This window comes from Streptomyces sp. NPDC085866, from assembly GCF_044541035.1.
Lineage (GTDB): Bacteria > Actinomycetota > Actinomycetes > Streptomycetales > Streptomycetaceae > Streptomyces.
Map to the genome: position 1 here is coordinate 168,707 of NZ_JBITSQ010000001.1, position 55,438 is coordinate 224,144.

55 protein-coding genes and 2 tRNA genes (2 of these 57 cut by a window edge) are annotated in these 55,438 nt (G+C 69.3%); 29 read left to right on the plus strand and 28 right to left on the minus strand.

What is annotated here, in order from left to right:
* From ACIF83_RS00770 to ACIF83_RS00785, 4 genes are all read right to left on the minus strand, one after another.
* Positions 1-154, minus strand: partial view of a DUF6879 family protein gene (locus ACIF83_RS00770; protein ID WP_399722553.1) — the beginning only. The gene continues 371 nt to the left of window position 1, outside the view; only the first 154 of its 525 coding nucleotides appear in the window; the start codon lies at positions 152-154; its stop codon lies beyond the left edge, outside the window.
* Complete coding sequence (locus ACIF83_RS00775; RefSeq protein WP_399722555.1) at positions 138-344, minus strand: hypothetical protein; 207 nt, start codon at positions 342-344, stop codon at positions 138-140. The genes ACIF83_RS00770 and ACIF83_RS00775 overlap by 17 nt, the downstream gene beginning before the upstream one ends.
* 241 nt (positions 345-585) lie before the next feature.
* The gene (locus tag ACIF83_RS00780) at positions 586-780 is read right to left on the minus strand and encodes a hypothetical protein (protein ID WP_399722557.1); all 195 of its coding nucleotides are present in this window, start codon (positions 778-780) and stop codon (positions 586-588) included.
* Positions 781-788: 8 nt separating this feature from the next.
* Positions 789-1,640 (minus strand): helix-turn-helix domain-containing protein, encoded by an 852-nt coding sequence (locus ACIF83_RS00785; protein WP_399722559.1) that lies wholly within the window; start codon positions 1,638-1,640, stop codon positions 789-791.
* Positions 1,641-1,753: 113 nt separating this feature from the next.
* Here ACIF83_RS00785 and ACIF83_RS00790 point away from each other — a divergent pair, with 113 nt between their 5' ends.
* A complete protein-coding gene (locus ACIF83_RS00790; RefSeq protein WP_399722561.1) occupies positions 1,754-2,566 on the plus strand; it encodes an ATP-binding protein in 813 nt (270 codons plus the stop codon).
* A 78-nt stretch (positions 2,567-2,644) separates the two neighbouring features.
* On the opposite strand, the gene ACIF83_RS00795 is transcribed toward ACIF83_RS00790, so the two are convergent.
* The 8 genes from ACIF83_RS00795 to ACIF83_RS00830 all read right to left on the minus strand — a co-directional run bounded on the left by ACIF83_RS00795 (position 2,645) and on the right by ACIF83_RS00830 (position 14,381).
* Positions 2,645-3,997, minus strand: coding sequence for a DNA cytosine methyltransferase (locus ACIF83_RS00795; RefSeq protein WP_399722563.1), 1,353 nt, complete (start codon positions 3,995-3,997; stop codon positions 2,645-2,647).
* 9 nt (positions 3,998-4,006) lie between these two features.
* Positions 4,007-5,797, minus strand: a complete 1,791-nt coding sequence (locus ACIF83_RS00800; protein WP_399722565.1) for a DUF6339 family protein — start codon at positions 5,795-5,797, stop codon at positions 4,007-4,009.
* A complete protein-coding gene (locus ACIF83_RS00805) occupies positions 5,797-6,624 on the minus strand; it encodes a hypothetical protein (RefSeq protein WP_399722568.1) in 828 nt (275 codons plus the stop codon). Before ACIF83_RS00805 ends, ACIF83_RS00800 begins: the two co-directional genes overlap by 1 nt.
* A gap of 65 nt (positions 6,625-6,689) precedes the next feature.
* Entirely contained in the window at positions 6,690-8,669 is a 1,980-nt protein-coding gene (locus ACIF83_RS00810; protein WP_399722570.1) for a hypothetical protein, read from the minus strand.
* Positions 8,666-9,691, minus strand: coding sequence for a PD-(D/E)XK motif protein (locus tag ACIF83_RS00815; protein WP_399722572.1), 1,026 nt, complete (start codon positions 9,689-9,691; stop codon positions 8,666-8,668). The genes ACIF83_RS00810 and ACIF83_RS00815 overlap by 4 nt, the downstream gene beginning before the upstream one ends.
* Positions 9,688-12,261 (minus strand): Z1 domain-containing protein, encoded by a 2,574-nt coding sequence (locus ACIF83_RS00820; RefSeq protein WP_399722574.1) that lies wholly within the window; start codon positions 12,259-12,261, stop codon positions 9,688-9,690. Before ACIF83_RS00820 ends, ACIF83_RS00815 begins: the two co-directional genes overlap by 4 nt.
* A gap of 143 nt (positions 12,262-12,404) precedes the next feature.
* Positions 12,405-12,824: a very short patch repair endonuclease gene (locus ACIF83_RS00825; protein WP_399722575.1), complete on the minus strand. Its 420-nt coding sequence runs from the start codon at positions 12,822-12,824 to the stop codon at positions 12,405-12,407.
* A 546-nt stretch (positions 12,825-13,370) separates the two neighbouring features.
* Entirely contained in the window at positions 13,371-14,381 is a 1,011-nt protein-coding gene (locus tag ACIF83_RS00830) for an SEC-C domain-containing protein (protein ID WP_399722577.1), read from the minus strand.
* Positions 14,382-14,543: 162 nt separating this feature from the next.
* On the opposite strand from ACIF83_RS00830, the gene ACIF83_RS00835 reads away from it, so the two are divergent.
* Positions 14,544-15,587, plus strand: a complete 1,044-nt coding sequence (locus ACIF83_RS00835) for a permease (RefSeq protein ID WP_399722579.1) — start codon at positions 14,544-14,546, stop codon at positions 15,585-15,587.
* Positions 15,584-16,321 (plus strand): TIGR03943 family putative permease subunit, encoded by a 738-nt coding sequence (locus ACIF83_RS00840; protein ID WP_399722581.1) that lies wholly within the window; start codon positions 15,584-15,586, stop codon positions 16,319-16,321. The genes ACIF83_RS00835 and ACIF83_RS00840 overlap by 4 nt, the downstream gene beginning before the upstream one ends.
* Positions 16,322-16,330: 9 nt before the next feature.
* Here the strand turns inward: ACIF83_RS00840 and ACIF83_RS00845 are convergent, their stop codons facing one another.
* A complete protein-coding gene (locus tag ACIF83_RS00845) occupies positions 16,331-17,806 on the minus strand; it encodes a beta-1,6-galactanase (protein ID WP_399722583.1) in 1,476 nt (491 codons plus the stop codon).
* Between the two features lie 238 nt (positions 17,807-18,044).
* On the opposite strand from ACIF83_RS00845, the gene ACIF83_RS00850 reads away from it, so the two are divergent.
* The gene (locus ACIF83_RS00850) at positions 18,045-18,821 is read left to right on the plus strand and encodes a class E sortase (protein ID WP_399722585.1); all 777 of its coding nucleotides are present in this window, start codon (positions 18,045-18,047) and stop codon (positions 18,819-18,821) included.
* A gap of 24 nt (positions 18,822-18,845) precedes the next feature.
* Here ACIF83_RS00850 and ACIF83_RS00855 read toward each other — a convergent pair whose 3' ends face one another.
* The gene (locus ACIF83_RS00855) at positions 18,846-20,255 is read right to left on the minus strand and encodes an MFS transporter (protein ID WP_393464069.1); all 1,410 of its coding nucleotides are present in this window, start codon (positions 20,253-20,255) and stop codon (positions 18,846-18,848) included.
* A gap of 68 nt (positions 20,256-20,323) precedes the next feature.
* Between ACIF83_RS00855 and ACIF83_RS00860 the strand changes: the two genes are divergently transcribed.
* From ACIF83_RS00860 to ACIF83_RS00880, 5 genes are all read left to right on the plus strand, one after another.
* Positions 20,324-20,851, plus strand: a complete 528-nt coding sequence (locus ACIF83_RS00860) for a winged helix-turn-helix transcriptional regulator (RefSeq protein ID WP_393464072.1) — start codon at positions 20,324-20,326, stop codon at positions 20,849-20,851.
* Between the two features lie 42 nt (positions 20,852-20,893).
* Entirely contained in the window at positions 20,894-21,220 is a 327-nt protein-coding gene (locus tag ACIF83_RS00865; protein ID WP_393464075.1) for a DUF6412 domain-containing protein, read from the plus strand.
* Between the two features lie 351 nt (positions 21,221-21,571).
* Entirely contained in the window at positions 21,572-22,288 is a 717-nt protein-coding gene (locus ACIF83_RS00870; RefSeq protein ID WP_399723131.1) for a YidC/Oxa1 family membrane protein insertase, read from the plus strand.
* A gap of 208 nt (positions 22,289-22,496) precedes the next feature.
* Positions 22,497-23,354 carry a fumarylacetoacetate hydrolase family protein gene (locus tag ACIF83_RS00875; protein WP_393464078.1) on the plus strand — a complete coding sequence of 286 codons (858 nt, stop codon included), beginning with the start codon at positions 22,497-22,499 and terminating at the stop codon, positions 23,352-23,354.
* Positions 23,355-23,436: 82 nt separating this feature from the next.
* Complete coding sequence (locus ACIF83_RS00880) at positions 23,437-24,336, plus strand: hypothetical protein (protein WP_399722588.1); 900 nt, start codon at positions 23,437-23,439, stop codon at positions 24,334-24,336.
* A gap of 10 nt (positions 24,337-24,346) precedes the next feature.
* Here the strand turns inward: ACIF83_RS00880 and ACIF83_RS00885 are convergent, their stop codons facing one another.
* The 3 genes from ACIF83_RS00885 to ACIF83_RS00895 all read right to left on the minus strand — a co-directional run bounded on the left by ACIF83_RS00885 (position 24,347) and on the right by ACIF83_RS00895 (position 26,891).
* Complete coding sequence (locus tag ACIF83_RS00885) at positions 24,347-25,231, minus strand: LLM class F420-dependent oxidoreductase (protein WP_399722590.1); 885 nt, start codon at positions 25,229-25,231, stop codon at positions 24,347-24,349.
* Between the two features lie 92 nt (positions 25,232-25,323).
* A complete protein-coding gene (locus ACIF83_RS00890) occupies positions 25,324-25,824 on the minus strand; it encodes a heme-degrading domain-containing protein (RefSeq protein ID WP_393464087.1) in 501 nt (166 codons plus the stop codon).
* Entirely contained in the window at positions 25,824-26,891 is a 1,068-nt protein-coding gene (locus ACIF83_RS00895) for a Gfo/Idh/MocA family oxidoreductase (RefSeq protein WP_393464090.1), read from the minus strand. Before ACIF83_RS00895 ends, ACIF83_RS00890 begins: the two co-directional genes overlap by 1 nt.
* Before the next feature lie 48 nt (positions 26,892-26,939).
* On the opposite strand from ACIF83_RS00895, the gene ACIF83_RS00900 reads away from it, so the two are divergent.
* The 14 genes from ACIF83_RS00900 to ACIF83_RS00965 all read left to right on the plus strand — a co-directional run bounded on the left by ACIF83_RS00900 (position 26,940) and on the right by ACIF83_RS00965 (position 39,474).
* Entirely contained in the window at positions 26,940-28,085 is a 1,146-nt protein-coding gene (locus ACIF83_RS00900) for an ROK family protein (protein ID WP_399722592.1), read from the plus strand.
* Positions 28,086-28,256: 171 nt separating this feature from the next.
* Positions 28,257-28,541, plus strand: coding sequence for a hypothetical protein (locus tag ACIF83_RS00905; RefSeq protein ID WP_393464096.1), 285 nt, complete (start codon positions 28,257-28,259; stop codon positions 28,539-28,541).
* Positions 28,542-28,626: 85 nt separating this feature from the next.
* Positions 28,627-29,493 carry a hypothetical protein gene (locus tag ACIF83_RS00910; RefSeq protein WP_399722594.1) on the plus strand — a complete coding sequence of 289 codons (867 nt, stop codon included), beginning with the start codon at positions 28,627-28,629 and terminating at the stop codon, positions 29,491-29,493.
* Positions 29,494-29,543: 50 nt separating this feature from the next.
* The gene (locus tag ACIF83_RS00915) at positions 29,544-30,299 is read left to right on the plus strand and encodes a GntR family transcriptional regulator (protein WP_399722596.1); all 756 of its coding nucleotides are present in this window, start codon (positions 29,544-29,546) and stop codon (positions 30,297-30,299) included.
* Between the two features lie 141 nt (positions 30,300-30,440).
* Complete coding sequence (locus ACIF83_RS00920) at positions 30,441-31,565, plus strand: TIGR03364 family FAD-dependent oxidoreductase (RefSeq protein ID WP_399722598.1); 1,125 nt, start codon at positions 30,441-30,443, stop codon at positions 31,563-31,565.
* A 5-nt stretch (positions 31,566-31,570) separates the two neighbouring features.
* Positions 31,571-32,269 carry an HAD family hydrolase gene (locus ACIF83_RS00925; protein ID WP_399723133.1) on the plus strand — a complete coding sequence of 233 codons (699 nt, stop codon included), beginning with the start codon at positions 31,571-31,573 and terminating at the stop codon, positions 32,267-32,269.
* A 1-nt stretch (position 32,270) separates the two neighbouring features.
* Positions 32,271-33,317: an ABC transporter ATP-binding protein gene (locus ACIF83_RS00930; RefSeq protein WP_399722600.1), complete on the plus strand. Its 1,047-nt coding sequence runs from the start codon at positions 32,271-32,273 to the stop codon at positions 33,315-33,317.
* Entirely contained in the window at positions 33,310-34,092 is a 783-nt protein-coding gene (locus ACIF83_RS00935; protein WP_393464111.1) for a 2-aminoethylphosphonate ABC transporter permease subunit, read from the plus strand. The genes ACIF83_RS00930 and ACIF83_RS00935 overlap by 8 nt, the downstream gene beginning before the upstream one ends.
* Positions 34,079-34,876, plus strand: a complete 798-nt coding sequence (locus tag ACIF83_RS00940) for an ABC transporter permease (protein WP_393464114.1) — start codon at positions 34,079-34,081, stop codon at positions 34,874-34,876. Before ACIF83_RS00935 ends, ACIF83_RS00940 begins: the two co-directional genes overlap by 14 nt.
* A gap of 48 nt (positions 34,877-34,924) precedes the next feature.
* A complete protein-coding gene (locus tag ACIF83_RS00945) occupies positions 34,925-35,980 on the plus strand; it encodes a 2-aminoethylphosphonate ABC transporter substrate-binding protein (RefSeq protein WP_399722603.1) in 1,056 nt (351 codons plus the stop codon).
* Positions 35,981-36,227: 247 nt separating this feature from the next.
* Positions 36,228-37,007: an HAD-IIA family hydrolase gene (locus ACIF83_RS00950; protein ID WP_393464119.1), complete on the plus strand. Its 780-nt coding sequence runs from the start codon at positions 36,228-36,230 to the stop codon at positions 37,005-37,007.
* Between the two features lie 117 nt (positions 37,008-37,124).
* The gene (locus tag ACIF83_RS00955) at positions 37,125-37,670 is read left to right on the plus strand and encodes a hypothetical protein (RefSeq protein WP_399722605.1); all 546 of its coding nucleotides are present in this window, start codon (positions 37,125-37,127) and stop codon (positions 37,668-37,670) included.
* A 15-nt stretch (positions 37,671-37,685) separates the two neighbouring features.
* Positions 37,686-38,345: a class F sortase gene (locus tag ACIF83_RS00960; protein WP_399722607.1), complete on the plus strand. Its 660-nt coding sequence runs from the start codon at positions 37,686-37,688 to the stop codon at positions 38,343-38,345.
* Positions 38,346-38,448: 103 nt separating this feature from the next.
* Entirely contained in the window at positions 38,449-39,474 is a 1,026-nt protein-coding gene (locus ACIF83_RS00965) for a glycoside hydrolase family 6 protein (protein WP_399722609.1), read from the plus strand.
* Here the strand turns inward: ACIF83_RS00965 and ACIF83_RS00970 are convergent, their stop codons facing one another.
* The 4 genes from ACIF83_RS00970 to ACIF83_RS00985 form a co-directional block, all read right to left on the minus strand.
* Entirely contained in the window at positions 39,475-41,412 is a 1,938-nt protein-coding gene (locus tag ACIF83_RS00970; RefSeq protein WP_399722611.1) for a galactose oxidase-like domain-containing protein, read from the minus strand.
* Positions 41,409-43,454, minus strand: coding sequence for a glycosyltransferase family 2 protein (locus ACIF83_RS00975; RefSeq protein ID WP_393464132.1), 2,046 nt, complete (start codon positions 43,452-43,454; stop codon positions 41,409-41,411). The genes ACIF83_RS00970 and ACIF83_RS00975 overlap by 4 nt, the downstream gene beginning before the upstream one ends.
* A 307-nt stretch (positions 43,455-43,761) precedes the next feature.
* Positions 43,762-44,484 carry a FadR/GntR family transcriptional regulator gene (locus tag ACIF83_RS00980; RefSeq protein WP_393464135.1) on the minus strand — a complete coding sequence of 241 codons (723 nt, stop codon included), beginning with the start codon at positions 44,482-44,484 and terminating at the stop codon, positions 43,762-43,764.
* A 66-nt stretch (positions 44,485-44,550) separates the two neighbouring features.
* Positions 44,551-44,624 (minus strand) — tRNA-Lys (locus ACIF83_RS00985).
* Positions 44,625-44,808: 184 nt separating this feature from the next.
* On the opposite strand from ACIF83_RS00985, the gene ACIF83_RS00990 reads away from it, so the two are divergent.
* The 5 genes from ACIF83_RS00990 (at position 44,809) to ACIF83_RS01010 (ending at position 50,428) form a co-directional block, all read left to right on the plus strand.
* Positions 44,809-46,110 (plus strand): peptidoglycan-binding protein, encoded by a 1,302-nt coding sequence (locus ACIF83_RS00990; protein WP_399722614.1) that lies wholly within the window; start codon positions 44,809-44,811, stop codon positions 46,108-46,110.
* A gap of 102 nt (positions 46,111-46,212) precedes the next feature.
* Positions 46,213-47,352 (plus strand): SPFH domain-containing protein, encoded by a 1,140-nt coding sequence (locus ACIF83_RS00995; RefSeq protein WP_393464140.1) that lies wholly within the window; start codon positions 46,213-46,215, stop codon positions 47,350-47,352.
* 159 nt (positions 47,353-47,511) lie between these two features.
* Entirely contained in the window at positions 47,512-48,126 is a 615-nt protein-coding gene (locus ACIF83_RS01000) for a lytic polysaccharide monooxygenase (protein ID WP_399722616.1), read from the plus strand.
* A 90-nt stretch (positions 48,127-48,216) separates the two neighbouring features.
* A complete protein-coding gene (locus ACIF83_RS01005) occupies positions 48,217-48,681 on the plus strand; it encodes a DUF3592 domain-containing protein (RefSeq protein WP_393464145.1) in 465 nt (154 codons plus the stop codon).
* A gap of 40 nt (positions 48,682-48,721) precedes the next feature.
* Positions 48,722-50,428 carry an AMP-binding protein gene (locus ACIF83_RS01010; RefSeq protein WP_399722619.1) on the plus strand — a complete coding sequence of 569 codons (1,707 nt, stop codon included), beginning with the start codon at positions 48,722-48,724 and terminating at the stop codon, positions 50,426-50,428.
* Positions 50,429-50,484: 56 nt separating this feature from the next.
* Here the strand turns inward: ACIF83_RS01010 and ACIF83_RS01015 are convergent.
* The 6 genes from ACIF83_RS01015 to ehuB form a co-directional block, all read right to left on the minus strand.
* Positions 50,485-50,558: transfer RNA gene (locus ACIF83_RS01015), tRNA-Lys, on the minus strand.
* Between the two features lie 85 nt (positions 50,559-50,643).
* Positions 50,644-51,402 (minus strand): IclR family transcriptional regulator, encoded by a 759-nt coding sequence (locus tag ACIF83_RS01020; RefSeq protein ID WP_393464151.1) that lies wholly within the window; start codon positions 51,400-51,402, stop codon positions 50,644-50,646.
* A gap of 213 nt (positions 51,403-51,615) precedes the next feature.
* The gene (gene ehuA / locus ACIF83_RS01025; RefSeq protein ID WP_393464154.1) at positions 51,616-52,398 is read right to left on the minus strand and encodes an ectoine/hydroxyectoine ABC transporter ATP-binding protein EhuA; all 783 of its coding nucleotides are present in this window, start codon (positions 52,396-52,398) and stop codon (positions 51,616-51,618) included.
* Entirely contained in the window at positions 52,388-53,038 is a 651-nt protein-coding gene (ehuD, locus tag ACIF83_RS01030) for an ectoine/hydroxyectoine ABC transporter permease subunit EhuD (RefSeq protein WP_399722622.1), read from the minus strand. Before ehuD ends, ehuA begins: the two co-directional genes overlap by 11 nt.
* A complete protein-coding gene (ehuC, locus tag ACIF83_RS01035; RefSeq protein ID WP_393464159.1) occupies positions 53,035-53,757 on the minus strand; it encodes an ectoine/hydroxyectoine ABC transporter permease subunit EhuC in 723 nt (240 codons plus the stop codon). The genes ehuD and ehuC overlap by 4 nt, the downstream gene beginning before the upstream one ends.
* Positions 53,754-54,680 (minus strand): ectoine/hydroxyectoine ABC transporter substrate-binding protein EhuB, encoded by a 927-nt coding sequence (gene ehuB / locus ACIF83_RS01040; RefSeq protein WP_398138961.1) that lies wholly within the window; start codon positions 54,678-54,680, stop codon positions 53,754-53,756. The genes ehuC and ehuB overlap by 4 nt, the downstream gene beginning before the upstream one ends.
* A gap of 47 nt (positions 54,681-54,727) precedes the next feature.
* Here ehuB and ACIF83_RS01045 point away from each other — a divergent pair, with 47 nt between their 5' ends.
* Positions 54,728-55,222 carry a DUF3830 family protein gene (locus ACIF83_RS01045; protein ID WP_393464165.1) on the plus strand — a complete coding sequence of 165 codons (495 nt, stop codon included), beginning with the start codon at positions 54,728-54,730 and terminating at the stop codon, positions 55,220-55,222.
* On the opposite strand, the gene ACIF83_RS01050 is transcribed toward ACIF83_RS01045, so the two are convergent.
* Positions 55,203-55,438, minus strand: the 3' portion of a protein-coding gene (locus ACIF83_RS01050; protein WP_399722625.1) for an amidase. It continues 1,153 nt past the right edge of the window; only the last 236 of its 1,389 coding nucleotides appear in the window; its start codon lies off the right edge, out of view; the stop codon is at positions 55,203-55,205. The two genes, ACIF83_RS01045 and ACIF83_RS01050, sit on opposite strands and share 20 nt — an antisense overlap.

Sequence of the window (55,438 nt, forward strand, 5' to 3'; positions counted from 1 at the left end):
GTGTCGCTTCACGCGTCATCGGCTCCCCGGCCAGGAATCGGCGGATGGCATCTTCCTCCTGCGGCACACGGTAGACGGGAAGAGTTTCCAGGCGCCACGCCTCCTTGTGCATGGCGTCGAACGTCTTCCGCCAGTCCTCACCAGCCAAGAGCACGGACAGCCTCCCTCAGGACCGCTTCCGGGATCTCCACGAGCGCTTCTCCCTCTGGCGGTTCGAAGGCATCCGACAAGTCCCCTTGGACCACGAATGACCCCGAGCCCGTTCGGTACACGTTGGGGCAGTCGTCACCCCCGCACTCCCCGTTCCCATTGCCGGTCAGCCGGGTCAGATCCCCACGCGTCATCGTGCCCCCTGTGCGTAGGGCAGGGCCGTTCCCTGCCTCAGGGATGACGCTAGGTCGGCTGCGCAGGGGGCGTCCATGACGCCACGGAGATATTCCTGTAGTGGGGTAGTTGATCTTTCGGCCCGGCTTGCTTCCACGTCGTGAGACGTATCTCCTGGGCCGGCCACCACCAACCTGCATCCCAACCGAACGCTTGTCGACGTATCCGGTCGGTGTGCCAGCCGGTCATCCAAGTGCGGCTTCACTGGAGCAGGTGGTCCGCCTTGCCTGCCTTGATGTCCAGAATCATGTTTCGCAGGGCGTCTCGCCTGTCGGTGATGAAACGGTCCTCCTCGCCGCGCACCGCTATGTAGGCATTGCCGGCCTCGTCGACACCTAGCCGGAAGCACGAGTTGCCTTCCCCGCAGAACGGTTCTTCCCACTGGATCTCGGACATGACGTCTCCTAGAGCTCACGTGCGATGGCGTGGATAAAGTCCCTTGACCTGTCGGCGGACAGCGCCAGGTCCTCCAACCGATCCAAGTGGGCACGGTACTTGGCCAACTCGGCCTCCCCGAAGAGGAAGTCGGGACCATGAGAGTTGTCGATCTGCACGGTGTCGAGCTGCTCCGTCGGTCCTTCCGCGTACAGAACGGTCTGGCCCGCGCCCGGAAAGGCGCCGTGGGCAAAGGGGACGGCCAGGACGGTCAGGCCATCCCGTTCGGACTGATCAAGGAGATGTTCGAGCTGTGCGCGGGCAACCCGAGGCCCGCCGAACTGCATACGGAGAGCGGCCTCGTGCACGATGCCGGTGAATGTGGGTGCAGACTCGGCGGCGAGTACCGCCTGGCGGCGGCTGCGATGGGCCGTTCGTAGCGCCACCTCGTGTTCCGGTAGGTCGGGGAGGACGGCACGGAAGACGGCGAAGGCGTAGTCGGTCGTCTGAAGCAGGCCAGGGATGTGGACTGTGCACGCCGCACGCATATGAATGGCTCGAGACTCCAACTCGGCGATGTCCAGCATGCCTTGGGGCAGGGCCCCGCGGTACTGCTCCCACCAGCCCTGGGTGCCGGCCGAGGCCATCTCGACCAACGCGGCCACGTACTTCTCGTCGTCGCATTGACAGTGCTGAGCCAGCGTCCGTAGACGTTCCGCGCTGATGTTCCGGACCCCGGATTCCATGTAGGAGATCTTTCCCCGGTCGACGCCGAGGAGGACTGCTGCCTGTTCCGCAGACATGCCTGCAGCTACTCGGATCCTGCGCAACTCGTGACCGAGGCGCCTCTGTCGCTGAGTTGGGACTGCCTTCGGGGGCATGCCGATCCTTCCGTGTTGGCTCAGAAGGCAGTCTGCCGTGTGCCGTCACCTCAAAGCCACGATCGAGCTAATTTGCCGGACTGCATGGCAAATTTACCTGAGTGTCTTCTAGCTTGAACATCACGCCGCTCGCACGCGGCGAGCAGAAGTGCATCGCGCACGCCTGCCTGATCTCTCCTGCCCTGGGAGAGGTGGGCCTGCGCCGGGGCGACAGGCCACTGCTCGACGAGCAGCGCAGGTGGACAAGCAGAAGAAGGAGTCGGGACATGGATTGCAGTGCATGTACGCCGAGACGGCCCTGGGATGTGCCGTTTCTTGCCGAGCCAAGGGAAGTAGCGGCACTGCGGCGCCTGCTGCGGACCCACTTGGGCCTCTGGGGCCTGCCAGAGTTGGCTGAAGCGGCCCAGCTCTGCGTGAGCGAGCTCGTTTCCAACGTGATTACTCATGTGGGTCCGGGTACCCCGACAACCCTTGCCGTCTCGATGAGCGGCACGTACCTGCGTATCGAGGTCCAGGACCCCGACACTCGGGCCTTACCGACGCTGGTCGAGTCGGCCGATGATGCCGAAACGGGGCGCGGTATGGCACTTGTCGCTGCCACTTCCGATCGCTGGGGCGTGCAGCTCCTGCTCGACCGCAAGGTCACTTGGGTCGAGCTCGCCACGGGCTTGAGCACGTCACAGGGACACAGTGAGAACGTCCACGTGTCAAGAGCCGCAAGTGCCCTCGGCTTCTACGGCGTGCGGCACTCGCTGCACCCGACCGCACGGAACGCGCTGGGCGCCTGTGTCGCTCAGGTGGCGGCGATCGAGGTCATCGCCGACCTGCTTCATTGGCTTCGGGTGCATGGTCATGACGCGGACGAGGCTCTTGATCGGGCTCACAGCAAGTTCGAGGCAGAAGCGGGGCAGGTCACCCGCCGGTGACCGCAGCGCGGCAGCGCAGTAGCGGTCGGGCAGCGCTGCCGTTTTGCGTGATCGCATCGAGTCGCTCTGCCTTGCGCGTCAGCCGCGGAGGTAGGCGTGTATTGACGCTGCAATCGCCTTTCCGAGTGGGATCGGTACTGCGTTTCCGATCTGCGTGGCAATCTCGATCTTCGAGCCGCACCAGCGAAAGCCCAGTGGGAATCCCTGGATTCGGGCAGCCTCGTAGTGTGTAATTGGCCGAGGCTCCTCGGGGTGCAGGTAGCGCCCCTTTTCCGGCTTGAAGAACTCGGTGCGGATGGTGACCGAGGGCTCTCCGTAGCGAAGTCGGCCCATTACATCCCCGGTTCCGGTGTTGTGGTTGTCCCAACTCTTGGTGGAAAGGGGCTCGACGGTTGTCCTCACGCCCGGCGGGTTGGGAGTTTCGAAGATGTGCACCTCGTTGAACTCGTCGAGCGTGTACCACTTGTCGCGCAGATCTTTTCTGTTTCCGCCGCGCGGAATGGCGCGATAGCGTGCTCTGGAGAGGGGCTCCGGGTTGCGGCCGAAGTGCAGATCGTGAGTGGTGAAGATCCCTTGCAGTACAGAATTCACCTCGGGGATGAACTCCTTGCCGTCCGGAAGTTCGGTTCCCCGGATGTCGCGTCTTGCCGACTCGCTGAAGATGTCGTCGACAGCCTGCCAATACGACATTCCGGCATCCAACCCGTCCAGGGGCTGAACGGTGGCGGCAAGCGACCCTCGTGGTCGACGAACATGTGTCCTCGGCGGGTACATCAACGTCCGACCGTTGTCGATGTCGCGACGAACACCGATGACAATGGCTCGACGGCGCGCCTGGGCTGCTCCATAGTCGGCAGCGTTGAGAAGATATCGTTTGTTCTTCTCTTCGTCGCTGCAAGAAGGATCGTATCCGGGCGGATCCACCAGCCGGTACTCGGAGAGTTTCCCGCCCTCTTTCACCTCGTTGAGCAGGTTGCGAAACTCGTCCGACTTCAGGAAGCGGTCGACATTCTCGATGACGAATACCTTCGGACGGATATCCGCAACGATCCTGACGTACTCCTCCCAGAGGCGATTTCGCTCACTGCCCTTTTTGTTGCGATTCAGGGCAGAGAAACCTTGGCAGGGGGGGCCTCCGACGACGACGTCCGCGTGGCGAGCTTGCGGGGTCGGTTGCCAGTCCTCGATGTCGCCCACGTGTACGCGAGCAGCCGGAACCCGCTCGTCAGGTCGAAGGGTCCCGAAGTTCACGGCGTACGTGGCAGCCGCAGCAACATTGTGTTCGACAGCCGCGATGCTGTGGAAGACCGGCCCCTCCCCGTCCCCTGCTGCAGGGCGAAACTCGTGAAACCCCTGCGTAAAGCCACCACAGCCGCTGAACAGGTCGACGACTGTGATCGGAGGAAGAACATCGGGGCGGGGCGTAACCATGGGGCGATCTTAGCCTCGGAGCGCGGCGGCGATGGCAAGCCCCACAGCGGTCGCCAGCGGCGGAGGCATCGCATGTCCCACTTGACGATACCTGGAGGTCTTGCCACCGAAGAGGTTCCAGTCAGGAGGGAACGATTGAATCATCGCGGCTTGTTCGACGGTGAGCTTGGGCTCTCCGTCGGCTGGGAAGTCGAGCCCCGGTGGTTCGTCGCCGAGGCTATTGCCATTGATGCCCAGCGTGGCCCATGCCTTCTTGCTGCCGGTGGGGCCCAGGTCGGCGCCGCCACGTCGGTCTGAGCCTCCAACGAGTGCCGGTGCGATGCGATCCGCCTTCCTGATCCAACTCTCCGAGCCGGGCCAGCCGTGGGCCGCCATGGACGGACCGAGGACCTGGCCCACGGTGGGTGCCGGCGCTCCGCTTGGCTCGGGCCAGGAATAGCGATCGAAGTAGGGATCTTGAAGAGCTACCAGGAACCCGCTGTTGCGGTTCTGCGGCACGCTGAAGTCGGCAGCGTTGAGTACCTTCCAGCTCGAGCGCAGACCTGCCCGACGCAGTTCTTTCTCGATCCAAGCGCGGTCTTCATCGAACTCGGGGCTGCCGACGAGGTCGGGAACGTTCTCGAAGAGAACAGCCTTCGGCGTGATCTCGCATACCAAGGAAATCGCCGCACGCAGCACCCGGCGCTCCTCGGTGTCCTCTGCTCGACCCACTGTTGCGAGAGACTTTACGCGCGGCAAACCGCCGCTGACGAGATCGACGCCGATGGCATCTGGGCGCATGCTCGGATGGAATTGAACTACATCCATGCACACGACGTCCCATTCGGGTCGATTCAGATCGATCGTGAAGCAGGCGTCGGCCTTGCTGTCTATGAGTACCACCGGGTCGAACCCGGCGCGTTCGAGCCCGAGAGCCTGTGCGCCTGCGCCGGCACAAATCTCCACGGAACGGAAACGCCCAGTGCCGACTCGGGCATCGAGTTGTCCACCGTGCACCGGCGCCACAGCGGCTGGGCTTTGCGCAGGGATTGCTATGGGGCTTGGAGTGCCGAGCCGTTGGGCGTCCACGGACTCTTGGGCGACTACTCGCAGCTCATCGGTGAGCGCACGCTCCTCGATACCGTCGAACAGTACGAACGGTGCAAGTCGCAGAAGTCGCTTGAGGAAATCGCGCAAGGTGTCTCGTTCATTCAGGCCTGCGAGGTCCAGGCCCTCCCAAACACGGAGGATTGCGCGGACGAGATGGGGGCTTCCACCGAGCGCAGCGCGTCGTGCGTAGATTTGATCGAATGCGGCCTCACCGAGGATCTCGAGCGCGGCGTATGGCTCCGCTTCGTCGGGCGAGCGCACGAGCTGGGCGCGCCACCAGAGCCGGCCGAAGACGTGTCGAGTGAGGTCGGTCCCAAGAACGCGATCCTTGGGCGGCTGGGGGTAGCGCCAGAATGCGACGTCCGGGAGGAGGGCCAGCGCCAGGAAGGCCCAGACGTCGCGAGACGCGGCTTCGGCGGGCACCATGCCCATCTCCGCGTGCAGCAGAGCAGCCAATTGCAGATCGAACTCGGCGTTGCGCGTTCGGTCCGAGTCGTCCGGGAAGCCTGCCTGTTTGGCCAGGTCCAGGACACCTTCCCTCAGCTCACGGAGCTGAGCGGCGGAGATGCGATCGCCGCCGGTGGCCACGTAAACCGCGGAGTCGTGGGAGACCGCCACGCGACGGGCCAGTTCCGTGAGAGTGAGCTCCCTGTACTCGTCGAAGAGCGGTCTCGCCTGTGCGGCGAGGAGCCGAGGATAGAGGAAGCTCATCACGACACCTCGAAGATTCTTACGGCAGCTTGTAGGTCCGAGGCGAACAAGGCGGGCGACTGTCGTTGACGCAGCCGTACGTCAGCGGTCGACTGTCCTGGGAAGAGTTGGTCGAACAGGCTCAGCAGGGTGGCCCCCAGCGACCCGTCCGGGAAGTCTGCATCATCGGCGAAGTCGTCATGAGCGAGCGCGTGCTCGATCATGGTTCGGGCGGCGTCCGCGTAGACGGCGGAGAGCACGACTCGGTCAATGGGACGCGGCCTGGCTGCATTCTGGAATGCCGTGGCTGTGACCGTGTTCCGTTCGTTGACCAGGAGAAGTAGGGCCCCCATGGTGGCATGTTCCATGCCCCCGCTGATCTGGAGGTGCCAAGCCGCGTCGTCCGGGAAAGATGTCCGGGCGAAGTCGATCACGGCCATCGGGAATTGTGGAGCGTCACCCTGGAGGCGCAGTTCTGCTCGGTCGCTCCAGAGAACGGAGCCTGCTCGCCGTGGTGACGAAGGGCGGGCGTCGCTCCTCCGTTCTGCCAGTACGAGAGCGGTGTCCAGGAGCAGCAGACCACCGAGATCGGCGCCGCGTAGAAGCACATCGAACTCTGCTGTGACGGTACCAGCCTCGGCCAACCGGAGGTGCTGGCCGGGGCCGCTCAAGTTGGAGCCGGTGGCGGTCCACACGGTGGAGGCCACGAGAGGGGCATCTGCTGGGAGCCCGGATTGCCGACGAGCCCGGTCCACGTCGATACGGACGTTTCTGCGCAGGCGCAGATCCATTTGGTAGTCCCAGTCCGGCAATGCCTCGGGCAAGGCCACCTCGCCGTCCTCGACCATGAGACGCCACGGTTCGGCAACGACGACATCTTCTGACGGGACCCGGTAGGGAAGGACACGACGAGTCACTGACCCTTCACCGCCTCGACCTTGATACCGATCTCGGTCATGGTGTCCGGCGCCGGCCGCACGACGGCGCGCCAGGTGGATTCGCCGCCTTCGAGTACTTGTGGATCGGAGGTGTAAAGGTGGCCAGTGTCGTCCTCCCAACCGACCAGCTCGGGCATGCTCGCGCCTATGGGCGGATCGGTCTCACGACCACCGGTCCCGGGTAGAGTGACTGCCAGGTCGATGTGTACGCGCTGGGGTCCCGGTACGGGAAGCCGGAACTCCTGAATCAGCACCGAGTTGTTCTCGCGATCGTCGTAGTAGGGATCGCCGATGTACTGGACCCTGGGCCGGCGGACGGTGGAGCCGACATTGGCGGGCTTCGGTCCGCCGACGAAGGATGGCCCGTTCCCGTGTATGTCACGGGGATCGAGGTCGCCGGTCGTGATCGGGTCGGATGCTTCGGGCGCCCGTACGGGACGACTTGGTCCTCGACGACCCGTCTCGTCGGCCTCGAACTTGGCGCTTCGCGTCGCAGTGCTGCCGGGCTTGGAGTATGCCGTGGCCCCCCCGATTCCCCAGGCGCCTCCCACAAGGCCGGAGAACATTGAACTGGCGGCGCCGAGGGCTACGTTGCTTGCCCCGGGACGTGTTACGCCGCTCAGGGACATCAAGCGTTCCAGAGCTTCATTGATCCGCCGGAACGTCGTCTGCACGAAGGTGCTTTCGGGCCTTTCGAGGGAGTGCGGATTCCAGGCATCGTGTGTGGGTGGTTCAGCCTTGGCGTAGATCTCGTCCATAGCCTCGTCGGCCCGGAAGACACCGGCGTAGCCCTGATTCGTGCTGGGAGGCTTCGGCCCCGGATGGTAAGTGACGACCAGTTCTGCGGGACGCATCAGACAGACATGATGGATCAGGTCTTCAATGTCCAACATGCGTGATGCGCGTGTGGGCTCAAGCGGCGGCATGATGCGCTTCACCAGGCCCAACCGGCCCAGATGACGTTTCGGCTTGAGGCACTCGAGGCCGTTGCCGTCCGGTCCCGTCATCATTTCGTACGCCGCGACGAACATGTTGAGCGGGCGGGCGCTCCGCGGATCTGGCACCGGATGCTGGACACCGTCACACGTGACGGAGAAGCGCATGGCGGGCGGCCTGCCGGCGGTGGAGATCATCTTGGGCCACAGATGCCAGGCAATGGTGTCGCCCAGGTAGTCGGCTGCTTCAGATCCTTCAAGTTCGTCCAGGTTGGGATCGATGACGACAACGGTCGTCCCGGTCTCCTGAGGGCCGAAGGGCTTCAGCCCAAGGCGTTGGGCGAAGGTCTCGGCTTCAGATCCGACAAGTGGTTCGACGACGTGTCCAGAGGTGTCACCCCACCAGTGTCTGCCCGTGTAGCGCCGTTGCCCCCGGTCTTCGAGAGCCACGTAGCTCTTCCAAAGCGTGCAGCCGATGAGACGGGTTTCGTACATTCCCTTCGCCGTGCGGCAGCGGGAATGGACAAGTACCGTTCCTGGCTTGGACAGCAGATAGAAGATGCCCTTGCCGAAGCCGTAGGTGCCGCCCCCGAGTGCTGTGTCGCGGGGTTCGCCGATGTTGCGAATGAAGGAGACGAAGTCCCGCTCCGGGCCAACGGCATCGTCTGCACGGGTCGGCCCTCCAAGTCCGCGAGTGCCGCGATCGGACACCGCCAGTACCCGGATCGAGCCATGCTTGAGCGTTTCCCGGAGTGGGAAATTGTCGCCGCTGGGAGCGCCGGCAAGCAGCAGTTCCCTCCAAGCACCGGTGTGGGCAGGGCTGACGGTCCACATGTCGATGCGATAGTCGACGGGGGCGTCGGACTTGAGGAGGCGGGCATCCCAGCTGTTCTGAGCGGACTCGCGCACCAGGATGGTGAGTAGGTCGAGTTCCGGGCGCCCCAACTGGTTACGGATGCCTTCGGCGGCGCTCGCACCTTCCGGGGGATAGGGCTGGGAGAACCATTGGGGCCCAGTCACACGGACTCCCGGATCAAATGTTCGAGCAGTTGGACCACCTCGTCGGCGGGCATGGGGCTCGGTGCGTCCTTGGACAGGTCGATCGTGTACTCAACGTCCAGAACGGACAGGGGCACGCCTGCTTCGAGAAGTGTTTGTGTCGTTAGCCGGGGGAAGTCGGAGGTCACCCGGTACCACCTCTCCTCTCCGACCACAAAACGAATGCTTCGGTACTTCTCTGCGTCGACGGAGCGGTAGCCGGTGGCGGCGAGCATCTCGAGGAGGGCACTCTCGTCGTCACACGAATGAAGCGTCTGTTCCAGCAACTCCAAGAACCCGAGTCCGGAAGCACTTGAGTCAGACGACTCCAGACGGAACCAAACCAGGCAGAGTGTTCCTCCCAGGGGAGGATCGAGCTGGTCGAGCCCGTGTATTCGGGGCTTTCGACCCCCGGCCGCGCCGCTGGTCTTGACTTCGACAGCTGCCTTTCCGGCCACGAAGTCGTGAGGGTGCCCCTTGGGCCCTCGCCAGAGCCGATGAGCGCTGGAATCGCGATCAAGAAGTCGCTTCAGTACCAGCAGCTCGCCGAACAAGCCGGCGATCTGCTCAGGTCCGAGTGGAGCACTTTGCCCTTGGAACAGGGCTTTCCAGCGGTCGAGGACTCCATAGAGGGCCTTCACCGGATTCTGGGGAAGCGTCGCAACAGCGCTCAACACATTCACGCACAGCTCAGTGAACAGGTCGTTGAGGTCTGTGCGCAGGCAAGTGAGATCGGCGTACGTCTGGTAGGTCTCGTCGTCCTCCAGCGGACGCTTGCGCAGCCGGAGGACGGGGCCGTCGAGATTGGTGCGGATCTTCCGGTGTGTATGCACCGGCACCAGGACGTGGCGATGGCCCTCGTGGTCTATGCCTGCGGCCAGGGAGCCCTGGTCTGTCGTCACTGGAAGCTGTGAAACTCGCAGGCGATGCCTACCCGTGGTCTGTTCGGCCTCGAGCGCGGTCCAACGCTCCTCGACGAGCTGTCGCAAGGTGTCGGCGTTCACGCGTCGTCGCCTTCGATCGGGCTGAGGTCCGCGTCCTCGATGCGTACGCCGGACAGATCGGCGGAGATGTACTTCTTCACAGCGCTGTCCTCGTGTCGCGGCTTCGGGAAAACGAGGCCGACGCCTATCACGTGCTCCTCGGCATTCAAGGCCTTACGCTCCTTCGACGCGCGCGTACGCTGTTTCTGCGCCGGATTGGGCTCGGACGTCTTGTCGATCGGGTACAGGACCAACAGCCCCGTGTCGGGGAGTTGGGCACTGCGTGCGTCGATGATTCCCTTCTCGTCCAACTTCTCCGTGTCCCCTCCCAGATCAACCGCTGCGTCGCGACGGCTCATCAGGGTCTTGATGTCCGCGAAGTCCGGATCGGAGTTCTCCAGGTCGAGGCGGGCACGGACGCTACGTCCCACCGTTACGCCCCGTGCGAAGGTGAACGGCTCCCCGGCGGGGTTGCCGACGATGGCGACGTTCCATCGGCGCAGCGATCCCGCAGTGCTGACGCGTTTCCGGATGTAGTCCTTGATCAGGTCGGCATCGTTCTCGGTCGACTTCTCGTGGAACTTGTATGCCCCCAAGAAGTCGATGACCACGTCGTGCGGCACGTCACGGAAGATGTACCGGCCGTCAGCCGATCGCTCCTCCACTCGGACAGCATTCGAGAGGGAGGCCTGCACCAGGTCTCGCGCGGCGGAGATGTTTCCGCGAAGCCAGTCCTTGTTCGTGTGGAAGTAGTGGGTCTGCACGCGCTTGCCACCGTAGGCGGAGGCCGCGGTGACGGCGTCGCGCATCTTGGCTGCGGCGGTGACCCGGAGGGACGGGTGCGTACGCAGACGCACGGCGAACGTGAGCGGTGTCTCGTCCTCCGTCATGTAGATGTCAATGTCGCGGCGCATCTCGGTCTCAACCGTCGCGAGGTGCCGGAACCACTCGGCCAGTTCGTCGGTCATCCAGATGCGCGGCAGGTCCGCATAGCCGTTCCTGAAGCCGAACCATCGCCCCATTTGCAACAGCGTGTCGTACGCCGAGACGGCGCGGACGAAATAGCTGACCGACAGACCTTCAAGGGTCAGGCCGCGTGACAGAGTGTTACCGCCGACGGCGATCGCCACGACAGGGCCGTTCTCGTAGTCCAGGCGGTCCTCGCTGCTCGAGTTGTCCATGATGATGCGGCAGCCGCTGAGTACTCCGGGTAGTTCCGGCACCAGCTCTTCGAACAGCACCTTCGTCTCGTCGAACTCCTCAGCCGGGACGCGTGCGGTCTCCCGGTCCCAGAGGTCACGCAATCGAGAGAGGAACGTCGCGTCGGCGAGGGACTGCGCAGCTCGGTCCAACAGGTGCCGCAACGGACGCTTGAAGCTGTTGTGCACGGCCGTGTTGACGCTGGTGTGGATCAGCATCGTGCTGTGCGGGTTGCCGGTACCACGTACTCGGCGAGCGGCGGTGACCAGCCAAAAGTACTCGATCGCCTGGCGCAGGGTGTCGGTGATGACCGGTTCGAAACCCTCGACGTCGGCTCTGGTCTCCGGGCGCACGCATGGAACGTCGTCCTTGGGAACCGAACGGATCATGTCGTGGCCGTCATCGACCTGCTCGGGGTCCTCGCCGTCGAGTGCGTAGCGGCCGAACAGCACCTCGGTGCCGAAATGCCCTCCGGGCTTGGGGAGGTTCACCACGAAGTCGCGAGGATAGAGATCCTCCGCGCTCGGATCGATGAGCAAGTTGGCAAAGGGCGACGCGGTGTACCCCACATAGGCGGACCGGGGGAGGCTGCTCATGATGCGCAGGATCAGCGGATTGATGGACTTCGTTGCAACCGTGGCCTGGTCGGCCTCGTCGTCGATGATCAGTGCCGGGCAGTCATGCAGGTGGTCTGCGGCCTGCTCCAGCCAGAGGGCGAGCTTGCGCAGCACCGTTGCGTTCTTCTTGACCACGCACAGTACGCGCGTCTTGTTGTTCTTGCCGAAGTACGAAGCCGGGTTCTGCAGTGGAGTGAAATCCTCATCCAGTCCAGTGAGTTGAGACCACAGGGAGGGATTGGGTTCCACGAGCTGCTGTACCAGGCGGGCTTGGGTCTGGCGTCGGAGACCGTTGTGGATGCCGGCCAGGACGATGAAGAGCTTGTAGCCGCGATCGGCCGCCTTGGCCATTACGGAAGTGAAGTTGGTGGTCTTGCCGGACTGTACATAGCCCACGACCAGACCTCGCGTGGAGAAGGACTTCTCCTTCGGGTGGTTCAGCAGCGACACCACGCGCGTGGAAGAGTCGTCGAGATTGCGGATCGCAGGCTCATCGGACCAACCGTCCTTGCGTAGCAGGTCGACAATCGCCGGCCAGCACTTGTCCTTGTCCTGTGGACCCGTGTACCACGTGTCGCGGTTCCCGAGGACTACGGCGTGAGGCTCTTCGAGTTCCTTGATGCGTATCGTCTGGCGCTCGTGACGGTCCCGGATTTCCTGGACGATCTCCGGGCCGACGCCCAGCATCTCCAACCGCTTGACGGCTTCGGACGGAGGGAAGGTGTCCAAGAGTGCCTTGAACGTCTCGTACATGCCGTCGAACTCGTCGGTCATAGGACCCGACCGCCCCCGCTCCCACTCGTCAATCGGTCCGCCGGATCACTTCCCGAGCCGGACCGGTCGAGAGGTGGCCCAGGGCTACCTTTACAAGGTCTACACATTATTCAGTCGGATGGTTGTTGCCACCAAGGACTGTGTCACGATTGATGCTTGTCTGCCGGACCCCTTCGCCCCTCGGGGTGCGATCGTCCGGTCGCGACCGCCGCGGCGATCCGACGTGCCACTTCGTTGGCGGATTCGTGCTCCCAGAAGCGCAGCACCGTCCAACCTGCCGATGTCAGATGCTCAGTTGTCTCCAGGTCGCGCGCCATGTTCTTGTCGAGCTTGGCACGCCACCACTCGGCGTTGACCTTTGGCTGCGTTGCGTGTTCGGGGCACCCGTGCCAGAAGCAGCCGTCCAGGAAGATCGCGACCTTGGCTCTCGTGAAGACGATGTCGATCGTCCGTCGGGGCATTCCAGGGACCGGCAGGTTCACGCGGTAGCGCAGACCTGCCGCATGAAGGAGGCGGCGGACCGCGACTTCGGGGGCTGTGTCTCGCGATCCCTGGCGACTCATGCGAGCGGAGACTGCGGCGGAGGAAGGCACGGCGTGTGACACGGCAGCATTGTGCCGGCGTAAGCGGCGCGTGTGTCCCCTTACCTCGGGACGGGGTCAGAACCGGGGCAGCCTTGGATCGCAACCGTAGATCGATTCTGTCGGTCTTGACCAGGCACTCTTCCATGCACATTTGCCCGGTCGAGCGGCACCGAGGGTGGAGTCGGGTCGCCCGCTTCTCGGCGTTGTCGTGCTTCCGAGGCACGCCTCAAGGGCGCTCCCGCTTCGCTGCGCCCCTGCGTCGGCCGGCGCCGGTCCTTCGGGCGACCCTGGCCCGGGCCGCTCCAGCACGGGGAAGAAGCGAGCGGGCGGCCAGGGGAAGCTGGGTGCCATGGGGGAATCGGCCCTTGGGAGGGCTCCATCGTGGCCAGGGTCGGGACGTCACCTTGGGCGCGTCGAGCGGCTGGGCTCGGCATGTTCTGGTCGGCCTAGATGGCTGCAGGAGGGGCGATCGGGCTTACAAACCCGAGCGGTTGTGGGCAGACAGGGCAGGGACGGGGCATGGCCTCACGCCCCATGGCACACCCCATACCCCTGAGCCGACCCACACCAGCACTCCGCCCCCCTCTGAGGCGGCCAAACCGCAGCCCGCCCCCGAGCCGCCAAAGTCGTCGCATACTGCGGCAACAGCGTCACGTCACCCGGCGACGACCCCTCCGACGCCGCGAACGCCTCGTACGACGGGACAGTCCCCGTCACGATGCCCAGGTTCGAGGTCCCGGAGGAGGACAGTTCGCGGAGCGAGGACTCTATGGTCGTCAGGTGCTCGGGGTGGGAGGGGTACTCGTCGGCCAGGTCCGGGTACGCCGAGAGCAGTTCGCCCAGCTCGTGGGCCGGCCAGTGCAGGATCGCCACGGGGAAGGGGCGGGACAGGGCCTCCCTGAACGCCCCCAGCTCCGCCCGCAACCGCGAGATCTCCGCCTCCAGCTCCGCCGGATTGTCCGAGCCCAGGGACCACACCCGCTTCGGGTCGTGGAGTTCGTCCAGGGAGACCGGGGAGGAGTGGAGGGTGTCCGCCAGGGTGTCCCAGTCGTCGTGGGCCAGGCCCAGCATCCTGCGTACGCGGTGGCGGCCGAAGAGAAGCGGGTGGGTCGAGTACGGAGGCTCCGCGCCGTCCGTCAGAAGCAGGCTCGCCGCCTCCGTGAAGGTCTCCGCCGCCGCCTGCAGCTCGTCGTGCGACTCCAGGGACTCGGCCACGATCACCCAGGGGGCCGGGTCGCGGGGCGCCGATGCCCGGATTCCGTCGATGATCGCCCTTGCCTCTGCCTCGTGGTCGTACTCCCAGAGGTTCGACGCCTTCAGGGCCCGCACCAGGTGGGGGTTCTCCAGCGAAGCGGGATCGGACAGCAGACGGTCGTAGAGCGTCGTCGCGGCGGGGCGGTCGCCGGCCAGTTCCAGGTGGGCCGCGGCGCGCAGGAGCAGGGCCTCGGCGTCCTCGGGGTACAGACCGGAGGTCCGTTCCAGGCGTGCCGCCTCGGCGGTGTGGTCGACATTCTCGGCAGACGTGTCGGGGCGCATGGGTGACACCGTACTGCCGGGCGGTGACAAACGTGAGGCGCAAAGGGGAGGGAAAGAGGTGAGAAAGGGGAGGTGGGGAAGTGGGTCCCGGCGCGCGGGAGATGACGCGAGGGGCGATATGGACCGCTATCGTCGACGCGGACATCGACAAGCGGAGTCGGCATGGAGAACACAGGCGCCCTGGTCGCCGAGGAGCAGGCGGCGGTCGGCGCCGTAGCGGACGGTGTGGGCGACCGTGATGCGCGGGAGGAGCGGGGCCGGTACTGGGCGCTCCTGCTCGTCGGCGCGGCTGTCGTGCCCGGCACGGCCGTGGTCCTCCTGGGGCGCTGGGGGGACGCCCCTGCCGTGCAGGCCTGGCGGACCGTGTGCCTGGCCGTCACGGTGCAGGCCCTGCCCTTCCTGCTGCTCGGCACAGCCCTGTCCGGCGCGATCAACGCGTTCGTACCGGAGCGGGTGTTCACCCGGGTGCTGCCGCGCCGGCCCGTGTTCGCCGTACCGGTCGCCGGTGTCGCCGGGGCTGTCCTGCCCGGGTGTGAGTGCGCTTCGGTGCCGGTCGCCAGCAGTCTGATCGGGCGTGGGGTCGCACCCGCCGCTGCCTTCGCCTTCCTGCTGTCCGCTCCGGCCATCAATCCGGTCGTGCTCACCGCCACCGCCATCGCGTTCCCCGGGAACCCCGCCATGGTGCTGGCCCGGTTGCTCGCCTCGCTCGTCACCGCCGTGGCGATGGGATGGCTGTGGCTGCGGTTCGGGCGGGCGGAGTGGCTGCGGCCCGGCGTACGGCACACCGGGCACCGGGAGGGGCACAGCCGGTGGAACGAGTTCCGGCTCGGGTTCCAGCACGACTTCCTGCACGCCGGCGGCTTTCTCGTCCTCGGGGCCATGGCTGCCGCCACCTTCAATGTCGCCGTTCCCCGCTCCGTCCTCGACACCTTCGCCGGGGCGCCCTGGCTGTCCGTGCTCTTCCTGGCCGGGCTCGCCGTGCTGCTCGCCGTGTGTTCCGAGGCCGACGCGTTTCTGGCCGCCTCGCTGACCGGCTTCCCTCCGGTCGCACGGCTGGCGTTCATGGTGGTGGGGCCCATGGTCGACCTGAAGCTCATCGCCCTGCAGGCGGGCACCTTCGGGCGGGCCTTCGCCGTACGGTTCTCCGCCGCCACCGTCGTCGTGGCCATCGCGTGCAGCTCGATGGTCGGCGGGGTGCTGCTGTGAAGCGATTCCTCCAGCCCCTCCTGCTCGTGCTCTGCGGGCTCGGACTGCTGCACGTCTCCCTCTTCACCGACCTGTATCTGAGGTACGTCAAGGAGGGAATGCGGCCCCTGCTGATCGCCTCCGGGGCGGTGCTGCTCCTGCTGGGCCTGGTCGGCGCCGTGCTCGACAAGCAGAAGGAGGAGGGAGAAGAGGGGCACGGCGGTCATGGGCACGATCACTCCGCCCTGCCCCGCGTCGCCTGGCTGCTCCTTCTCCCGGCGCTCAGCCTGCTCTTCTACGCGCCTCCCGCCCTCGGCGCCTACACCGCCTCCCGGCAGCCGCCCAAGGCCGTCCCCGAGGAGAGCGACTTCGATCCGCTCCCCGCCACCTCGCCCGTCCCCATGACCCTCTCCGACTTCACCAGCCGGGTGCAGCAGGACCGGGACGACCAGGACATCAAGGGGCGCAGCATCCTGATGACCGGGTTCGTCACACCGGGTGGGCCGGGCGGGAGCTGGGACCTGACGCGGGTCATCCTCAACTGCTGTGCCGCGGACGCCCAGTCCGTGAAGGTGCGGATCCACGGCGGTCCCGCGCTGCCCGCCAACACCTGGGTGACGGTCACCGGGACCTGGCACCCGGGTGGGAGGCTGGGTACCAGGTCCGCGCCGGTCGCGCTCGACGTCCGTACGGTCAAGAAGGTGCCCCGCCCGTGGAACGCGTACCAGGACTCGCTCCCTCCCGAGGAGCGCTGAGCCGCGGGGCTACAGGGTGACCCCGTCGACCTGCAGCGTCTGCACCGACTTCGCCGCGAAGGGGACGGCCACGGTCTTGCCGGACAGGTTCGTGTCCGAGTGGGAGGTGTAGAGGTCCCCGCCGCCCGTCGTCACCGTGTTCCAGCGGGGGACCAGGCCGCCCGTCCCGCCCGTCACTGTCGTGAACCTCGACAGGTCGAAGGTGAGCGTCTGGGCCGACGACGACGTGTTCGCCGCCACGATCACCAGCCGCTTCGCCGACTTGTCCAGCGCCGCCACCGCGTAGCTCACGCCCGTGTCCAGGATCGTCATCCCCGGGCGGATGTGGCGGCTGAACTGGGCCATCACGTAGTACTTGGTCTGGATCGCCCCGGGCTGCAGCGTGTTCGCGTCGTACGCGATCATCGCCCAGCCCGCGCTCGGGTCCATCACCTGCCAGTAGACCCAGGCCGTGGGGTGCAGCCAGCGGAAGTCGTAGAGGAGGTTGCCGGCCAGGGTCATCCCCGTGCCGTCGCTGTCTCCCGTTTCCGAGTTCCACAGGGCCTTGCCCGCCGTCGTCACCACGTCGGTGTACAGCAGGTCCCTGCGGCCGCCCGAGCCCTGGTAGCCGTGGACGTTGACCCGGTTCACGTACCCCTTGGTCGTGGAGGAGAAGGAGTTCCAGGTGGTGCGGGCCAGGTCGTAGCTCGTCTCGTCCGATGCCGAGATCTTCGTGGCCGTCAGGCCTCGCTTGTCCAACTCGCTTCTCAGATACGGGAGTACGGCCGACTGGACCGTCGAGTCCATGTGGCAGCCCTCCTGGGTGCCTGTCGCCGTCCACCAGGACGACGACGGCTCGTTGAAGGCCTCCACCGTCGCGAAGTTCACGCCCCAGTTCTGCTTTGCGTAGAGGGCCACCGCCGCGAGATGCGAGGCGTGCTGGCGGTAGTTCCAGGACTGGAGGTTGTTGCCACCGTCGGAGGCGCCGGAGGGGTTGTGGTCGAGGCACATCCACCACATCGGGGAGTTGGCGAACAGCTCGGTCGTAGCCCCTCGCGCCGTCGCCTTCACCAGCATCGCGCGCTGCGTCGCGTCCGCCGTCCACTTCCACGCCGAGGACGTGGGGTCCTCGTTGTTCCAGTCCTGCCAGTAGCCCTCGATCTGCTTGAAGGACGGGATATTGGGGGAGGCCACCATCGACTCGCCGCCGACGCTGTTCGAGCTGCACGCGCCCAGGTTGTAGCGGGCGATGTTGAGGCCCAGGCCGGGGAGTGCCGTGCCGTTGTACGTCGTCGTCCTGGTGGTGAAGAAGAGGTCCGCGAAGTCGTCCCGGGCGCCGAAGACGTTCGCCCACCAGGCCAGGGAGGTGCCCCAGCCCTCCCAGGTGCCGTAGGTCGTGGACGGGTTGACGGCGATCGTGGCGTCGGCGCGGGCCGTGCCCGTGGCCAGGGCGCTGCCCAGGAGGCCGCCGCCCGCGGCGGCCAGCAGCGTTCTGCGTCGGATCATGGCTTCTTCTCTGCCTCTCCGTGCGGCTCGAACACCGGCTTTGGGACCGGCGTTGACTCGTCCCCCCGCATGCCAACAGGAAGCATCGGGTGTGGCTTGTGAGGTTGTCGAGGGTTGTGACAGCCCTTTCTAAAACCCATTGAGGAAGCCGACGTCAGCGGCCGGAGGCCTTACGGCTCTGGTGAGTTCACCCGACTCGCCCTATCGTGCGGGCGGCTCCTGGGAGGTGGGTGTGCGGATGCGTGTCGTGCAGCACCGTGATCGGCGGAGGCGGGCCAGGTGGCGGCGGGGGCTGTGGGGTGGCGGCGAGGTGCTCGTCACCCTCGGGGCCGTGCTCATGCTGCTTGTCGTACACCAGTTGTGGTGGACCAACCGGGAGGCGCGGCAGGGGGCCGAGCGGAAGGTCGCTGCCCTGGAGAAGGAGTGGGGGAGCGGCGGTTCCGCTTCGGGTGACGCGCCCTCCGCGTCCGCGTCGCCGTCACCGCCGGCGGCCGCCAAGGCTCCCGGACGTGCGCGGCAGCGGTCGTACACCCCCGTCCTCGTCTCCGGCACGCCCCGCCGCTCCCAGGCGTACGCCGTCCTGACCATCCCCCGGCTGCACCTCCGCGTCCCCGTCGCCGAAGGCGTGAGCAAGCCGGACGTCCTCAACAAGGGGTACGTCGGTCACTACCCGGGCACCCAACAGCCCGGCCAGGCCGGGAACTTCGCGCTCGCCGGGCATCGGAACACCCACGGCGAGCCCTTCCGGTACCTGCCGAGGCTCCGGCTCGAGGACACCGTGCAGGTGGAGACGGAGGCGGCCACGTACACGTACGCCGTCGACAAGATCCTTCCGCAGACGTCCTCCCGGGACTCCGGGGTCGTACGCCCCGTGCCGCGGTCGCTCGTCCGGCCCTCCTACGGGTACGACCGGCCGGGCTACTACATCACCCTGACCACCTGCACCCCCGAGTTCACCTCGCGCTACCGGATGGTGGTCTGGGGGAAGCTGGTGTCGATGCGGCCCAGGGGGTAGGCCGCGGAGCCCAGGGGCCTCCCCTCACGCCCGCTCCCGCAGCACCGTCACGGCCACGGCGCCGAGCGCGGCCAGGCCCGCCGAGACCACCATCGCCACGTTCGCGCCGCGCGCCAGGCCGCCACCCGACGACGTGACGAGGGCGATGGTCAGGGCCACGCCCGCGCAGGAGCCGATGTAGCGGAACGTCTGCTGGGCGCCGGAGCCCATGGCCGCCCGGGCGGCCGGTACCGACTCCACCGCCAGGAGGGGCAGGGCCGCGTTCAGGAGGCCGCTGCCGACGCCGCCGAGCACCAGTCCGGGCAGGAGCCGCGTCCAGGAGCCCGCGCCGATCGCGCCCAGCATCGCCAGCGCGCCGACCGCGTGGAGCAGGAAGCCGGCCGCCAGCTGCCGGCGCGGTGCCACCCGCCCCGCCAGCCGCTTCGCCTGCAGCGCGACGCCGAAGGAGACGCCGGACCAGAGCAGGAACAGCCACGCCGTGTCCATCGCGGACATGCCCAGGGCCTGCTGCAACAGGGCCGGCAGGAAGCTGAACAGGCCGATCACGGTCAGCCCGGTGAACAGGCCACCGGCGGAGGAGGCCAGGAAGCGGGGATGGCGCAGCAGGCCCAGGTCGATCATCGGGGTCTTCGCCACGCGGGTCTCCACCAGTGCGAACAGCCCGAGCAGCACCGCGGCCGCCGCCAGCAGCAGGCCGACCGGCGCCCGCAGCCACCCGTCCCGGCCCAGCGTCAGCGCGGCCACCAGGGCCACCAGTGCCAGCCCGAAGGTGAGGGCGCCGAGCACGTCGGGACGCCCGCCTCTCGGCGCCCGTGACTCGGACAGTCGGCCGAGTGCCAGGCCCGCCACGACCAGCGTGGCCGCGCCGAGGACGACGTAGGCCAGCCGCCAGTTCGGTATCGCGCCCGAGACCAGCGGGCCGACCGCTATGCCGCCGCTCACGAAGGCCCCCCACACGCCGGTCGCGTGCAGCCGGCCGCGTGGGCTCGGGAAGGCCGTCACGAGCAGGCCCAGGCTGCTGGCCAGGATCGCCGCGCTCGCCGCGCCCTGGGCGACCCGGGTCAGGGTGAAGGCCCAGGTGGAGGTGGTCAGCCCGCTCAGTGCGGTGGTGAGGCCCAGCGCCAGGGTGCCGGCGAGGAAGACACGGCGGCGGCCGTAGTCGTCGGCCAGGCTGCCGGCCACCAGGAGCAGGGCGGCGAGGCCCAGGGGGGTGCCGTTCAGGAGCCAGGCCTGGGCGGAGAGGGGGGTGTGCAGCGCGGCCGCGGTGTCCGGCAGGGAGACCGCCGGTGCCGTGTACGTCATCAGGGCCACGCCGGTCGCGGCGCTGGTCAGGGCCAGGGTCGCCCGGGGGTGGTGCGGGGGTGCCGAGGGGTGGGTGTCCTGGCGCGCAGCCGTGGGGCGCGCGGAGAGAGTTCTTTCATTGAACCTAGCCATGGCTGTACCGTAACACCGTAGGTTCAGTCATTGAACCAAGATGTCGGAAAGTGGCTAAGGTGGACGCCATGGCACTGGGCAAGGACTACGCGACGCAGGAATGCTCGATCGCCCGCGCGCTCGAGGTCGTCGGTGAGCGGTGGACGCTCCTCGTCGTCCGCGACGCGATCTACGGCGTCCGGCGCTACAACGACTTCCTCGTCCACCTCGGCATCCCGCGCGCGGTCCTCTCGGCCCGGCTGAAGACGCTCACCGAGGAGGGGGTCCTCGACAAGCGCCGGTACCAGGAGTCGCCGCCGCGCGACGAGTACGTCGTCACCGAGCGCGGTATCGCGCTGTGGCCGGCGCTGCGGGCCCTCGCGCTGTGGGGCCGCGAGAACTTCCAAGCGAGTCGGCTGCGGTACTTCCGGCACGCGGAGTGCGGCACCGAACTCGGGCCGTACGGCGAATGTCCCGTCTGCGGAACCGTCGTACCCGTCGCGGACGTTGTACTGATGCCGGGCCCGGGACTCGATCCCGACCCGGCGGATCCGGTCAGCAGGGCGCTGCTCAAGCCGAAGAGGCTCCTGGAGCCCCTGGAGATCGATCCTGTATAACCGGAAGCGAGCAGAAACAGCAGGTCAGCGAAGGGGGAGGAAGTGGATCGGAGTCGTGTCGTCGGCGCGCGTCCCGTCGCCCTGCTGCTCGTTGTGGTGAATCTGCTCCTGCTCCAGGCCGCGCTCCTCGACACCGGCAGCCTCTCCACCACCGTCGCCCTCGCCGCGACCGCCGCCGCCGGTTCCGCGCTCGCCGCAAGCTCGCTCGTCGCCGCCCGCTGCGCACCCTCCGTCCCGCCCACCCGGGTCCGTACGGCGATACGCGACCGGGCCCGGCGTACGGCCTTCCTGCCCCAGCGCGACCCCGACGCCTCAGGACGCCGTCGGCCCCGGGCACCCGGACACGCCCTCGCGACGATCTGCGCGTAGGGCACCGCCGGACTCGGTCACGCCTGGTTTCCGCGGGACTCGGTCACACCTGGTTTCCGCCGGACCCGGTCACACCTGGTCCCCGGCCGACTCGGTTGCACCTGGTGTCTGCCGGACTCGGTTGCACCTGGTCCCGGCCGACTCGGTCACAGCTGGTTCCCGCCGGACTCGGTCACACCTGGCCCCCGCCGCTGAGGGCCTGCCTGGCCCAGCCGAATCCGGTCACGCCCGACCCCAGCTGACCCCGGTCACTCCCTGCCCCCGCGCGGGTCGTCATGCCGCCATGCCATCTCCGGTCACCCCGGCACGACGACACACCCCTGCACGGAGGGTCCCGCCATGTCCGCGTTCATGTCCGTTTTCGCCCGCCTGGTCGAGCAGCTCGCCGACCTGCTCCAGCCGCTCTTCCACGCCTCCGCGGCCGCCGCCGCGATCGTCCTGTTCACCGCGCTCGTGCGACTGCTCGTGCATCCCCTGTCCCGGGCCGCCGCCCGCGGTCAGCGCGCCCGGGCCGAGCTCCAGCCGAGAATCGCCGAGCTGCGCAAGGAGCACGCCAAGGACCCCGAGCGGCTGCAGAAGGCGGTGCTGGAACTGCACGCCGAGGAGAAGGTCTCGCCGCTCTCCGGCTGCCTGCCCAGCCTGCTCCAGCTGCCCGCCTTCTTCCTCCTCTACCGCCTGTTCTCCAACACCTCGATCGGCGGCGAGGCCAACGCGCTGCTGACCCACTCGCTGTTCGCCGCGCCGCTCGGCGGACGCTGGGCCGATGCCCTCTCGGGCGGCGGGGTCTTCGGGGCGGCCGGGCTCGTCTACCTCGTGCTCTTCGTCCTCGTCGCGGCCGTCGCGGCCTTCAACTACCGGCGCACCAAGCTGATGATGGCCAAGAACCCGGTCACGGTCACCGCCGGTGGGGGCGAGCAGGTGCCGGGGCTCGGCGCGGTCAACAAGGTCATGCCGTTCATGTCCTTCTTCACGCTCGTCACCGTGGCGGTGGTGCCGCTCGCGGCCGCGCTGTACGTCGTCACCAGCACGACGTGGAGCGCGGTGGAGCGGGCCGCGCTCTACCGCTGAGCCGGCTCGACCCGGAGCACCGAGCCGGCTCGACCCGGAGCACCGAGCCGGCTCGACCCGGAGCGCGGAGCCGCCTCCTCGGGGGGCGTGGTTACGGTCCAGTCCGTGAACAGGGTCTTGCGGACTGGACAGCCGAATTGGAGGATCGACCAGTCCTCCGATGGCTGCACCCATTGGCGGGCGCCCGCGATCGAGGGAGATTGTGACCATGAAGCTGCTGCGAGTCGGTACGGCAGGGGCTGAGCGCCCCGCGCTGCTCGACGCCGAGGGGACCCTGCGGGATCTGTCGGGGATCGTGGACGACATCGACGGGGCGCTGCTCGCGGACGCCGGCGCGCTCGGCCGGGTACGGGCGGCGGCCGAGGCCGGTGAACTGCCCGCGCTGGACGCGGAGGGTCTCCGGGTCGGGCCCCCGCTCGGCCGGATCGGCAAGATCGTGTGCATCGGGCTCAACTACCACGACCACGCCCGCGAGACGGGGGCCGAGCCGCCCGCCGAGCCCGTGATCTTCTTCAAGGCCGCGGACACGGTCGTCGGGCCGAACGACACCGTGCTCGTGCCGCGCCGGTCCACCAAGACCGACTGGGAGGTGGAGCTGGCCGTGGTCATCGGACGTACGGCCCGCTACCTGGAGTCGGCCGAGGAGGGGCTCGCGCATGTCGCCGGGTACGCGGTGGCGCACGACGTGTCCGAGCGGGAGTTCCAGATCGAGCGGGGCGGGACCTGGGACAAGGGGAAGAACTGCGAGACGTTCAACCCGCTGGGGCCGTGGCTGGTGACCTCCGACGAGATCGCCGACCCGCAGGCCCTGCCGCTCAGGCTGTGGGTCAACGGGGAGCTGAAGCAGGACGGGACCACCGCCGACCAGATCTTCCCGGTGGGCGAAGTTGTCCGCTACGTCAGCCAGTTCATGACCCTGTACCCCGGCGACGTCATCAACACCGGTACGCCGGCGGGCGTCGCGCTCGGTCAGCCCGAGCCGAAGCCGTTCCTGCGGGCCGGTGACGTGGTGGAGCTGGAGATCGAGGGGCTCGGCCGTCAGCGGCAGGAGTTCAAGGACGCCTGAGGCGCTGGGGGCGTCGTGCTTGCCAAGCGGCACTTCCGCGGGCAAGCATGGCGCCGTTGCCGGCAGTGCCGAAGGGTGGGGGATGGCCGCGACGGGAGCTGATGAGACCTCGACGACCGGTCGGAGAGGAGTCAGGCCGTTCCAGTGGGCGGCGGCCGCGCTGGTGGCACTCGCCGCGGGCACGGCCGTGGTGTTGTTCTTCACCACCGACGTGTGCGACCAGCAGATGGCTTCGAACGGGAACGTCGTCACCGTCTGCCGACACCCGCAGATGACGGATCCTCCGATGGTCGTCCTCGGCCTCGTGATCCTGGTGCTTCTGGGTGTCTTCTTCTCCGAGGTCTCCGGATTCGGCATCACCCTGAAACGCCAGGTGGAGGAAGCTCGGAGTGCGGCGCAGGAGGCCATCCGCGAGACGCGGGAGGTCGAGGCGAGGCATCAGGAGACCGCGGACGATCTGGCCGACGGGGTGAGGGAGGCGCTCAGCAGAGCACAGCCGGGCGGCCGGGCCGAGGGGCCGGCGTCGGCCGATCCTGTCGGCCGACTGGCGGCACGGTACAACGAGATCCGGTGGACCATGTCCAGTGGGCAGGCCAGGACACAGGCGATGTCCGAGGTGGTGGACGAGATGGTCGGTCTGCTGCGAGGCGCCCGGGACTTCGACGTCGAGAGCCATCTCCGGAGCAGCGACCGGGGGTTGCGGCTGGCTGCTGCCGCGTACTTGTACGCCAATCCGGATCCGGCGTGGGGACGCGCACTCGCCGAGGCGGCGGTGTCCGAGGACAAACCGTTCAACGAGTACTGGGCGCTCAAGGCACTGCGCGAAGTCTTCAGGGGGCACTGCGAGTTCCTGGACGAGGAGACGCGGGACCTGCTTCAACGCCGCTTGAACCAGCTGCTCCCGGGTAACGACCGCGCCGGGCAGATCAAGAAGCTGCTGCGCGACTGCCCGGCGCGGCGCGGCGGTCAGGCCGTGGCCTGAGCCGCGCCTCTCAGTCCAGTGCGGACGCCAGCCTGCGCCATGCCTCGCGCGGCAGCGCGTCGCGCGAACCCCCGTCCACCACCTGGATCGCCACATGGTCCGCGCCCGCCTCGTGGAACGCGTTGATCCGGTCCCGGATCCGGTTCTCGTCACCCCACGCGTAGAGCGCGTCGACCAGGCGGTCGCTGCCGCCGCCGGTCAGGTCGTCCTCGGTGAAGCCGATGCGCAGGAAGCTGTTGGTGTAGTTGGGGAGCGCGAGGTACAGGGCGAGGTGGTCGCGGGCCAGGGTGCGGGCGCGAACCGGGTCGGTCTCCCAGACGACCCCGAACTCGGGTGCCAGCAGGGGCTCTTCGCCGAGGATCTCGCGGGCCCGGGCGGTGTGTTCGGGGGTGACGAGGTAGGGGATCGCGCCCGCCGCCCGGTCCCGGGACAGCTCCAGGGTCTTCGGGCCGAGGGCCGCCAGGACCCGGTGCCCGGCCGGGACGCCGGCCGCGTCCAGGGCGTCCAGGTAGGTGACCAGCGCCGAGTACGGGCGGCGGTACTGGTCCGCGAGCTTGGCGTGGCTCACGCCGAGGCCGAGCAGGAAACGGCCGGGGTGGGCCGACTCCGCCTCGGCGAAGGCGGCCGCACTCGCGTCGGCCTCGTACTGCCAGATGCTCTGGATGCTCGTGCCGACGACCAGCCGTGACGTGGCCTCGAGGAGCGGGGCGGCATGCCGGGCGGCGCTGCTGCCGCCCAGCCAGGCGGCGCCGTACCCGAGTTGTTCCAGTTCCGCCGCTGCCTCGGCGATGTCGCCGCGCCGGGCCGGGTCCTCCGAGCGGAGTCCCACGCTCCAGACGCCGTACCGGCCGATCGACTCCTTGAAGGCGCGTGTGCTGCTCGTCGACTCGCTCATCGGGTCCGTTCCCTCCGGGTGGGTGTCGTGCCGTGATCGTCGTGCACGTCGGTGCCAACCGGAGGGAGCCGCGCGGTAATCCTGCCCACGGGCTATTCGCCCAGGAACTGCTCCAGCGCTTCCACCACGAAGCGGTGGTCCTGCAGTTGGGGCAGGCCGGACACGGTCACCGTGCCGATGACGCCCACGTTCTCGACGTGGATCGGGAACGAGCCGCCGTGGGCCGCGTAGGTGTCCGGGTCCAGGCGGGCGGAGTCCTCGAACGTCGTGCCCTTGGCCCGGAAGCGGGCGCCGACCAGGTAGGAGGAGGCGCCGTAGCGCTCCACCACCCGGCGCTTGCGGTCGATCCAGGCGTCGTTGTCGGGCGTGGAACCGGGCAGGGCCGCGTGGAAGAGCTGCTGGCCGGCGCGGCGGATGTCGACGGCCACCGGCGCCTGGCGCTCCCTGGCCAGCTCGACCAGGAGGGAGCCGAGGGCCCAGGCGTCGTCATGGGTGAACCGGCGGAAGACCAGGCGGCGTTCCTGCGCCTCCAGCTCCTCCACGCTCGGGGTGATCTCGGGGGCGAACTTCGGGGTGATCTTCGGGTGGTGCATCAGAGGGTCACCGTCACCTTGTCGCGGGCGGAGCGCCGGGCAGCTTCCAGTACGTCGAGTGCGGCGGCCGCCTCCAGGGCGGTCACCGGGTTGGCTCCGGCGCCGGTCAGAGCAGCCGCCACGGCCGCATAGTAGGCCGGGTAGTCGCCGGGGACGGTCGGTACGGGGCGGCCGCCGCCGGTCAGCGGGGACTCGCCGGAGCCGATGCGGCCCCACAGGGCCTCGGGCTCGGCGCCCCAGGCGGGGCCCGGCCGCAGGCCTTCCCTGAGCGCCGCCTCCTGCGGGTCCAGGCCGTACTTCACGAAGCCCGCCTGCGAGCCGAGGACCCGGAAGCGCGGGCCGAGCTGGGCCGTCGTGGCGGAGACGTAGAGGTGGGAGCGGACGCCGTTCTCGTGGGTCAGCGCGATGAAGGTGTCGTCGTCCGTCTCGGCGCCGGGGCGGCGGATGTCCGTCTCGGCGTACACCTCGGTGACCGGACCGAAGAGGACCAGGGCCTGGTCGACGACATGGCTGCCGAGGTCGTAGAGCAGACCTCCGATCTCTGCCGGGTCACCGGACTCGCGCCAGCCGCCCTTCGGCTGCGGGCGCCAGCGCTCGAAGCGGGACTCGAAGCGCCAGACGTCGCCGAGTTCGCCCTTCTCCACCAGCCCGCGCAGGGTCAGGAAGTCGCTGTCCCAGCGGCGGTTCTGGAACACCGAGAGCAGCAGGCCGCGCTCCTCGGAGAGGGCGGCCAGCTCGCGCGCCTCGGCCGCCGTACCCGCCACCGGCTTGTCCACGACCACCGGCAGGCCCGCCTCGAGGGCGGTGGTGGCGAGCGGGACGTGCGTCCTGTTCGGGGAGGCGACGACGATCAGGTCGAGCTCGTCGGCGCGGTCGAACAGCTCGTCGGGGGTACTGACGACGCGGACGCCCGGGAACTCGGCCTGGGCCTGCTGCTGCCGCTCGGGGTACGAGGTGACCACCGTGTCCAGGGCGAGGCCCTCGGTGGCGGCGATCAGCGGGGCGTGGAAGACGGAGCCTGCGAGGCCGTAGCCGACCAGGCCGACGCGGAGGGGGGTACCAGTCATGCGTCCTACTTTCGCAACGCTGTTGCTAAAGTGCAAGCGGCGGGGAGAATGGGTGGCGTGAACAGGACGAAGAGCGACGGGCCGGTGGGAGCGAACCTGCTCGCCGTGCGCAGTCACAACACCGCGCTGGTGCTGGATCTGCTGCGCGCGGCGGGGGCGGAGGGCATCAGCCGTCTGGAGCTGGCCGAGCGGACCGGGCTGACCCCGCAGGCCGTCAGCAAGATCACCGCACGGCTGCGGGAGGAGGGGCTCGCGGCGGACGCCGGACGCCGGGCGTCCACCGGGGGCAAGCCACGCACCGTGCTGCGGCTGGTGCCGGAGGCCGGGCATGCGGTGGGGGTGCATCTGGACCGGGACGAGCTGCGGGCCGTGCTGGTGGATCTCGACGGGGCGGTGGTCGGGGAGCGGCGCGGCGGCGTGGACCTGGGAGCCGGGGCGGAAGCCGTGCTGGGGGTGGTCGCCGACGCGGTGACCGGGCTGGTCGGGGAGGTTCTGGGCGGCGCCGACGCAGGACTTCCCGCCGTCGGGTCGCTGCTCGGTGTGGGGGTCGCTCTCCCCGGGCCGCTCGATCACGCGCGCGGGGTGCTGCACCGGGTCACCGGGTTTCCGGAGGAGTGGGACGGGTTCCCGCTGCGGGAAGCGCTGGCCGGGCGGCTGGGGGTGCCGGTCGTGGTGGACAAGGACACCAACGCGGCGGCGCTCGGGCTCTCGGTGGGGGGCGAGGACGGATCCTTCGCCTATCTGCATCTCGGTACGGGCCTCGGCGCCGGCTTGGTGATCGGCGGCAGGGTGCATCGGGGAGCGCGGACCGGGGCCGGGGAGTTCGGGCACCAGGTGCTGCAGCTGGACGGGCCGTTGTGCGAGTGCGGGAACCGGGGCTGCGTGGAGGTGCTGTGCCTGGGGGCCGTGGCGCGGGGCGAGGTGGCGGAGGCCGCGCGGGTGCTGGGGGTCGGGGCCGGGAATCTGGTGGGGTTGCTGGACATCGACCTGGTGCTGCTCGGGGGGCGGACGATCTCCGGAGCGCCGGAGCCGTTCGTCCGCGGGGTCGCCGAGATGCTCGACGCGCGGGCCCGGCGGGAGGGTGTGCCCGGCGGGACGGTCCCCGTGCGGGTCGCTCCGCGAGGGGAGCGGGTCGTCGCGGAGGGCGCCGCACAGCTGCTGCTGGCGCCGATGTTCGGGCGGGCGGACGGCTGATTCGGTCGGACGCGGTCGGCTGATTCGGGCGGGCGGACGGCTGCGGGGTGCACCGTCCGGACCACTCGCCCGGCCCCTTCAGGTGATTGCCGGACGACTCGCGAGCGGAGCACGCGTCGCACGGGTACGGCGTCTGCGCACCGGATGCCCCGGACTCGTGAGGAGAACAGCGTGTACGCAGCCGTCAGACGGTACGAAGGGGTCACCGATCCGGCCGAGGCCGGCCGCCGGGTGAACGAGGGATTCGTGCCGCTCATCCGCGACATTCCCGGCCTCCTGGCCTACTACTGGGTCGACGCCGGCAACGGGGTCATGGTCTCGACCAGCGTGTTCGAGAACGAGGCGGGAGCCGACGAATCGATCAGGAAGGCGGCGGTCTTCGTGCGCGACCACCTCGCGTCGCTGCTCCCCAATCCTCCCCAGGTCATGTCCGGCCAGGTCGTGGCCTCCGTGTAGCCCGTCGGCCGATCGAGCGGACTTGCCCCCGACCCCGGAGTGGCACGCCACGCCTGCGCTCCCCACCCGGCATGGTCATGTGTTCATGCGACCGTGCACGTCCCTGCCCCTCTGCCTCGCCGCAGCCGCCGCTCTCGTGCCCGTGTCGTCGGCTGCCGCGCACGCGGACGCGTCCCTTTCCTGTGCGGCACCCGGCGGCCGCGCCTTTCCGGTGACCACCCGGATCCACGGCGGGCCCGCCTCCTACGAGGCGGGCGGCGGCTTCGGCACCTGGTACATCGACCTCACCAACACCACCAGCCGCGCGTGCACCGACGTCCACCCCGTCGTCGTCCTCGTCGACGCCAAACGCACTCTGAACCCCTCCCAGCCCAAGCTGGAGTTCTACGACGGCTCCCGCGCCCGGCCCGTCACCTTCGAGAGCACCGACGAGCAGGAGCTGGTCGGCGTACTGGACGGCGCGGGGTTCGACGGGTTCACCGTGGCGCCCGGCGCGACCGTCACCGTCAAGGTCAGGCTCTCGCTCACCTCCGACGCCGTACCCGACACCATCACCGTCAACGCGGCCGTCGTGCAGCGCCGGGGCGAGGACGGCGACTGGATCGGGGAGTCCAACGACTACCGCTTCGGCATCGGGGGCGAGCCGGAGGACCCCGCGCAGACGCAGGCCCCGCAAGATCCGGAGAAGCCGACGGCGACGGCGACGGCGACCAACCCGTCCGGCACTCCCCGGGCCACCCCGAGCAGTACCGGCGACCCTGACGAATCCGACGACCTCGACGACCTCGACGACCCCTCCCTCCCCTTCGCCGCGGAGGCCGAGGAAGCCGGCGAGCGGGCCCGGGAGCTCGCCCGTACCGGGCTCGGGCTCGCGCACGGGCTGCTCGCGGCGGGCGCCGCCCTGCTCGCCGTCGGCGGAGGCGCGTTCCTCCTGGCCCGCCGACGCCGCTGAGCCGCGGGCCGCCGTACGACCGGCCCGCCCCCGTCTGCGACGATCCCTGCGTGGACTACCCGAACGACCAGGCCCCCGGCGCCCCCGTCCGCTCCGGCATCCCCGAGCACGGGCGCATCCCGAAGTACTACGCGGTCAAGGCGCGCATCGCCGGACTGCTGGAGGAGCTGGGGGAGGGCGGCCTCATCCCCACCGAGCGCGATCTCGCCGAGCGGTACGACGTCGCCCGCGAGACGGTACGGCAGGCCGTGCGGGAGCTGGTGCTGGAGGGGCGCCTCCAGCGGCGCGGCCGGGGAACCGTCGTAGCCGGACCCAAGCTGGCCCAGCCGCTGTCCCTCGCCAGCTACACCGAGGGCGTGCGCCGGCAGGGCCGTACGCCGGGACGTACGCTCGTCACCCTCGACCGCTTCCCGTGCCCGGAGCCTCTCGCCGCCGAGACCGGGCTGACCCGGGGTGAACTCGTCTGGCACCTGGAGCGCGTGCTGCTCGCCGACGACGAGCGGGTCGGCCTGGAGAGCACGTACGTCGCCGTCGACCGGGTCCCCGACCTCGACTCCCGCTTCGACCCCGACTCCTCCTTCTACGCCTATCTGAAGGCCCGGGGCATCGAGTTCGGCGACGCCGACGAGCGCATCGAGACCGTGCTGGCCACACCCCGCGAGGCCCTGCTGATCGGCACCCCGCCCGCCCTTCCGATGCTGCTGATCCACCGCGTGTCCCGGGACACGAAGGGGCGTCCGCTGGAGCGCGTGCGCACCCTGTACCGGGGCGACCGGTTCTCCTTCACCACGCACCTGAAAGGCTGAAAACCGCCCAAAATCACCCATCATCCACCCTCCGTATTGTCACGAAAAGATAACGGGTCTAGCCCAAACGTGATGGGTCGTTCACGCTCTCGTTGTCAGCCGGACCCTTCCGGTTCCCTGTGCGCGAGGAGCGTTGCCGCCGTGAGAGTGACAGTCGTCGGAGCAGGCGTGGTGGGCACCATGCACGCCTGGCAAGCAGTGGAGCGCGGCCACCAGGTCGTCCAGATCGAGCGTGAAGCGGAGGCGCGCGGCGCCTCGCTGCGCAACTTCGGGCAGATCTGGGTCAGTGGGCGCGCCGGCGGAGAAGAGCTGGAGACCGCGCTGCGGGCGCGGGAGCTGTGGGAAGGGATCGGCGGGCGCGTGCCCGGGCTCGGCTTCCGGGCCAACGGATCGCTCACCCCGGTGCGCGGCCCCCTCGAACTCGCCGTCGCCGAGGCCGCCGTGGCCCGCCCGGACGCCGCCGAACGCGGCTACAAGCTGCTGACCCCCGGCGAGGCGCGGGCCCTCAACCCCGCCCTGCGCGGCGAGTTCACCGCCGCCCTCCACTGCGAGCGCGACGCCGCCGTCGAGCCGCGCACCGCCCAACTGGCGCTGCGCGCGGAGCTGCTGAAATCTCCGAACTACACCTTCCTGCCGGGGCGCGAGGTGCGCGAGGTGGTCGGTGCCGGGGCCGTCCGGGACGACCACGGCGACGTGCATCACGCGGACGCCGTCGTGCTGTGCACCGGCGCCTGGCTCGGCGGACTGGTACGGGAGCTGGCCGGGCCCGAGCTGCCCGTGCGCCGCGTCCGCCTCCAGATGATGCAGACCGACCCGCTCGGCGAACCGCTCACCACCTCGGTCGCGGACGCCGACAGCTTCCGTTACTACCCGGCCTACGCCTCCCCGGCGCTGGACGCGCTCAACGCCGGCCAACCGCAGCCGGCGACCGCCGCCGAGCACAGGATGCAGCTGCTCATGGTGCAGCGCGCCGACGGTGGCCTGACCATCGGCGACACCCACGAGTACGAGCACCCCTTCGCCTTCGACACGCTCGAGGACCCCTACGACCACCTCACCAAGGTCGTCGAGTCCCTCCTCGGCCGGCCGCTGCCGAAGATCCGGCGCCGCTGGGCCGGTGTGTACGCGCAGTGCACCGACACCAGCCGGGTCGTGCACCGGCAGCGGGTGAGCGACGGCGTGTGGCTGGTCACCGGGCCCGGCGGGCGCGGCATGACCTGCTCGCCGGCGATCGCCGAAACCACCGCGAACGAACTGGGCTGGTGAAAGAGTTGACCACCGACAACCACGACATCCGTCTCGTCGTCCTCGACATGGCCGGCACCACCGTCGCCGACGCGGGCCTGGTCGAGCGGGCCTTCGAGGCGGTCGCCGTCGCACTGGGCGTCGAGCCCGGCTCCGCCGACCACGCCGAGAAGCTGGACTACGTCCGCGCCACCATGGGCGAGTCCAAGATCTCCGTCTTCCGGCACCTCTTCGGGGACGAGAACCTCGCCCAGCGCGCCAACACCGCCTTCGAGAAGGCGTACGGCGACCTCGTCGACGCAGGCCTGATCGCCCCGCTCCCCGGCGCCCGCGAGGCCATCGAGGAACTCGCCGGCGGCGGCCGTACCGTCGTCCTGACCACCGGCTTCGCCCGCGTCACCCAGGACGCCATCCTGGCCGCCCTCGGCTGGCAGGACCTCGTACCGCTCACCCTGTGCCCGGCCGACGCGGGCGGGCGGGGCCGACCGTACCCCGACATGGTGCTGGAAGCATTCGTGCGGACCAAGGCCGCCGAGGGCGTCCGGCAGGTCGCCGTCGTCGGTGACACGTCCTACGACGTGCTCAGCGGCGTACGCGCCGGAGCAGGCCTCGTCGTGGGCGTCCGCACCGGTGCCCACGGCGACGACGCGTTCCGCGCGGCCGGCGCCACGCACGTCCTCGACTCCGTCGCCGGCCTGCCCGCCCTGTTGTCGGGAGCGCGCTGAGATGGGCATCCGCTTCGACTCCGTCACCGTCGCCTACGACGGAAACGTCGTCCTCGACGCCCTCGACCTGACCGTCGAGCCCGGCGAGGTCATGGCGCTGCTCGGGCCGTCCGGCTCCGGCAAGACCACCGCGCTGCGGGCGGTCGCCGGATTCGTGCGGCCCGTGTCCGGGCGGGTGCTTCTCGGCGGCAGGGACGTGACGGACCTGCCGCCGTACCGGCGGGGCATCGGCATGGTGGTGCAGCAGTACGCCCTGTTCCCGCACATGCGCGTCGACGAGAACGTGGCGTTCGGACTCAAGGCCCGCAGGACGGCCGGGAGCGAGATACGACAACGGGTCGCCGAGGCACTGGAGATGACCGGCATGGCGGCCTACGCCCGCCGTCACCCGCGCGAGTTGTCCGGCGGTCAGCAGCAGCGCGTCGCCATCGCCCGCGCGCTCGCCGTCCGGCCGGACGTGCTGCTCCTGGACGAGCCGCTGTCCGCGCTGGACGCCCGGCTGCGGTCCGGGATGCTGGCCGAACTCGCCAGGCTGCACCGGGAGTTGCCGGACGTGTCGATGCTGTACGTCACCCATGACCAAGTCGAGGCACTGACCTTGGCCGACCGGATCGCCGTGATGGACGCGGCGCGGCTGCAGCAGTGCGGGACGCCTCGCGAGCTGTATCGGGCGCCGAAGAGTGAGTTCACGGCTTCCTTCGTGGGCGGCGCGAATCTGTTGCCGGTGACTGTGGGCTCCGGGGGAGTCGACTTCGCGGGCACGGAGCTGACGGTCGACACGGGCGGCGTGGTCGCGCAGGCGCGGGCCACGTTGTGCGTACGGCCGCATCTGGTCGGGCTCGGGGAGGGACCCAACCGGATCGTCGGCACTGTCACCGAGATCCAGTGGCGCGGGGCCACACACCGGCTGTACGTGGAGGTCGGTGGGCACACGGTCATGGCGGACCTGCGTGAGCTGAAGGCACCACCAGCACACGGGGACGCCGTGAGCCTGCACTTCGCTTCCGAGGACGCGGTGCTGCTGCCCGCCGGAGTCACCCATGAATAGGCGCCTGTTGTGGACCTTTCCACCGGTGGCCCTCCTCGCCCTCTTCTTCCTCTACCCCCTCGCCCTGGTCGTCCGGCAGTCCTTCCGGCCGGACGACGGAGGGACCTGCCTCCAGCCGTACGTCGACGTATTCGCCTCGGAGGCGTTCCGGCACGCACTGTGGACCACTGTATGGCTCGCGCTGGCTTCCACGGCCGGGTGTCTGGTCCTCGGCTTCCTGCTCGCTCTGGTCATCGCGTTCGTGCCGTTTCCGGGGGCGAAGGCGGTGGCGCGGTTCGTCGACGTGTACCTGTCCTTCCCGTCCTTCCTCATCACGCTGGCGCTGCTGTTCATCTACGGCACCACCGGCATCATCGGTTCCTTCCAGTTCCTGACCACGCCGTGGGGCGTGCTGCTGGCGGAGGTCACCTACTTCACGCCGTTCGTGATGCGGCCGCTGCTCGCCGCCTTCTCGCAGCTCGACACCGCTCAGCTGGAGGCGGCCAGTTCGCTAGGCGCCCGCGCACCCCGCATCGTGCGGCGGGTGATCCTGCCGGAGGCGCTGCCCGCGCTCGCGACCGGCGGGAGCCTCGTCCTGGTGCTGTGCCTCAACGAGTTCGGGATCGTGCTGTTCACCGGCGCGAAAGGGGTCACGACCCTCCCGATGCTCGTCTACAGCAAGGCGATCCTGGAGTCCGACTATCCGGGCGCGTGCGTGGTCGCCGTCGTCAACGTCCTGATCTCCGTGGGGCTGTACGGCCTCTACCGGGTGGTGAGCCGTCGTGCTGGTGCATAGCCGCAAGGGCAGGTGGGCCGTGTGGGCGGTGTTCCTCGTCCTCTTCGTGCCGCTGTTCGCCCTGCCCCTCCTCGTCGTCCTCGGCGCCTCCTTCGCCACCCACTGGTCCGGCGTCCTGCCCTCGGGCCCGACGACGGCCAACTACCACTCCGCCACCCGCGGCGAGGCCCTCCAGGCGCTGACCACCAGCCTGGTCACCGCCGTCACCGCGAGCCTGCTCGCCCTGGCCACCGGCACCTGGGCCGCGCTGGCCGGTGCGGCCCTGAAGAAACGCCACCGCCGGGTCCTCGACGCGCTGTTCGTGCTGCCGGTCGCGGTGCCCTCGGTGGTGGTCGGACTGTCGGTCCTGGTGGCCTTCTCCCAGCCGCCGCTGCTGCTCAACGGCACCCGGTGGATCGTGATCATCGCCCACACCGTGCTGGTCACGGCGTTCGCCCACCAGTCCGTGTCGGCGGCGATCGCCCGCCTCGACCCGGCCTACGAACAGGCCGCCGCCTCCCTCGGCGCCCGGCCCGCGTACGTCCTGTGGCGGGTGCGGCTGCCGCTCCTGCTGCCCTCGCTCACCGCCGCCGCCGGCCTCTGCTTCGCCCTGTCCATGGGTGAGCTGAGCGCCACGATGATGCTCTACCCGCCCGACTGGACCCCGCTTCCCGTCCTGATCTACGCGGCCACCGACCGCGGCGCCCTGTTCGCCGGGTCCGCTGTCGCGGTGGTGCTGATGGCCGCGACCCTGCTCGTCCTGTTCGCCGTCTCCCGGGTCCGCACCCGGGCGTCGTACCGCTGAGCCGCCACCCGCCCAACCCGCCCTCGTCTGCAAGGAGTTCGCCTCGCCATGCCCAGAAACAGCGTCACGCTCGCCATAGCCCTCACCCTCCTCGCCACCCCGCTGCTGTCCGCCTGCGGCGGCTCCTCCGCCGCCTCCGACGAGAAGGTCGTCACCGTCTACAGCGCCGACGGCCTCAGGGGCGAGAACGGCGACGGCTGGTACGACAAGGTCTTCGCCGACTTCCAGAAGCAGACCGGCATCAAGGTCGAGTACGTCGAGGGCGGCTCCGGCGAGATGGTGCAGCGCGCCGTCCGCGAGAAGAGCAACCCGCAGGCCGACGTGCTGGTCACCCTCCCGCCGTTCATCCAGCAGGCCGACAGCAAGGGCCTGCTGGAGAAGTACGAGCCGAAGGACTCCGAGCTGGTCAGCGGCGCCGACAAGGCCGTCGACGGCACCTGGACCTCCGTCGTCAACAACTACTTCGGCTTCGTCTACAACAAGAAGGAGCTGAAGCTGGCGCCGAAGACCTGGGACGAACTGCTCGACGCCAAGTACAAGAACAAGATCCAGTACTCCACCCCCGGCGTCGCCGGTGACGGCACCGCCGTTCTGATCAAGGCGATGCACGACTTCGGCGGCAAGGACGCGGCCCTCGCCTACCTGAAGAAGCTCCAGGCCAACAACGTCGGCCCGTCCGCCTCCACCGGCAAGCTCGCCCCCAAGGTCGACAAGGGCGAACTCCTCGCCGCCAACGGGGACGTGCAGATGAACTACGCCCAGTCCAAGGACATGCCGGGCCTCGGCATCTGGTTCCCGGCCGGGAAGGACGGCAGGCCCACCACCTTCGCCCTGCCCTACGCGGCCGGCCTGGTCACCAGGGCCCCGCACGGCGAGAACGGCAGGAAGCTGCTCGACTTCATGCTCGCGCAGAAGCAGCAGCAGGAGGTCAGCGAGATCGGCGGCGGCTTCAGCGCCCGCCAGGACGTCAAGGCCACCGACGCCGACGCCACCGCGCTCACCGAGCTGATGAACGGCGTGGACATCTTCCAGCCGGACTGGAACGACATCGACAAGAACCTCACGACCTACGTCGAGGACTGGAAGTCCGCCACCGGCAGCTGAACCCTCCGGGGGTTCAGCCGTCCAAGAGGTTCCGTTCCGCCGTACGTATGCGCCTGCGCCGTCGTCGACAGCACACCACCGCGTACCGGGTGATCGACGGCGTACGGATCGGCCAGTGATCAGTCGGTGATGAGTCAGTCCTGACCAGGGTCAGGATCAGGCCTTCCTGATTAGGCTGGGGGCGTCGGTACGCCGTGGTTCCGGCGCCCCCGCTTCTTGACCGTACGCACGCAGGAGACGCAAGCACATGGCAGACCGCAAGCCCATCGAGTCGTGGCTCACCGACATGGACGGCGTCCTGATCCACGAGGGTGTCCCGATCCCCGGCGCCGACGCCTTCCTGAAGAAGCTCCGCGACTCCGGGCGGCCTTTCCTGGTGCTCACCAACAACTCCATCTACACCGCCCGGGACCTGCACGCCCGGCTGCGCCGGATGGGCCTGGACGTGCCGGTGGAGAACATCTGGACCTCCGCCCTGGCCACCGCCCAGTTCCTGGACGACCAGCGGCCCGGCGGCAGCGCCTACGTCATCGGCGAGGCGGGCCTGACCACCGCACTGCACGACGTCGGCTACATCCTCACGGACCACGACCCGGACTTCGTGATCCTCGGCGAGACCCGCACCTACTCCTTCGAGGCCCTGACCAAGGCCGTACGCCTGATCAACGGCGGCGCCCGGTTCATCGCCACCAACCCCGACAACGTCGGCCCCTCCACCGAGGGCGACCTGCCGGCCACCGGCTCGGTCGCCGCGCTGATCACCGCAGCGACCGGCAAGCAGCCGTACTTCGTCGGCAAGCCCAACCCGCTGATGATGCGGGCCGGGCTCAACGCGATCGGCGCCCACTCCGAGAACTCCGCGATGATCGGCGACCGCATGGACACCGACGTCCTCGCGGGCCTGGAGGCCGGGATGCGCACCTTCCTGGTGCTGACCGGCGTCACCCAGCCCGGTGACGTCGACCGCCACCCCTTCCGTCCCTCCCAGGTCGTCGACTCCATCGCGGACCTCGTCGACCTCGTCTGAGCAGGGACGTTCAAACCTGGCCCGCACCCCGTACCACCCGTATGGAGCAGTCGCGCGCCTCCCTGGGATGCGGAGGCGCGCCGTACGGGGGAGCCTCCCACTATCTGGAGGTTAACGATGGGCTCAGCACGTCTCACTCTCTGTACAGCACTCCTGGCCGCCACCGCCCTGACCCCGGCGGCGTACGCGGCCGACGGCGGCCCCGGCGTCACGGTGACCCCGGCCTCCCCGGCCCCGGGCGGTGACGTTTCCCTGCTCGTGCGGGGCTGCACCGGAACCCAGGGCACCGCCGCTTCCGACGCCTTCGTCTCCGACGCACGGCTCACCGGCAGCCAGGGCGCACTGGCCGGGGAGACCCGCATCCGCACCTCGCTCGTACCGGGCGCCTACCAGGTGCGGATCAGCTGTGCCGGAACGGTCGTCACCGGCAGGATCACCGTCGTGGCGGCGTCCTCCGGCCAGGACGAGGAGCCGTCCGGCACCGCCGCCTCGCCCATCGCCCCCGTCCACGCGGGTGGCGGCGGCACCGCGCACTTCGCCACGGTGGCCACCAGCGGGTCCGCCCCCGGCACCGGCCAGGCGCTGACCGGCCTGACCCTCGCCGGGGTCGCCGCGGCCGCCGTCGGGCTGCTCAGAGCCCGCCGGAGTCGCGGCACGGACTGAGGGCGTACCGCGGCCATGTCCGACGAACCCGGGCCCACCACCGGCGCCGTGCGCCTGATCACCGTCCTGGCCTGGACGCTCCTGCTGCTCGGGCTGTGGCTGTGGGGCCGGGGCGTGACCGACGTACCCGAGAGCCCGTCCGGGCCGGGTGACGTGGCCGGGCTGGGCGCCGACGCGGTCCGGCTGCCGCCCGCGGCCAAGCCGCTCGGCGCCGCGATCCCGCAGCGCATCGACATCCCCCAACTGGGCGTGCAGGCACCGGTGACGGCCCGCGGCCTGGACAGCCGGGGCGCCGTCGACCCGCCGCCGTTCGGCCAGCCGGGAGTGGTCGGCTGGTACGGCTCCGGGACCGCGCCCGGCGCGGCGGGTGCCGCGCTGATGGTGGGTCACGTCGACACCGAGACCCGGCCCGCCGTCTTCTACAAGCTCAGCACCCTGAAGCCGGGCGAGACGGTCCGGGTGGTCCGCTCGGACGGCAAGGTCGCCCACTTCACCATCGACGGCATCCGTGTCCTGGCCCGCGACGACTTCGACGCCCGGCAGGCCTACGGCCCCCACCAGCCGGGCCGCGCCGAACTCCGTCTGATCACCTGCGGCGGCACCTTCGACCGGACCAGCCACAGCTACACGGCCAACGTGGTGGTCTCCGCGTACCTCACGGGCACCGGTCCGTGACCCCCCTGACACCCCCCGCGCGACCTCGTGACCGGCACGGCCGGTATGCCACGATTGGTACTCGGTCGACCGGGCCGGAACGATGCGCTCAGGGGGGAATCGCATGTACGACACCAGGGGGGCCCGCTCCTCGGCACGGGCTCGGGCGTCAGCGGCGGTGCTGGGGGCGGCACTGCTGCTCGCCGGATGCTCCTCCTCGGACGGGGGCAAGGCGGCCGACGCCGGCGCCAGGATCACTCAACAGCCCAAGTCCGCCGACCCGTTCTGGGTGAACCCGGACGGCACCGCGGCCCGCCGGCTCGCCGCCTACGAGAAGGCGGGCAAGAAGACCGAGGCCGCGCAGATCCGCAAGATCGCCGAGCAGCCGGTGGGGGAGTGGATCGGCCCGGAGAACCCGGAGCGGGAGGCCCGCGGCTTCACCGAGGCCGCCGAGAACTCCGACCGCACGGCCCTGCTCGTGCTGTACGACATCCCGCACCGCGACTGCGGCCAGTACTCCCAGGGCGGCGCGGCCGACGGCAACGCCTACCGGGCCTGGATCGACGGCGTCGCCCGGGGCATCGGGGACCGCCCCGCCACCGTCATCCTCGAACCCGACGCCGTGCTCCACCTCGTCGACGGCTGCACCCCGGAAGAGTTCCACGAGGAGCGCTACGACCTCCTCAAGGGTGCCGTCGCCAAGCTCAAGTCCCTGAAGAACACCAAGGTCTACCTGGACGCCGGCAACGCCGGCTGGGGCCACCCCGACCAGATCTTCCAGCCCCTCCAGCAGGCCGGCATCGACCAGGCCGACGGCTTCGCCGTCAACGTCTCCAACTTCTACTCCACCGAGGACTCCATCGCCTACGGCAAGCAGCTCTCCGCCAAGGTGGGCGGCAAGCACTTCGTCGTCGACACCAGCCGCAACGGCAACGGCCCCTACACACAGGGCGATCCGGACCAGAAGTGGTGCAACCCGCCCGGCCGGGCCCTGGGCGAGACGCCGACGACGAAGACGGCGGACCCTCTCGTGGACGCCTACCTGTGGGTCAAGCGCCCAGGAGAGTCGGACGGCACCTGCAAGGGCGGCCCGAAGGCCGGCCAGTGGTGGGCGAGTTACGCACTCGCCCTGGCCAGGAACAGCAAGTAGCTACGGCACCTTGACCCACTGAGCCGTGGACGGCGTCCCCCGGTCGTCGTCCACGAACAGCATGTACCAGCCGGACTGCACCAGGTTCCGGTTCTTCGGCACGGTGACCGTGATCTTGTCGCCGGCGGACTTGAAGTCGAGGGCGATGGACCGCTGATCCACGTCCGTCACGTGGGTCGAGGCGCTCGGCCGGATCAGCCGCACCTTCTTGATGCTCGAGGCGTGCTTCGAGGTGAACGTCCCCGAAGCACCCCGGGCGATCGTCCGCGGTCCTCCGCTCAACGACGGCCGGGAGTCCCGGTACAGGTAGGGAGGCGTGTAGATCTCGATGCGCTGCTCGAACTTCCCCGGCTTGGTGTTCGCCTTGTCCGCGTACAGCGAGTCGGACCCGAAGAACATCACCCGCCCGTCGGGCAGCAGGATCGACCCGGAGTGGTAGTTCCGCCCGACCAGCGGATCGGCGACCTGGGTGAAGCTGTTGCTGTCCGGGTGGTACAGCCGGGCCTGACGGATGTTGGAGTCGCCGCGCCCCCGGTAGTCCTCCGAACCCCCGGACACCAGCACGGTGTCGTCGGGCAGGATCGAGGTCTGCGGATACCGGGTGCCCTTGTCCAGCTCGGGCCCGTCGACGAAGTGCGGGTTCTTCGCCTTCAGCTCGATCAGCCGCGTCTTTCTGCTGGACAGCTTGGACTCGCCGACCCCGCCCCCGCCGACCACCATGAACTTCTCGTCCTGCGCCGGAGGCAGCAGCACCGTTCCGGACGTCTCCATCATGTTGGGGTCACTGAGCCCGGGCAGCTTGGTGAACTTGTTGGTGTCGACGTCCCAGATACCGGGAACACGGCCCACGTTGTCCGGTCCGTAGCCCGCGTTGGAACCCGAGTAGAAGATCTTCCCGTTCTGCATCAGGAACAGCGCCGGGTACGTCGGGAACTGCCGGATCTTCTGCGTGTACGTCCACTTCTTGGTCTTGGGGTCGAAGATCTCGTTCTTCCCCGGGACCAGCTGGCCGATGTCGTCGAGACCGGAGACGCTGAGGATCTTCCCGTCCGACAGGGTCGTGAGCGTCGGGTACCAGCGGGCCTCGTTCATCGGGTCGACCTTGATGTACCGCTCGGCGACCGGGTCGAACTCGTAGGCGTCACGGATGCCCTGGAAGTCCTTCTTGTCGAGGGCGAGCTTCTGTGCGATGCCGTACGTGTTGCGGGCGTCGGAGCCGGTCAGGCCCTGGATCCGGTAGTTGTCCTGGGTGCCGGTCTCGTACTTGGTGCCGCTTCGCTGCGCCTCGACGTAGATACGGCCGAGCCCGGGGTCGTTGCGCAGGAACGCGCCGGTCTGCGGGTCGAAGACCTTCTTCGCGCGCGGTACGAGCACCGGGTCCTTCGAGACGAAGGTCTTGCCGTTCTCCTTGCCGGTGAACTTGGTGCCCGCGGGCAGCGTCATCGGCTTGTCGGGGTTCTCGTTGTGCACGACCATCAGGCCGCCGGCCTTGGTGACGTCGCCCTTGAGTTTCTCGTAGCGCTTCGTCCCGCCCGCGATCAGCAGGTTGCCGTTGGCCAGCTGGGTGTGGCCGGTGCAGAACAGGTCGGCGGGCGTCGGCACCTTCTTGATGGTGCCCTTGACCGGGTCCCAGATACGGGTGTCGAACTTCTTCTTGTCGAAGTTGTCCTGGTTGTTGCCCGAGCCGGCGACCAGCAGCACCTTGCCGGTGTGCAGGAGCGCCGCGTGGATGGTGTCCTGGCGGTACTCCTCGGGGAACTCGACGATGTCCCAGTGGCCGTTGGCGGCCTTGTACTCCGGCTTGTTGATCTTGTACTGGTGGTACTGCTCGGTTCCGAAGCGGTACAGCCACGGCCCGTTCATCCCGGCCAGCGCGAGTACCACCGCCGTGCCTATCGCGAGTCGACGAGCACGACGGCGGCCGGCCTGGTCCTTCATTCCTTACGTCCCCCAAGTCCACCGAGCGCGATCTGCATGGTCTGGTCGTCTCCCTCCGCGGGGGCCTCGCCAGGCCCGCGGGGCGTGGCGGCCCAACTGGGCCGCTGTTGCGGGGCGTGGCCGCGCGCCGGGTGGGCCGCGTACTGCGCGGGCACCGCGTCCTGCGGCTCCGTCGCCGGCCCGGGTGCGGCCGCCCCGGCGGCCGGGCCCGCGCCCGGGGCCGGCTCCGTCGGCTGCCGGGGCTTCCTCTTCTCCTGCCGCAGCGCGTGCCGCCAGGCGAAGATCGGCGAGGCGGTGATCAGCATGGCGAAGACCGCCCACGTGATCATCGCCGGGTGGGAGTGTCCGAACACGAATCCCGCGGCGAGCGAACCACCGAAGACCAGGATGAAGAACCAGTGGATCCGGAAGGTCCCGAACAGCGTGTCCGGGCTGGCCGAGTCTCCCTTCGGGGTCACCACGAACTTGCTCTTGCGGCGCAGCACCGCGTCCATCAGCGAGCGGGCGTAGATCGGCGCGGACAGCGCCGACATCACCATGCCCGCGACACCGCCGGAGCCCTCCGGCTCGTGCGGGGAGACGTTGTGCCGGCGGTTCCAGATGTACAGGCCGATCTGCAGCGCGGACGCGTTGCCGTACAGCATCAGCCACACGGTCGGGTCGATGTTCACACCCGAGGCGCCCAGGCCCAGGAACAGCGCGCAACTCAGTGCCGCCAGGATCCAGTTGAGGGCGGACATCGGGTAGAAGATGATCATCATCGTGTAGTTGAAGAGCTTGCCGGGCGGCAGCGAGTAGAAGCCCTTCCAGTACTGCTTGAGGATCGTCTCGTACGTCCCCCGGGACCAGCGCATCTGCTGGGTGAAGAAGTCCGTCCAGGCGTTCGGGCCCTCACCGACGGCGAGGACGTCCGGGGTGTAGACCGACTTCCACTTCCGGCCCGTGGCCGGGTTCTTGGCGCGGTGCATCTCGAACCCGGTGGCCATGTCCTCGGTGATCGAGTCGTACAGGCCGCCGATCTGCTTGATCGCGCTGATCCGCACGGCGTTCGAGGTGCCCACGAACATCGGGGCACCGTAGCGGTTGCCGGCGCGCTGGATGAGGGCATGGAAGAGGAACTGCTGCGACTCGGCGGCCTTGGTGACGAACGTGTCGTAGTTGCCGTAGACCTGCGGGCCGATGACGAAGCCGACGTCCGGGTCGCGGAAGTAACCGAGCATCCGCTCCAGATAGTTGGGCAGCGGCACATGGTCGGTGTCGACGGAGGCGAAGAAGTCGTACTCGCCGCCGTGCGCCTCGAGCCAGGCGTTGTAGTTGCCGTGCTTGGTCTTGGCGCGGTGCGGGCCCTTGGCCTGGTTCCACCGGGCGACGCCCTTGCGGGAGAAGTGGTGGACGCCGAGCCGGGCGCAGACCTCCTTGACGGCCGGGTCGTCGCCCTCGTCCAGCAGCCACACGTGCATCAGGCCCCGGTGGCGCAGCTTGACCGCCGCCTCCAGGGTCTTGGTCACCATCTCCAGCGGCTCCTTGCCGGGCACGAAGGAGGTGAGGAAGGCGACGCGGGTACCGGTCTCCGGCACGACCGGGACCGGGTCCCGGGCGACCAGCGTGGCGTGCGCGTTGGACAGCACGTTCATGCAGCGGAAGAACTCGATCAGACCGATCGAGACGAGCATGACGATGTCGAGCGCCGGCAGGAAGTCGTAGGCCGGGTAGTCCCGTTCGGTCCAGTGCTCGGGCTGCAGCAGCCAGAACAGCAGGACCAGGGAGAGCACCGGGGCGGCGCCCAGCATGAGCGCGGCTCGTATGCGGTGCGGCTCCTGCGAGAGCAGCGAACGGTACTGCACCGTGTAGGGCTTGCCCGGGTCGGGCTGGGTGAGGGGGCCCGCCAGTCGGCTGTAGTGCTCGTAGTCGTATCTCGGCAGGCTCTTTCTGATGCGGCGGAACTGGCCGGTCCGGTGCCCGATCGCACGGAGCTGGGCGGTCTGTGACGGGTCGTTGTGCTGATCGTGGCTCTGCCGGGCGCCCTTCGGCGTCGACGTCATGAGTCATTCCCCCCACACGCAGGTCACCGCGTGTTCGTCGGTCCTTCGCCCGGTCGGGGCCCCCTCGGCCGTCACAGGCGGTTCAGTGGTGAGGCACAGTCACCACGTCTTGCTCACCCTATAGACACGGGACTGCGACCCTCCGGTTGCATGATGCCCCCCTCGGCACCGGTTCATGAGCGGGGCCCCCTCCCCGCCGGTACGCAACCGCTTTCCCCCCAAGTGCCGCGAATCTGCGGCTTCATGAACAACCAGGGTTCTACGGTGCTCAGCATGATCGCAAGACACGAAACGCCGTGTTTACCGGTCAAACCCGTTCATTGTGGCGCGGGTGGTGCTCGGGAGGCTCGGGTGCGCCGGTGGGGGAGAGGCGGGCACGGATATTGCCGAAGTGATCTCTTATGGCCTCCTCCGCCCGTATGGAATCGCCGGACCTGACCGCGTCGAGGATCTCCCGGTGCTGACGGCAGGTGACCCGCGGGTCCTGCGGTACGTCCACCAGATCCCGCTGGACCCGGTGGAACGCGTCCCAGAACGCCTCCAGCACCTCGCACAGCAGTACGTTGTCCAGCCCCCGGTAGAGGGTGGCGTGAAACGCGCGGTCGGTCTCGGCGAGGCCGCAGCCCTCGGCGGCCTCCTGTTCCATACGGTTCACGAGGGCCTCCAGTTCAACCAGGTCCGTCTCCGGCAGCCGTCCGGCCAGCCGCGAGACCAGTCCCGTCTCGACCGCCTCGCGCAGCTCCAGCAGCTGGAGCAGGGAGTCCTCGCCGCGGTAGTGCCCGGCGACGGTACGGAAGGCGAGCCCCTCGATCATCGGGGCGAGCGACATCGGGCCCACGTAGGTCCCGAACCCGTGCCGGATCTCCACGATCCCCATCGCCTGCAGCGCCTTCAGCGCCTCCCGCACCGAGTTCCGGCTCGCCCCGAGGAACTCCATCAGCTCGGGCTCGGTCGGCAGCGGGGCGCCCGAGGGCAGCCGCCGGTCGATGATGAGCTTCTTGATCCGCTCCTGGAGGTCACGCGCTGCCATGGCCAGAGGGTATCCGGCCAAACAGCAGCAGGCCCCCCGTTCGCACGGGGGGCCTGCTGTCGTCTGTGCGCCGCCAGGGACTCGAACCCCGGACCCGCTGATTAAGAGTCAGCTGCTCTAACCAACTGAGCTAGCGGCGCCTGCTGACAAGAGAACTCTACCTGACCTGGAAGGGTGCTCCTGACCACCCCCGGCGTCCCGGGGGCCGGTCATATCTGTCTGTACATCATTCGGACCGTCAACATGCGCGCTCCGGCGACAGTTGTGAAACTGATCAACGTGCACATCCGCGGACAAATCAACCCCGAATGTGAGGCAGATCGCATGACCGCTCCGGCGTTCGAGGAAGTCGACCCCGTGAGCGACTGCGGCTGCCCCGGCTGCGCCCGCCATCGGGCGAGTCCCCGCCCGCCCGGCCGCTTCGGCGGCAACCCGGCCGCCCGAGGGGTGGTGGTCGTGGCCGCCGCCGCGTCCGCCGCCTTCGGGGCGGTTCCCCCGGCCGCCGCCCTCACCGCCCCCCACTCCCCGCCCCGCCCCGGCGGCCCCGTGGCGGACGACGGGTCCGACACCCCGCAGGGCCCCCGGGCCCCGCTGCACGGCCCGGCCGGCGGGCCGGTCAAGCAGCCGGCCACCCCGTATCCCGCCGCCACCCGGACCCAGATCATCAAGCGGGCCAAGCTCTGGGTAGCCGCCAAGGTGCCGTACAGCATGGACGACTACTGGTCCGACGGTTACCGGCAGGACTGCTCGGGCTACGTCTCCATGGCCTGGGGCCTGGGCACCAACGAGTGGACCGGCAGCCTCGACCAGTTCGGTGTGAAGATCGCCAAGGAGGAGCTGCAGCCCGGCGACATGCTCCTCTTCCACAACCCGGACAACCCCGAGAAGGGCTCCCACGTCGTGATCTTCGGCGGCTGGACGGACCACACGCACACCAACTACCTGGTCTACGAACAGACGCCCCCGCATGCCCGCAGCCAGCCCACCCCCTACCCCTACTGGACACACGCCGACAAGTACGTCCCCTACCGCTACAAGGGCGTGACCACCGGCACCGCGGGCGCCCAGCAGGCCGCCGACAGCAAGAAGCCGGCGACCTTCCCGGGTGCCGGGTTCTTCGGCCCCGGCACGAACAACAGGTACGTCACCCAGCTCGGCCGGCTGCTCGTGTCCCGTGGCGCCGGCTCCTTCTACACCGAGGGCCCGGGCCCGGTCTGGGGCGATGCGGACCGGCGGGCGACCCGGGCGTTCCAGCTGGCCCAGGGCTGGACGGGCGAGGACGCCGACGGGCTGCCCGGTCCCCGGACCTGGAAGCTGCTCGTCACCGGGCAGGGCAGGAGCTTCCCCTCCGCAACGGCCGGATCCGCCCGGCCCGCCTCGCACGGGGTGCCCGGCTATCCCGGCCGGAACCTCTTCCGCCCGGGCGCGGAGAACGAGTACGTCACCCAGCTCGGGAGGCAGCTGGTGAAGAAAGGGTTCGGCAGCTTCTACGCCGAAGGGCCGGGTCCGAGCTGGGGCGAAGCGGACCGGCGGGCCGTGGAGGCCTTCCAGCGCAGCCAGGGCTGGCGGGGCGGCGCGGCGGACGGCTACCCGGGCCCGGAGACCTGGCGCCGCCTGTTCGCGTAGGCGGCGCTGCCCGCGCTCGTGAGCACCCCCCTGATCCCACTCCCACTCCCACTCTCACTTCTCACTGTCATGACGCATCTGGCGCGGAGGCTGGAGGCACGCATGAGTACGACCACGTCACACACGTCCGAGTCCGGAGAACAGCCGGAGAGCGCAATGGGCACCGGGGGCATGACCACCCGCCCGGCCCGGCTGATCCAGAACGAGGTGACCACCGAGATCCCCGTCCATCTGCTCTTCCGCGACGAGCCCGAGCCGGTGCCGGTGCCGCTGAAGCCCGCCGTCGTGGGCCGCCGGCAGGCCACCGGCGAACAGCCCCGCCTGAGGCGCCCGGCCCCGGCCCGCAGCCGGACGGTGCCGCAGGTCGACCCGGAGCTGGTGGAGCGTCCGGCGCGGGTGCTGCCCGGACTGGCCGGGGTGCTGGCCGGGGCCGGCGGCATCGCGGGGTGCCTGGCCACCTCGTGGTGGGCGGGCGTGCTGCCGCCGCTCGCCGCGGAGGCGCTGCGCCTGCCGGCCTGCACGGGCACGGGGCTCGGGCCCGCGCAGTGGGCGGCGTACGCCGGGGCCGGTGCGCTCGGCGTGCTCGGCTTCGGCGGGCTCGCCCGCGGCCGGACCGGACAGGCCCGGCTGCTAGGGCTGTTCGGCCGCTACCGGGGGACGGTCCGGCGCACCGGGCTGCTCTGGGTGAACCCGCTGCTGGTACGCCGCCGGGTGAACGTTCGGCTGCGGCACTGGCGCAGCGAGGCGATGCCGGCGGCGGACGCCAACGGGGTGGCGCTGCGGGTCGTCGTCCTGGTGGTGTGGCGGGTGCGGGACACCGCGCGGGCCGTGCTCGGCATCGACGACCACGAGACCTATCTGCAGGAGTGCGTCGAGGCGGCCCTCGCCCGGGTGCCGGTGGACCTGCCGGGCTCGGCGCGGGGCGGGGTGGCCGTGGCGGGGGAGGCGCTGACCCGGCTGGTGGCGGCGGACGCGGGACCGATCGGCCTGGAGGTGTTCTCGGTGCAGCCGCTCCGGGTGGAGTACGCGCCCGAGGTCGCCGCCGCGATGCACCGGCGCACCATCGCCGCGCTGGACGCCCGGCAGCGGGCCACCATGCTCAACTCGGTCGTGGACTCGGTGGAGGACACGGTGAGCCGGCTGACCGTGCGCGGTCTGGTCGAACTGGACGACTACGAGCGCAAGGTGCTCGTCCGGGACCTGACGGTGGCGTTCTGCTCGGGCCGCAGGGAGCCGATGTGACGGTCCGGCAGCGGCTCGGGAGTGCCGACGCGACGGGTATGGACACGTCTTGATATGGACACGGCCAACCAGTGGCAATAATCTGAGACTTGGTCTAGACCTACTGCACGGCTCAGCTCAGCTCAGTGAACCTCCCCCACGTTCTCCAGGAGCGGCAGCATGCGCACGAAGACCAGATTCTCTGCGTTGTCCGCAGTCGTGCTGGGTGTGGTGACCGCCGGAGCCTTCGCGCTCTCCACCGGCGGCGCCAGCGGGCACGGCTACACCGACCTCCCCATCAGCAGGCAGAAGCTCTGCCAGAACGGCACCGTGACGAACTGCGGCGACATCCAGTGGGAGCCGCAGAGCGTCGAGGGCCCCAAGGGCTTCCCGGCCGCCGGACCCGCCGACGGTCAGATCTGCAACGGCGGCCTGAGCCGCTTCGCCCAGCTCAGCTCGCCGAAGACGCCGTCCGGGGCGGCCTGGCCCACCACGAAGGTGATTGGCGGTCAGTCGTACACCTTCCGCTGGCAGTTCACCGCCATGCACGCCACGACGGACTTCAAGTACTACGTCACCAAGCAGGGCTGGAACCAGAACCACGCCCTGGCCCGCTCGGACCTCAACACCACCCCGTTCCTGACAGTGCCGTACAACGGCCAGCGCCCGCCGGCCACGCTCAGCCACAGCGGCACCCTGCCCAGCGGGCTGAGCGGTCATCACGTCATCCTCGCGGTGTGGACGATCGCCGACACGGGCAACGCGTTCTACGCCTGTTCGGACGTCACGTTCTGAGCATTACTTGAGTCAGTCCGCCGGACTGCGCGGGTACCGTCCTGACACGCCTACTGACGGGTAGGGCGGTACCCAAGACCGGGGGATCTCATGGACGTGCTGTTCTACCTCGTGCCCTGCCTGATCATGGCCCTGGCTCTCTTCATGGCGTACCGCGTGGTGCGCCGCTGGCTGCAGATGCGCGGCGCCTGGAACAGCGGGCTCACGGCCCAGGGCCGGTGCCTGCGGATGTTCACGACGACCCACGGCGGCGCCAACGACACCTCGGTGCGTACGACGATCCACCACGTCTACGAGTTCACGGCCCGCGACGGCCGCGAGATCCGCTTCGAGGAGGAGAACGGCCCCGCGACCCGCCTGGAGGGCGACCTCGTCACCGTCTACTACAAGGACGGCCCCACGGTGGTCGCCACGGCCCACGAGCCCGGGCAGGTCAAGCAGGCGGCGGCCGCCTTCGGCATCCTCGCCTTCCTCGGCGTCGTGGTCGTGTTCTGCGTCGGCTTCATGGTCACGTACACCGACGCCTTCGTGAACAACGACATGGGCGGGTTCTGACTCTCCACATCTGACGGTGAGTCAATTACCGTGCCTCGCCATGAAGTCCACGATGCGCACGGTGGCGGAGCTGGTCGCAGCACGGTGGGGGGATCACCGGTCGGGGCTGTGGTGCGAAGAGCGGGTGCTGACCCACCATGAGGTGGCCGCGGGGGCGGCCGCCCGGGCCGCGCTGCTCGCCGATCTGCTGCCACCGGGTGCCGTCCCGCACGTCGGCGTGCTGCTCGACAACACCGAGGAGTTCCCGCTGTGGCTCGGGGCGGCCGCGCTCGCTGGGGCCGCCGTCGCCGGGATCAACCCCACCCGCCGGGGCGCCGAGCTGGCCCGGGACATCCGGCACACCGAGTGCCCGGTGCTGGTCACCGAGCGGGCGCACCTGCCGTTGCTGGCCGGACTCGAGCTGCCGGGCCTGCGCGTCCTCGTCACCGACGGCGACGCGTACGACGCCCTCCTCGCCCCGTACGCCGGCGCCGTACCCGACCCCGCCCGGGCCACACCCTCCGACCGGATGCTGCTCTACTTCACCTCCGGCTCCACCGGCGCGCCCAAGGCCGCCCTCTGTTCCCAGGGGCGGCTGGCCGCGGCGGGGTATGCGCTGGTCGGGCAGTTCGGGGTCCGCGCGGACGACGTGCACTACGTCTGCATGCCGATGTTCCACGGCAACGCGGTGATCGCGGACTGGGCGCCCGCGCTGGCCGCCGGGGCCGGGGTGGCGCTGCGTCGACGGTTCTCGGCGTCCGGGTTCCTGGCGGACGTACGGCGGTACCGGGCGACGTACTTCACCTATGTCGGGCGGGCGATCCAGTACATCCTCGCCACCGAGGCGCGGCCCGACGACCGGGACAACCCGCTGCGGACGGGCTTCGGGACGGAGGCCGGGGCGGTGGACGCGGCGGCGTTCGAGCGGCGGTTCGGGGTGCGGCTGGTGGAGGGATACGGGTCGTCCGAGGGCGGGGCGGCCATCCAGTGGGCTCCGGGGACCCCGGCGGGGGCGGTGGGGCCGGCGGGGCCCGGTCTGGTGGTGCTCGATCCGGGGACGGGGCTGGAGTGTCCGGTGGCCGAGTTCGATGCCGCCGGGCAGCTCCTCAACGGTGCCGAGGCCATAGGTGAGCTGGTGAATCAGGGGCCCAGCCCCTTCGAGGGCTACTGGCGCAATCCGGCGGCCGAAGCCGAGCGGCGGCGATGGGGGTCCCCCCGCTCGGGCGAAGCCGAGAGTGGGCGAGGGGCCTACTGGACCGGGGATCTCTTCTACCGGGATGCCGAGGGGTACCTGTACTTCGCCGGCCGTACCGACGACCGCATCCGGGTCGACGGGGAGAATCTGGCCGCCGCGATGATCGAGAACATCGTCGCCCGGTACGAGGGGGCGGTGGCCGTGGCCGTGTACGGGGTGCCGGATCCGGTCACCGGGGACCAGGTGATGGCGACCGTCGCCGGGCGGTTCGACCCGTGGTCCTTCGCGGAGTTCCTGCGGGCCCAGCCCGACCTCGGGACGAAGATGGCGCCCCGGTTCGTGCGGGTGGTGGAGCGGATGCCCGTGACGGCCACCAACAAGATCGAGCGGGCGCGGCTGCGGCGCGAGGGGTTCCGGTGTGCCGACCCGGTGTGGTGGCGACCGCCCGGGGAGGACACGTACCGGAGGCTGACCGGGGAAGACGTCGAAGGGCCCCTCGCTTCCGCGAAGGGCCCGGCAGTGGGGGGTGTGGGTGGCGGAGCCCCCACCGCGCGCGGCGTAGCCGCGCAATAACAGAGATGGCGAGCCGGGTCCGCGTTTGTTGCGGACGTGGCTCGCCATCGTCATTGTGCGCCGCCAGGGACTCGAACCCCGGACCCGCTGATTAAGAGTCAGCTGCTCTAACCAACTGAGCTAGCGGCGCATGACTCTCGCCTTCCGCGGATTTTTGCTCCCGCGGCCGGCGACGAAGAAAATACTACCTGGTTCTCAGGGGTGCTCGTGACCACTTAGATCGCGAGCGAGAGCAGCACCGGAGCCGCGTTCCGATTCAGCGTGTCCGCGGCCTGCCGGAGCCGGTGTGCGTGCTCCACCGGGAGGGACAGGGCCAGGCAGCCGACCGAGGAGCCCGCGGTGATCGGGACGGCCGCGCAGACCGTGCCGATCGCGTACTCCTGGAGGTCCAGGATCGGCACCGTCGGCGGCTGGGACTCCAGGCGGGACAGCAGCAGCTTGTCGCTGGTGATGGTGCGCGAGGTGAGGCGGGCCATCTTGTGCCGGGAGAGGTGGTCGCGGCGGGCGTTGTGGTCCAGCTGGGTGAGCAGGCTCTTGCCGACGGCGGTGGCGTGCGCGGAGTAGCGGAAGTCGACCCACTCGTTGACCGCCGGGGTGGCCGGCCCGGCGGCGTACTGGGTGACCCTGACCTCGCCGTCCACGTACCGGCTCATGTAGACGGCCGCGCCGACGGAGTCCCGCAGCCGGTCCAGGGTGTGCTGGAGCTTCTCGCGCAGGGCCCGCTCGCGGTCGTGCGTCGAGGTGAGGCGGCGCAGGGTGTCGCCGGTGACGTACGCGCCGTCGGCGATCTGCTCGACGTAGCCCTCGCGGCGCAGCATGCGCAGCAGCGCGGTCAGCCGCTCGGGGAGCAGGCCGGTGTGGCGGGCCAGCTCGGTGTCGGTGACGCCGGCGGAGTGACGGGCCACGGTCTCCAGCACGCGCAACGCGTCCTGGGCGGAGTGGTACGGGGCGGTCGGCTCGTGCATCAGCGCCACGGTGTTTCCCCCTGCGCTCGCCTGTCTGTGGCCGCTAGGTCCGGTCGGCGGATCGCTACCACGATAACGGGCAAAGGGCCGTTGGGGAGAGAGTGTTGGCGAGATTGTGGTGCCCGCGGCCCCTCTCCCAACTGCGACGCAGACCCTCTGGCATATGCCACGGTCATCACCCAGCGCCCGGACCTCGACTCTTCCCGTCTTCACACCTCGTAGTCACAGGACCGCGCTGAGGAATTCCCGGGTCCGGTCCCGCTCCGGATCGCTGAAGATCTTCTCCGGCGGGCCCGACTCGATCACGCGCCCGGCGTCGAACATCAGTACCTGGTCGGAGATGTCCCGGGCGAAGCCCATCTCGTGGGTCACACAGAGCATCGTGATGTCGGTGGTGCGGGCGATGTCCCTGAGCAGGTCGAGGACGCCCGCGACCAGCTCGGGGTCGAGCGCCGACGTCACCTCGTCCAGCAGCAGCACCCGCGGCCGCATCGCCAGTGCCCGGGCGATCGCCACCCGCTGCTGCTGGCCGCCGGAGAGCCGGGTGGGCCGCGCGTCGCACTTGTCGGCCAGCCCCACCAGGTCCAGCAGCTCCCGCGCCCGCTCCTCGGCCTCGTCCCGGGACATGCCGAGCACCTGCACCGGTGCCTCGGTGATGTTCCGCAGCACGGACATGTTCGGGAACAGGTTGAACTGCTGGAACACCATCCCGATCTTCTTGCGGACCTCCCGGACCTGCTTCTCCGGCGCCGGGAACAACGGCTCCCCGTCGACCGTGATCGTGCCCTGGTCCGGCTTGGTGAGGGTCATCAGCAGCCGCAGGATCGTCGTCTTGCCGGAGCCGGAGGGACCGATCAGGGTCACGTGCCGGCCCGCGTCCACGGAGAGGTTCAGGCCGTCGAGGACCGTGTTGTCCCCGAACCGCTTGGTCACCCCCTCCAGGCGGACCAGTTCGGTCGGATGCGTGTCGGTGGCGGCGGTCTGTTCACGGGTCTCAACGGACAAGGCGTCGCTCCAGGGCTCGCAGGAGAAGGGAGGCCAGGTAGGAGATGAGGACGAAGGCCACCCCGATCACGGTCAGGGGCTCGGTGAACTGGAAGTGCTGCTGGGAGAAGAGCCGGGCCCGCCCGAGCATCTCCAGCACGGTGATCACCATCAGCATCGGCGTGTCCTTGAGCATCGCGATCACGTAGTTGCCGAGGGCGGGGACCACCCGGCGGATCGCCTGGGGCAGGATCACCGCGACCCAGGTCCGGCTCCGGGGCAGGTTCAGCGCCGTCGCCGCCTCGAACTGGCCGACGGGCACCGCCTCGATACCGGCCCGGTAGACCTGCATCGTGTATGTCGAGTAGTGCAGGCCGATCGCGAAGACGCCGGTGGCCGGTGCCGAGAACGTCAGGCCCCACTCGGGCAGCACGTAGAACAGGAAGAACAGCTGCACCAGCAGCGGGGTGTTGCGCACGAACTCCGTGACCACCCCGACCGGCCAGCGCACGAACCGGCTCGGCGTCCGCATCAGCAGCGCCCACACCAGGCCGAGTGTGAAGGAGAGCAGCGAGCCGAGGGCCAGGACCTGCAGGGTGACCAGCAGTCCGTCCCAGAAGTGCGGCATGAAGTCACGTACGGCGTTCCAGTCCCACTTCATCCGATCCCACCCCCGCCGACCCCGGTGGTCTGCGCGCGCTTCAGCTCACGCGCCGCCGAGAACGTGCCGACGTCCTTGCCGACCCCGGCCTTCAGCCGCTTCTCCAGAGACCGCATCAGCCGTGTGAGCACGAAGGCGATCGCGAAGTAGATCAGCAGCACGTACGTGTAGATCTCCGCGCTCTGCTGCAGCGCCAGCCGCACCAGGTTGGCGCTGAAGGTCAGATCGCCCATGCCCATGACCGACACCAGTGCCGTGCCCTTGAGCAGCTCGATCAGCAGGTTGCAGAAGGACGGGATCATCTCCGGCACCGCCTGCGGCAGCAGGACCAGCCGCAGCCGCTGCCAGGGCGTGAAACCGAGCGCGATCCCGCCTTCCCGCTGCGCCGGGTCGACCGCGTTCAGCGCGCCGCGCACGATCTCCGAGCCGTACGCGCCGTACGTCAGCCCGAGCGCCAGCGTGCCCGCCCACAGCGGCACCAGCTGCCAGCCGAAGGCGACCGGCAGCACGAAGAACACCCAGAAGATCATCACCAGCGCCGAGGTGCCGCGGAACACCTCGGTGTAGAAGCCGGCGAGGAAGCGCACGATCCACAGCCGGTGGGTGCGCGCGACACCGACGGCGAAGGACACCGCGCCGGCCAGCAGCGCGCTGCACACCAGCAGCTGGACGGTGGTCCAGACGCCTCTCAGTACGAGTTCCCAGAGCCCCGAGGTCATCCGCCGCACAGCTCCTTCGCGGTGAGGTCCGTCAGCTCGGCCTTGGTGAAGCCGAAGGGCCGCAGGATCCGGAACAGTTCCCCGCTCTGCTTCAGCCTGTGCAACTCGGCGTTGAAGGCGTCGCGCAGCTTCGTCTCGGTGGGCCGGAACGCGAACGCGCCGCCGTCGACGTGCGGTTTGCCCTCGACCAGCGGTGCGAACGGCTCGGTGGCCTCCGCCTTGGCGGACTTCTTCACCACCTCGCGGGTGGTCAGCGCCGTACCGGCGAAGACGTCCACGCGCCCGGCCTCGACGGCGTTCAGCCCGGCGACCTGGTCCGGGACGATCAGGATGTCGCTCTCCTTGTACCCGGCCTCCACCGCGTACTGGATCTCGGCGTACCCGGTCCCGGTGGCGAACTTCGCCTTCTTCGCCACCACGTCCTTGTAGGAGCGCAGCCCCTTCGGATTGCCCTTGCGGACGATGAAGGAGTCGAGCATCTGGTAGTCCGGATCCGCGAAGATCACCTGTGCGCAGCGCTCGGGATTGACGTACATCCCGGCGGCCACGACGTCGAACTGCTGCGAGTTCAGGCCGGGGATGAGCGAGCCGAACTCGGTCGGCACGGGCTGCACCCGGTCCACCCCGAGCCGCTTGAAGACCACTTTGGCCAGCTCGGGCGCCTCCCCGGTGAGATGACCGTTCCTGTCGATGTACCCGAAGGGGATCTCACCGGCTATCCCGAGCCGTACGACCCCCTGCGCGCGCAGCCGGTCGAGCAGGTCGCCGCCCTTCACACCGGAGGCCGAGGCCACCCGCGAACAGCCCGCGGCACCCAGCGCGCCCACCGCGCCCAACGCGGCGGCCCCCGCGAGCACCGAGCGTCTGCTGTGTCTGTGTTCCGACCGGATCGTGTGCACGTCGTTCCCAAGTGGTGGAGCCATGGCGGCGCGGCTACCCAAGCGCATCGCTCCTATGCACCCTGGTTCTCATGGCCGATCGATTCGTCACCGTCTCGCTGGAGAAGCGGGAAGTGCACTGCACGGCACGACTGCTGGACGACCGCGCGCCCCTGACCTGCGCGGCAGTGTGGGAGGCGCTGCCGCTCGCAGGGGACGTCTTCCACGCCAAGTACGCGCGCAACGAGATCTACGCCCTCTTTGCGCCCTTCGCCTCCACAGAACCCCCACTGGAGAACCCGACGGTCACCCCGATCCCCGGCGACCTCTGTTACTTCTCCTTCGCCGGCACCGAACTGGGCACGAAGGCCTACGGCTACGACCGCGAGGTCCGCCCCGGCGCCACCGTGGTCGACCTGGCCCTGTTCTACGAGCGCAACAACCTGTTGCTCAACGGGGACGTGGGCTGGGTGCCCGGGATCGTCTGGGGCCAGGTCGTGGCCGGTCTGGAGGAGATGGCCGAGGCCTGCAACGACCTGTGGCGCAGCGGGGCGGCGGGGGAGACGCTCAGTTTCCGGAGGGCGTGAGCCCCTCCTCGTAGAGGGCGTGCGAGGCCCGTAGCACCAGGTCGTCCCGGTGCCGGGCGGCGACGATCTGCATCCCGACCGGCAGTCCGTCGCCGTCGATGCCCACGGGGACCGTCGCCGCGGGCTGCTGGGTGAGGTTGAAGGGGTAGGTGAACGGCGTCCAGCCGGTCCAGTGCCGCAGGCCGGACCTCCCGGGCACCTCCTCGTCCGCCTCGA

What these genes read in the sequence shown, in the direction of transcription:
- ACIF83_RS01045 (WP_393464165.1), top strand. Translation starts at nt 54,728, where the DNA reads ATGGCCGATCGATTCGTCACCGTCTCGCTGGAGAAGCGGGAAGTGCAC.
- ACIF83_RS00850 (WP_399722585.1), top strand. Translation starts at nt 18,045, where the DNA reads ATGCGTGTCGTGCAGCACCGTGATCGGCGGAGGCGGGCCAGGTGGCGG.
- ACIF83_RS00980 (WP_393464135.1), bottom strand. Translation starts at nt 44,484, where the DNA reads ATGGCAGCGCGTGACCTCCAGGAGCGGATCAAGAAGCTCATCATCGAC.
- ACIF83_RS00910 (WP_399722594.1), top strand. Translation starts at nt 28,627, where the DNA reads ATGCGACCGTGCACGTCCCTGCCCCTCTGCCTCGCCGCAGCCGCCGCT.
- ACIF83_RS00965 (WP_399722609.1), top strand. Translation starts at nt 38,449, where the DNA reads ATGTACGACACCAGGGGGGCCCGCTCCTCGGCACGGGCTCGGGCGTCA.
- ACIF83_RS00945 (WP_399722603.1), top strand. Translation starts at nt 34,925, where the DNA reads ATGCCCAGAAACAGCGTCACGCTCGCCATAGCCCTCACCCTCCTCGCC.
- ACIF83_RS00830 (WP_399722577.1), bottom strand. Translation starts at nt 14,381, where the DNA reads ATGCGCCCCGACACGTCTGCCGAGAATGTCGACCACACCGCCGAGGCG.
- ACIF83_RS00820 (WP_399722574.1), bottom strand. Translation starts at nt 12,261, where the DNA reads ATGACCGACGAGTTCGACGGCATGTACGAGACGTTCAAGGCACTCTTG.
- ACIF83_RS00825 (WP_399722575.1), bottom strand. Translation starts at nt 12,824, where the DNA reads ATGAGTCGCCAGGGATCGCGAGACACAGCCCCCGAAGTCGCGGTCCGC.
- ACIF83_RS00795 (WP_399722563.1), bottom strand. Translation starts at nt 3,997, where the DNA reads ATGGTTACGCCCCGCCCCGATGTTCTTCCTCCGATCACAGTCGTCGAC.
- ACIF83_RS00855 (WP_393464069.1), bottom strand. Translation starts at nt 20,255, where the DNA reads ATGGCTAGGTTCAATGAAAGAACTCTCTCCGCGCGCCCCACGGCTGCG.
- ACIF83_RS00930 (WP_399722600.1), top strand. Translation starts at nt 32,271, where the DNA reads ATGGGCATCCGCTTCGACTCCGTCACCGTCGCCTACGACGGAAACGTC.
- ACIF83_RS00950 (WP_393464119.1), top strand. Translation starts at nt 36,228, where the DNA reads ATGGCAGACCGCAAGCCCATCGAGTCGTGGCTCACCGACATGGACGGC.
- ACIF83_RS00800 (WP_399722565.1), bottom strand. Translation starts at nt 5,797, where the DNA reads ATGAGCTTCCTCTATCCTCGGCTCCTCGCCGCACAGGCGAGACCGCTC.
- ACIF83_RS00970 (WP_399722611.1), bottom strand. Translation starts at nt 41,412, where the DNA reads ATGAAGGACCAGGCCGGCCGCCGTCGTGCTCGTCGACTCGCGATAGGC.
- ACIF83_RS00935 (WP_393464111.1), top strand. Translation starts at nt 33,310, where the DNA reads ATGAATAGGCGCCTGTTGTGGACCTTTCCACCGGTGGCCCTCCTCGCC.
- ACIF83_RS00775 (WP_399722555.1), bottom strand. Translation starts at nt 344, where the DNA reads ATGACGCGTGGGGATCTGACCCGGCTGACCGGCAATGGGAACGGGGAG.
- ACIF83_RS00955 (WP_399722605.1), top strand. Translation starts at nt 37,125, where the DNA reads ATGGGCTCAGCACGTCTCACTCTCTGTACAGCACTCCTGGCCGCCACC.
- ACIF83_RS00780 (WP_399722557.1), bottom strand. Translation starts at nt 780, where the DNA reads ATGTCCGAGATCCAGTGGGAAGAACCGTTCTGCGGGGAAGGCAACTCG.
- ACIF83_RS00785 (WP_399722559.1), bottom strand. Translation starts at nt 1,640, where the DNA reads ATGCCCCCGAAGGCAGTCCCAACTCAGCGACAGAGGCGCCTCGGTCAC.
- ACIF83_RS00895 (WP_393464090.1), bottom strand. Translation starts at nt 26,891, where the DNA reads ATGACTGGTACCCCCCTCCGCGTCGGCCTGGTCGGCTACGGCCTCGCA.
- ACIF83_RS00900 (WP_399722592.1), top strand. Translation starts at nt 26,940, where the DNA reads ATGGGTGGCGTGAACAGGACGAAGAGCGACGGGCCGGTGGGAGCGAAC.
- ACIF83_RS00845 (WP_399722583.1), bottom strand. Translation starts at nt 17,806, where the DNA reads ATGATCCGACGCAGAACGCTGCTGGCCGCCGCGGGCGGCGGCCTCCTG.
- ACIF83_RS00880 (WP_399722588.1), top strand. Translation starts at nt 23,437, where the DNA reads ATGGCCGCGACGGGAGCTGATGAGACCTCGACGACCGGTCGGAGAGGA.
- ACIF83_RS00995 (WP_393464140.1), top strand. Translation starts at nt 46,213, where the DNA reads ATGAGTACGACCACGTCACACACGTCCGAGTCCGGAGAACAGCCGGAG.
- ACIF83_RS01005 (WP_393464145.1), top strand. Translation starts at nt 48,217, where the DNA reads ATGGACGTGCTGTTCTACCTCGTGCCCTGCCTGATCATGGCCCTGGCT.
- ACIF83_RS01000 (WP_399722616.1), top strand. Translation starts at nt 47,512, where the DNA reads ATGCGCACGAAGACCAGATTCTCTGCGTTGTCCGCAGTCGTGCTGGGT.
- ACIF83_RS00890 (WP_393464087.1), bottom strand. Translation starts at nt 25,824, where the DNA reads ATGCACCACCCGAAGATCACCCCGAAGTTCGCCCCCGAGATCACCCCG.
- ACIF83_RS00875 (WP_393464078.1), top strand. Translation starts at nt 22,497, where the DNA reads ATGAAGCTGCTGCGAGTCGGTACGGCAGGGGCTGAGCGCCCCGCGCTG.
- ACIF83_RS00860 (WP_393464072.1), top strand. Translation starts at nt 20,324, where the DNA reads ATGGCACTGGGCAAGGACTACGCGACGCAGGAATGCTCGATCGCCCGC.
- ACIF83_RS00805 (WP_399722568.1), bottom strand. Translation starts at nt 6,624, where the DNA reads ATGGTCGAGGACGGCGAGGTGGCCTTGCCCGAGGCATTGCCGGACTGG.
- ehuC (WP_393464159.1), bottom strand. Translation starts at nt 53,757, where the DNA reads ATGACCTCGGGGCTCTGGGAACTCGTACTGAGAGGCGTCTGGACCACC.
- ACIF83_RS01010 (WP_399722619.1), top strand. Translation starts at nt 48,722, where the DNA reads ATGAAGTCCACGATGCGCACGGTGGCGGAGCTGGTCGCAGCACGGTGG.
- ACIF83_RS00975 (WP_393464132.1), bottom strand. Translation starts at nt 43,454, where the DNA reads ATGACGTCGACGCCGAAGGGCGCCCGGCAGAGCCACGATCAGCACAAC.
- ACIF83_RS00960 (WP_399722607.1), top strand. Translation starts at nt 37,686, where the DNA reads ATGTCCGACGAACCCGGGCCCACCACCGGCGCCGTGCGCCTGATCACC.
- ehuB (WP_398138961.1), bottom strand. Translation starts at nt 54,680, where the DNA reads ATGGCTCCACCACTTGGGAACGACGTGCACACGATCCGGTCGGAACAC.
- ACIF83_RS00835 (WP_399722579.1), top strand. Translation starts at nt 14,544, where the DNA reads ATGGAGAACACAGGCGCCCTGGTCGCCGAGGAGCAGGCGGCGGTCGGC.
- ACIF83_RS00990 (WP_399722614.1), top strand. Translation starts at nt 44,809, where the DNA reads ATGACCGCTCCGGCGTTCGAGGAAGTCGACCCCGTGAGCGACTGCGGC.
- ehuD (WP_399722622.1), bottom strand. Translation starts at nt 53,038, where the DNA reads ATGAAGTGGGACTGGAACGCCGTACGTGACTTCATGCCGCACTTCTGG.
- ACIF83_RS00885 (WP_399722590.1), bottom strand. Translation starts at nt 25,231, where the DNA reads ATGAGCGAGTCGACGAGCAGCACACGCGCCTTCAAGGAGTCGATCGGC.
- ACIF83_RS00870 (WP_399723131.1), top strand. Translation starts at nt 21,572, where the DNA reads ATGTCCGTTTTCGCCCGCCTGGTCGAGCAGCTCGCCGACCTGCTCCAG.